Annotated in this window: 53 protein-coding genes, 1 tRNA gene and 1 pseudogene (1 of these 55 only partly in view); 26 read left to right on the top strand and 29 right to left on the bottom strand. The window is 71.3% G+C overall.

The features are described 5' to 3' along the window. Positions 1-142 precede the first annotated feature (142 nt). Entirely contained in the window at positions 143-694 is a 552-nt protein-coding gene (locus ACIRVH_RS24515; RefSeq protein WP_403956659.1) for a peptidase inhibitor family I36 protein, read from the bottom strand. A 784-nt stretch (positions 695-1,478) separates the two neighbouring features. Here ACIRVH_RS24515 and ACIRVH_RS24510 point away from each other — a divergent pair. Together ACIRVH_RS24510 and ACIRVH_RS24505 are read left to right on the top strand one after the other, a co-directional pair. Beyond that, positions 1,479-1,658, top strand: a complete 180-nt coding sequence (locus ACIRVH_RS24510) for a hypothetical protein (protein WP_403956657.1) — start codon at positions 1,479-1,481, stop codon at positions 1,656-1,658. A gap of 36 nt (positions 1,659-1,694) precedes the next feature. Further along, complete coding sequence (locus ACIRVH_RS24505) at positions 1,695-2,039, top strand: PfkB family carbohydrate kinase (protein ID WP_403956655.1); 345 nt, start codon at positions 1,695-1,697, stop codon at positions 2,037-2,039. 25 nt (positions 2,040-2,064) lie between these two features. On the opposite strand, the gene ACIRVH_RS24500 is transcribed toward ACIRVH_RS24505, so the two are convergent. Together ACIRVH_RS24500 and cdgB are read right to left on the bottom strand one after the other, a co-directional pair. Further along, positions 2,065-2,982, bottom strand: coding sequence for a carbohydrate-binding protein (locus ACIRVH_RS24500; RefSeq protein ID WP_403956653.1), 918 nt, complete (start codon positions 2,980-2,982; stop codon positions 2,065-2,067). Positions 2,983-3,099: 117 nt separating this feature from the next. Continuing rightward, on the bottom strand, positions 3,100-4,755 hold the full coding sequence (cdgB, locus tag ACIRVH_RS24495; RefSeq protein ID WP_403956651.1) for a diguanylate cyclase CdgB: 1,656 nt from the start codon (positions 4,753-4,755) through the stop codon (positions 3,100-3,102). A 347-nt stretch (positions 4,756-5,102) separates the two neighbouring features. Between cdgB and ACIRVH_RS24490 the strand changes: the two genes are divergently transcribed. Beyond that, positions 5,103-5,675, top strand: coding sequence for a flavin reductase family protein (locus ACIRVH_RS24490; RefSeq protein WP_403956649.1), 573 nt, complete (start codon positions 5,103-5,105; stop codon positions 5,673-5,675). 196 nt (positions 5,676-5,871) lie between these two features. Here the strand turns inward: ACIRVH_RS24490 and arfB are convergent, their stop codons facing one another. After that, complete coding sequence (arfB, locus tag ACIRVH_RS24485; protein ID WP_389176606.1) at positions 5,872-6,309, bottom strand: alternative ribosome rescue aminoacyl-tRNA hydrolase ArfB; 438 nt, start codon at positions 6,307-6,309, stop codon at positions 5,872-5,874. A 151-nt stretch (positions 6,310-6,460) separates the two neighbouring features. On the opposite strand from arfB, the gene ACIRVH_RS24480 reads away from it, so the two are divergent. Further along, entirely contained in the window at positions 6,461-7,036 is a 576-nt protein-coding gene (locus ACIRVH_RS24480) for a TerD family protein (protein ID WP_403956646.1), read from the top strand. A gap of 70 nt (positions 7,037-7,106) precedes the next feature. On the opposite strand, the gene ACIRVH_RS24475 is transcribed toward ACIRVH_RS24480, so the two are convergent. After that, on the bottom strand, positions 7,107-7,538 hold the full coding sequence (locus ACIRVH_RS24475; protein WP_403956644.1) for a hypothetical protein: 432 nt from the start codon (positions 7,536-7,538) through the stop codon (positions 7,107-7,109). 96 nt (positions 7,539-7,634) lie between these two features. On the opposite strand from ACIRVH_RS24475, the gene ACIRVH_RS24470 reads away from it, so the two are divergent. Next, positions 7,635-8,591 carry a GNAT family N-acetyltransferase gene (locus ACIRVH_RS24470; RefSeq protein WP_403956642.1) on the top strand — a complete coding sequence of 319 codons (957 nt, stop codon included), beginning with the start codon at positions 7,635-7,637 and terminating at the stop codon, positions 8,589-8,591. Positions 8,592-8,898: 307 nt separating this feature from the next. Then, entirely contained in the window at positions 8,899-10,455 is a 1,557-nt protein-coding gene (locus tag ACIRVH_RS24465; RefSeq protein ID WP_403957140.1) for a M4 family metallopeptidase, read from the top strand. Positions 10,456-10,492: 37 nt separating this feature from the next. Here ACIRVH_RS24465 and ACIRVH_RS24460 read toward each other — a convergent pair whose 3' ends face one another. Next, positions 10,493-11,887, bottom strand: coding sequence for a M1 family metallopeptidase (locus tag ACIRVH_RS24460; RefSeq protein ID WP_403956641.1), 1,395 nt, complete (start codon positions 11,885-11,887; stop codon positions 10,493-10,495). Positions 11,888-11,956: 69 nt separating this feature from the next. Here ACIRVH_RS24460 and ACIRVH_RS24455 point away from each other — a divergent pair, with 69 nt between their 5' ends. After that, positions 11,957-12,457, top strand: a complete 501-nt coding sequence (locus ACIRVH_RS24455) for a hypothetical protein (protein ID WP_403956639.1) — start codon at positions 11,957-11,959, stop codon at positions 12,455-12,457. Positions 12,458-12,521: 64 nt separating this feature from the next. Here the strand turns inward: ACIRVH_RS24455 and ACIRVH_RS24450 are convergent, their stop codons facing one another. Then, a complete protein-coding gene (locus ACIRVH_RS24450) occupies positions 12,522-13,223 on the bottom strand; it encodes a pentapeptide repeat-containing protein (protein WP_403956637.1) in 702 nt (233 codons plus the stop codon). Positions 13,224-13,361: 138 nt separating this feature from the next. On the opposite strand from ACIRVH_RS24450, the gene ACIRVH_RS24445 reads away from it, so the two are divergent. The 3 genes and pseudogenes from ACIRVH_RS24445 to ACIRVH_RS24435 all read left to right on the top strand — a co-directional run bounded on the left by ACIRVH_RS24445 (position 13,362) and on the right by ACIRVH_RS24435 (position 17,125). Then, a complete protein-coding gene (locus tag ACIRVH_RS24445; RefSeq protein WP_403956635.1) occupies positions 13,362-14,522 on the top strand; it encodes an NAD(P)-binding protein in 1,161 nt (386 codons plus the stop codon). Positions 14,523-14,570: 48 nt separating this feature from the next. Then, positions 14,571-15,545 (top strand): annotated as a pseudogene (locus ACIRVH_RS24440) (zinc-binding dehydrogenase). Positions 15,546-15,610: 65 nt separating this feature from the next. Then, positions 15,611-17,125, top strand: a complete 1,515-nt coding sequence (locus tag ACIRVH_RS24435) for an MFS transporter (RefSeq protein WP_403956633.1) — start codon at positions 15,611-15,613, stop codon at positions 17,123-17,125. A gap of 83 nt (positions 17,126-17,208) precedes the next feature. Here the strand turns inward: ACIRVH_RS24435 and ACIRVH_RS24430 are convergent, their stop codons facing one another. Both ACIRVH_RS24430 and ACIRVH_RS24425 read right to left on the bottom strand, forming a co-directional pair. Continuing rightward, positions 17,209-20,451 (bottom strand): Tat pathway signal protein, encoded by a 3,243-nt coding sequence (locus tag ACIRVH_RS24430; RefSeq protein ID WP_403956631.1) that lies wholly within the window; start codon positions 20,449-20,451, stop codon positions 17,209-17,211. Between the two features lie 98 nt (positions 20,452-20,549). Beyond that, the gene (locus ACIRVH_RS24425; RefSeq protein ID WP_403956629.1) at positions 20,550-21,956 is read right to left on the bottom strand and encodes an NAD(P)/FAD-dependent oxidoreductase; all 1,407 of its coding nucleotides are present in this window, start codon (positions 21,954-21,956) and stop codon (positions 20,550-20,552) included. A gap of 76 nt (positions 21,957-22,032) precedes the next feature. On the opposite strand from ACIRVH_RS24425, the gene ACIRVH_RS24420 reads away from it, so the two are divergent. Beyond that, positions 22,033-25,797, top strand: coding sequence for a CHAT domain-containing protein (locus tag ACIRVH_RS24420; RefSeq protein ID WP_403956627.1), 3,765 nt, complete (start codon positions 22,033-22,035; stop codon positions 25,795-25,797). A 17-nt stretch (positions 25,798-25,814) separates the two neighbouring features. On the opposite strand, the gene ACIRVH_RS24415 is transcribed toward ACIRVH_RS24420, so the two are convergent. Beyond that, the gene (locus tag ACIRVH_RS24415) at positions 25,815-26,534 is read right to left on the bottom strand and encodes a rhomboid-like protein (RefSeq protein WP_403957138.1); all 720 of its coding nucleotides are present in this window, start codon (positions 26,532-26,534) and stop codon (positions 25,815-25,817) included. A 22-nt stretch (positions 26,535-26,556) separates the two neighbouring features. Between ACIRVH_RS24415 and ACIRVH_RS24410 the strand changes: the two genes are divergently transcribed. Genes ACIRVH_RS24410 through ACIRVH_RS24400 form a run of 3 tightly spaced genes read left to right on the top strand, consistent with a single transcriptional unit; the run spans position 26,557 to position 29,664 of the window. Further along, positions 26,557-27,450 carry an aminoglycoside phosphotransferase family protein gene (locus ACIRVH_RS24410; protein WP_403956625.1) on the top strand — a complete coding sequence of 298 codons (894 nt, stop codon included), beginning with the start codon at positions 26,557-26,559 and terminating at the stop codon, positions 27,448-27,450. A gap of 59 nt (positions 27,451-27,509) precedes the next feature. Then, entirely contained in the window at positions 27,510-28,580 is a 1,071-nt protein-coding gene (locus tag ACIRVH_RS24405; protein ID WP_403956623.1) for a nitrous oxide reductase family maturation protein NosD, read from the top strand. A gap of 55 nt (positions 28,581-28,635) precedes the next feature. Continuing rightward, a complete protein-coding gene (locus ACIRVH_RS24400; RefSeq protein WP_403956621.1) occupies positions 28,636-29,664 on the top strand; it encodes a methyltransferase in 1,029 nt (342 codons plus the stop codon). A gap of 105 nt (positions 29,665-29,769) precedes the next feature. On the opposite strand, the gene ACIRVH_RS24395 is transcribed toward ACIRVH_RS24400, so the two are convergent. The 7 genes from ACIRVH_RS24395 to ACIRVH_RS24365 all read right to left on the bottom strand — a co-directional run bounded on the left by ACIRVH_RS24395 (position 29,770) and on the right by ACIRVH_RS24365 (position 35,004). Beyond that, positions 29,770-30,093: a TcmI family type II polyketide cyclase gene (locus ACIRVH_RS24395; RefSeq protein ID WP_403956619.1), complete on the bottom strand. Its 324-nt coding sequence runs from the start codon at positions 30,091-30,093 to the stop codon at positions 29,770-29,772. Between the two features lie 22 nt (positions 30,094-30,115). Beyond that, a complete protein-coding gene (locus ACIRVH_RS24390; protein WP_403956617.1) occupies positions 30,116-30,595 on the bottom strand; it encodes an SRPBCC family protein in 480 nt (159 codons plus the stop codon). 1 nt (position 30,596) lies between these two features. Further along, entirely contained in the window at positions 30,597-30,854 is a 258-nt protein-coding gene (locus tag ACIRVH_RS24385; RefSeq protein ID WP_403956615.1) for an acyl carrier protein, read from the bottom strand. 19 nt (positions 30,855-30,873) lie between these two features. Further along, complete coding sequence (locus ACIRVH_RS24380) at positions 30,874-32,121, bottom strand: ketosynthase chain-length factor (RefSeq protein ID WP_403956613.1); 1,248 nt, start codon at positions 32,119-32,121, stop codon at positions 30,874-30,876. Beyond that, entirely contained in the window at positions 32,118-33,398 is a 1,281-nt protein-coding gene (locus ACIRVH_RS24375) for a beta-ketoacyl-[acyl-carrier-protein] synthase family protein (protein ID WP_403956611.1), read from the bottom strand. Before ACIRVH_RS24375 ends, ACIRVH_RS24380 begins: the two co-directional genes overlap by 4 nt. Continuing rightward, positions 33,395-33,832, bottom strand: a complete 438-nt coding sequence (locus tag ACIRVH_RS24370; RefSeq protein WP_403957135.1) for a cupin domain-containing protein — start codon at positions 33,830-33,832, stop codon at positions 33,395-33,397. Before ACIRVH_RS24370 ends, ACIRVH_RS24375 begins: the two co-directional genes overlap by 4 nt. A gap of 89 nt (positions 33,833-33,921) precedes the next feature. Beyond that, positions 33,922-35,004 (bottom strand): SchA/CurD-like domain-containing protein, encoded by a 1,083-nt coding sequence (locus ACIRVH_RS24365; RefSeq protein ID WP_403956609.1) that lies wholly within the window; start codon positions 35,002-35,004, stop codon positions 33,922-33,924. Between the two features lie 200 nt (positions 35,005-35,204). On the opposite strand from ACIRVH_RS24365, the gene ACIRVH_RS24360 reads away from it, so the two are divergent. Then, positions 35,205-36,845, top strand: a complete 1,641-nt coding sequence (locus tag ACIRVH_RS24360; protein WP_403956607.1) for an FAD-dependent oxidoreductase — start codon at positions 35,205-35,207, stop codon at positions 36,843-36,845. 59 nt (positions 36,846-36,904) lie between these two features. On the opposite strand, the gene ACIRVH_RS24355 is transcribed toward ACIRVH_RS24360, so the two are convergent. Continuing rightward, positions 36,905-36,978 (bottom strand) — tRNA-Thr (locus ACIRVH_RS24355). 206 nt (positions 36,979-37,184) lie between these two features. Between ACIRVH_RS24355 and ACIRVH_RS24350 the strand changes: the two genes are divergently transcribed. The 3 genes from ACIRVH_RS24350 (at position 37,185) to ACIRVH_RS24340 (ending at position 39,805) form a co-directional block, all read left to right on the top strand. Further along, positions 37,185-38,318 carry an ABC transporter ATP-binding protein gene (locus tag ACIRVH_RS24350; protein WP_403956605.1) on the top strand — a complete coding sequence of 378 codons (1,134 nt, stop codon included), beginning with the start codon at positions 37,185-37,187 and terminating at the stop codon, positions 38,316-38,318. 208 nt (positions 38,319-38,526) lie between these two features. Further along, a complete protein-coding gene (locus ACIRVH_RS24345; protein ID WP_403956603.1) occupies positions 38,527-38,988 on the top strand; it encodes a hypothetical protein in 462 nt (153 codons plus the stop codon). Positions 38,989-39,073: 85 nt separating this feature from the next. Then, complete coding sequence (locus ACIRVH_RS24340; RefSeq protein ID WP_403956601.1) at positions 39,074-39,805, top strand: NDP-sugar synthase; 732 nt, start codon at positions 39,074-39,076, stop codon at positions 39,803-39,805. 79 nt (positions 39,806-39,884) lie between these two features. Here ACIRVH_RS24340 and ACIRVH_RS24335 read toward each other — a convergent pair whose 3' ends face one another. The 7 genes from ACIRVH_RS24335 to ACIRVH_RS24305 form a co-directional block, all read right to left on the bottom strand. Then, the gene (locus ACIRVH_RS24335; protein WP_403956599.1) at positions 39,885-41,528 is read right to left on the bottom strand and encodes a DoxX family protein; all 1,644 of its coding nucleotides are present in this window, start codon (positions 41,526-41,528) and stop codon (positions 39,885-39,887) included. A gap of 128 nt (positions 41,529-41,656) precedes the next feature. Continuing rightward, positions 41,657-42,598, bottom strand: coding sequence for a 23S rRNA (guanosine(2251)-2'-O)-methyltransferase RlmB (gene rlmB / locus ACIRVH_RS24330; protein WP_403956597.1), 942 nt, complete (start codon positions 42,596-42,598; stop codon positions 41,657-41,659). A gap of 88 nt (positions 42,599-42,686) precedes the next feature. Further along, positions 42,687-44,090 carry a cysteine--tRNA ligase gene (cysS, locus tag ACIRVH_RS24325; RefSeq protein WP_403956595.1) on the bottom strand — a complete coding sequence of 468 codons (1,404 nt, stop codon included), beginning with the start codon at positions 44,088-44,090 and terminating at the stop codon, positions 42,687-42,689. A gap of 45 nt (positions 44,091-44,135) precedes the next feature. Continuing rightward, the gene (locus ACIRVH_RS24320; RefSeq protein ID WP_403956593.1) at positions 44,136-44,540 is read right to left on the bottom strand and encodes a PPOX class F420-dependent oxidoreductase; all 405 of its coding nucleotides are present in this window, start codon (positions 44,538-44,540) and stop codon (positions 44,136-44,138) included. 61 nt (positions 44,541-44,601) lie between these two features. Further along, positions 44,602-45,126: a 2-C-methyl-D-erythritol 2,4-cyclodiphosphate synthase gene (ispF, locus tag ACIRVH_RS24315; RefSeq protein WP_403956591.1), complete on the bottom strand. Its 525-nt coding sequence runs from the start codon at positions 45,124-45,126 to the stop codon at positions 44,602-44,604. Then, positions 45,116-45,868, bottom strand: coding sequence for a 2-C-methyl-D-erythritol 4-phosphate cytidylyltransferase (gene ispD / locus ACIRVH_RS24310; protein WP_403956589.1), 753 nt, complete (start codon positions 45,866-45,868; stop codon positions 45,116-45,118). The genes ispF and ispD overlap by 11 nt, the downstream gene beginning before the upstream one ends. Before the next feature lie 300 nt (positions 45,869-46,168). Next, the gene (locus ACIRVH_RS24305) at positions 46,169-46,651 is read right to left on the bottom strand and encodes a CarD family transcriptional regulator (protein WP_003953493.1); all 483 of its coding nucleotides are present in this window, start codon (positions 46,649-46,651) and stop codon (positions 46,169-46,171) included. A 639-nt stretch (positions 46,652-47,290) separates the two neighbouring features. Here ACIRVH_RS24305 and ACIRVH_RS24300 point away from each other — a divergent pair. Then, positions 47,291-47,968, top strand: a complete 678-nt coding sequence (locus tag ACIRVH_RS24300; RefSeq protein ID WP_403956588.1) for a DUF461 domain-containing protein — start codon at positions 47,291-47,293, stop codon at positions 47,966-47,968. A gap of 108 nt (positions 47,969-48,076) precedes the next feature. Here ACIRVH_RS24300 and ACIRVH_RS24295 read toward each other — a convergent pair whose 3' ends face one another. Further along, positions 48,077-48,757, bottom strand: coding sequence for a response regulator transcription factor (locus ACIRVH_RS24295; RefSeq protein ID WP_010358452.1), 681 nt, complete (start codon positions 48,755-48,757; stop codon positions 48,077-48,079). Continuing rightward, on the bottom strand, positions 48,754-50,007 hold the full coding sequence (locus ACIRVH_RS24290) for a sensor histidine kinase (RefSeq protein WP_403956586.1): 1,254 nt from the start codon (positions 50,005-50,007) through the stop codon (positions 48,754-48,756). The genes ACIRVH_RS24295 and ACIRVH_RS24290 overlap by 4 nt, the downstream gene beginning before the upstream one ends. A 234-nt stretch (positions 50,008-50,241) precedes the next feature. Between ACIRVH_RS24290 and phoU the strand changes: the two genes are divergently transcribed. Continuing rightward, positions 50,242-50,931 (top strand): phosphate signaling complex protein PhoU, encoded by a 690-nt coding sequence (gene phoU / locus ACIRVH_RS24285; protein WP_403956584.1) that lies wholly within the window; start codon positions 50,242-50,244, stop codon positions 50,929-50,931. 132 nt (positions 50,932-51,063) lie between these two features. After that, positions 51,064-51,219: a hypothetical protein gene (locus ACIRVH_RS24280; protein WP_179851626.1), complete on the top strand. Its 156-nt coding sequence runs from the start codon at positions 51,064-51,066 to the stop codon at positions 51,217-51,219. Between the two features lie 65 nt (positions 51,220-51,284). Here the strand turns inward: ACIRVH_RS24280 and ACIRVH_RS24275 are convergent, their stop codons facing one another. After that, positions 51,285-52,040, bottom strand: a complete 756-nt coding sequence (locus ACIRVH_RS24275; protein WP_403956582.1) for a GAF and ANTAR domain-containing protein — start codon at positions 52,038-52,040, stop codon at positions 51,285-51,287. 197 nt (positions 52,041-52,237) lie between these two features. Between ACIRVH_RS24275 and ACIRVH_RS24270 the strand changes: the two genes are divergently transcribed. The 5 genes from ACIRVH_RS24270 to ACIRVH_RS24250 all read left to right on the top strand — a co-directional run bounded on the left by ACIRVH_RS24270 (position 52,238) and on the right by ACIRVH_RS24250 (position 54,216). Then, positions 52,238-52,573 (top strand): hypothetical protein, encoded by a 336-nt coding sequence (locus ACIRVH_RS24270; RefSeq protein ID WP_403956580.1) that lies wholly within the window; start codon positions 52,238-52,240, stop codon positions 52,571-52,573. Between the two features lie 238 nt (positions 52,574-52,811). Then, positions 52,812-53,018: a hypothetical protein gene (locus ACIRVH_RS24265; protein ID WP_403956579.1), complete on the top strand. Its 207-nt coding sequence runs from the start codon at positions 52,812-52,814 to the stop codon at positions 53,016-53,018. A 443-nt stretch (positions 53,019-53,461) separates the two neighbouring features. Further along, the gene (locus ACIRVH_RS24260; RefSeq protein WP_403956577.1) at positions 53,462-53,614 is read left to right on the top strand and encodes a hypothetical protein; all 153 of its coding nucleotides are present in this window, start codon (positions 53,462-53,464) and stop codon (positions 53,612-53,614) included. Then, on the top strand, positions 53,611-53,838 hold the full coding sequence (locus tag ACIRVH_RS24255) for a hypothetical protein (RefSeq protein ID WP_403956575.1): 228 nt from the start codon (positions 53,611-53,613) through the stop codon (positions 53,836-53,838). Before ACIRVH_RS24260 ends, ACIRVH_RS24255 begins: the two co-directional genes overlap by 4 nt. Before the next feature lie 135 nt (positions 53,839-53,973). Then, complete coding sequence (locus ACIRVH_RS24250) at positions 53,974-54,216, top strand: hypothetical protein (protein WP_403956573.1); 243 nt, start codon at positions 53,974-53,976, stop codon at positions 54,214-54,216. 55 nt (positions 54,217-54,271) lie between these two features. Here ACIRVH_RS24250 and ACIRVH_RS24245 read toward each other — a convergent pair whose 3' ends face one another. Next, on the bottom strand, positions 54,272-55,213 hold the 3' portion of the coding sequence (locus ACIRVH_RS24245) for a hypothetical protein (protein ID WP_403956572.1). 120 nt of this gene lie beyond the right edge of the window; 942 of the gene's 1,062 nt are visible here — the last part of the coding sequence; its start codon lies off the right edge, out of view — the gene reads right to left on this strand; it ends in the stop codon at positions 54,272-54,274.

Here is a 55,213-nt window from a genome sequence, read left to right as displayed (position 1 = left end):
TCAGACATCCGCGCCGTCCGTGGACGCCGCGACAGCGGTCCCTCGGCGTATCGCCGGGGCCCCCGCCCCGACGACGCCCCCCTTCTGCGAGAGGGGCGCCCCCCCCGCTTCTAGGTTGGTTTGAGGCGCGGAGTCAGGGGCCCTACCAGGAAATACTCTCGCCCACGAAGGGAAGGGAGCTGGAGAAATGCCCCGTCTTGAGCACCAGCGTCCTTCCATAACAACTGGTGTCGCTATAGACGGTGACGGTCCTGCCGGACTGGTTCGATACCGTGCGAACATCGTCGCTCGGGTTCACCGGGAAGCAGCCGTGTCCCGTGGGCTTCTGGTCGTAGCGGGCCCCCTCGAAGTTCCGCTTCTCCCAGGTGCACACCTTGCCCTGGGGGCACACCGTCGCGGCGGAAGCGGGCTGCACGGAAGCGAAGGGAAGGGTGGCGGCCAGGGCCGCGCCGGCCAGCAGCAGGGAGCGCTTTCTCACGGGCACATCCATTCTCAAGAAATCGAACATTAGTTCGGAGATCTTGTCATGTTTCCCGCAAGGCGACAAGTCCTGAAATGAGCCACCGAAAGTTTTCAGCATGCCGATGGTGAGGTTGTGGAGGGTCGCCTTGGCCCGTGGTGCGGTCCCGGCGTGGACGGTGGAGGCGTCCTCGGCGAAGGTGACATCCCTGATGTGGTGCGAGGAGTTCTCCACTCCCCAGTGCCCGCGAATCGCGGCGGCCAGGTCGGCGGGGCCGGCTTGGTGGGCGTCGAGGCTGGTGACGGCGTAGACACTCTCACGGGTCTCGCGTGTGCCGGTCTGCTTGCGGCGGTGGTGGACGCGGATGGCCAGGCGGGCGTATTGAAGTGCGGGACACCCAGCGCAATGGGATGCCTGTGCTGGGCGAGCCCAATGGGCCGGGAGGCGGGGGAAGAGGACTTCTGTTGGTCGAGTCTCTGTCCGACAAGTGGAGCCGTGCGGCCGGAGGGTGTCGGGAAAACCGTGTGGGCCGAGAAGGAATTCGGCGCTGGGAACGACTGCAAGTGAACAAAAGTGCCCCACAACGGCTGCCGGGCCGTTGCCGGGCGGAGTGTCAACAGCCAGCCAAGGTGCTATCAACATGCGTAACCGTATCGCCTGGGTGCGCGGCATCCTGGGTGTCTTACGGACAAGGCCGCCCCAGTCGCGTACGCGAGGCAGGCCCACAACAGCAGCCAACGGCGGCGTACCACCGTCGAGTTCTGCCCCGGAGGCGCCCCGGTACTGGCACCCCAACCCGAACGTGGCCCGTTGGATGCGCTGGGCGAGGCAGGCCGAGCGGCTGCGGTGGAGTGGGCAAGGGCTGCCCCTGCTGCCGGTGGAGGCGTGTTGGGGCGGTCGGAGGCCCACCGGGCCCAGGAATGGGGGTCGCGCCGAGCCGCCCGACTGGGGCGGTGGGAGGCAGTAGAGCACCCGGTGCGTGCGTACGTGCTCGTCGCCCTGAGCGATAGGGCGAACCATGATTGACGACGACATTCTGGTACTGCACCTCGTGGACGAGCAGGAGTGGCTCGCCTGGGCCACCCACGTGAGGAAGTGCACCGCAGGGTGTCGGATCAGCTTGGGTGAGGAGTGTGCCGAGGCGGTGCCGCTGCGCAAGGCCGTGCACGAGGCGCGGGCACGCGCTGCGAAGTCGTAGGCGCCGATGGCCGACGTATGACGAGGGGCGCCTGGCGTGGCAACGGCCGTACCGGCGTCCCTTCAGCGGCGTGCGAGTGGTGCCCAGGTGGTGGTGACCTCGCTGGACGCAGAGGGCCTGCTCGCCGTGATCCCCGAGGGCCGCTGGCGCGCCGCCCCTCCGGCCCACGTCCGCGGCAACCCGACCGGCGCGGGCGACTCGGCGGTCGCGGGCCTGCTGTCGGGGCTGGTGGAACACCTGCCGTGGCCGGACCGACTGACCCGCGCGGTCGCGCTGTCGGCGGCGACCGTACGGGCCCCTGCGGCGGGCGAGTTCGACCCGGGGGCGTACGAGGAGCTGCGGGGGCGGGTGGCGGTGAGCGGGGTGGTCAGCGCGGCCTAGGGCCTGTCGTCACCTTCGACAGGCTCTAGCTGTCCCGCTTGACCTGGCCCTTCCTCAGCCAGACCTGGTCCAGCAGGACATTGCACGTGTCGCCGGGCTGGCAGGAGAGCGAGATGGTGTTCGAGCCCTTGTTCAGCGTCGGCCAGGCGTAGGTCTCCGTCCAGGCCTCCGCCGGGTCGGACTTGTGGGTGAAGTTACCCAGGTTGAACTTGTTGCCGAAGGGCTTGCCATTGACGGTGAGGGTCATCTTCTGATCCTCACCGGCGTTGCTGAACCGCGCGAAGATCGTGTACGTGCCCTGCTCGGGGATGTTGTTGAACGTCCAGGTCACCGAGGACCCGACCGTGTTCAGGCCACCCACATAGGCGCCGCCCGCCGCCTGCGCGCCCTTGACGTCCGCCGCCTTCGTCGCCCCGCCCGCCAGCTGGAGGGCGTTCGCGTCCGACTTGGGCAGCTCGCCCGTGGCCGCCGAGTTGCTGCTCGACGGGCTGGGCTTGCTGCTCTGGGACTGGGTCGGGGAGGTGCCGACCTGAGTGCTGGACTTGTTGTCGTCCCCGTTGTCGTTGAGCATCGCGATGCTGATGCCGATGACGACCGCGGCGACCACCGCGATCGCGCCGATCAGCAGGCCCTTGGTGTTCGGGCCGCTGCGGGCCGGGACCGGCGCGGGCTGGCGGCTCGTCGGGGCGCCGCCGGGGAGTGTCTCCGGGGCCTGGTAGTGGGCGTTCGGCTGGCCGTAGGTGCCCTGCTGCTGCGGGACACCGGACTGCGCCTGCTGCCCGCCGTACGTGCGCTCGCCGACCGACCGCACCCTGCTGACCGAGTTCGGGTAGCCGTACCCGCCGGACGGCGGCTGGGCCCCTCTGGCCTGACCGTCGGCGTACAGATAGCCGAACGGGTCGTCGTCCTCGGGCGTGCTCGGGCTGTTTTCGCCGGGCGTCATCCCTTGGTCTCCTCAGCGGGTGCGGGTGGATGCGGTACAGGTCTGGAATGGCGAGCCTACCCGCTCCGGCTGGCCCAAACGGGTGACTCAGACCGCATCAACTCACTGACCTGCGGATCATCCGGCGCGTCGGTGCTGTTTGGGACGAGATCGTTTCTCTACGTACATCCGCTCGTCGGCTGACTTCAACACTTCGTCCGCAGTCATGCCGCAGTGTGCCCAGCCGATGCCGAAACTGGCGCCCACCCGGACGGCCCGTCCCTCGGCGCGGATGGGCTGGATGATCTCGTTGCGCAGGCGTACGGCGAGGTCCTCGGCGTCGGCCTTGCCGAGGCCGTTGGCGAGGATCACGAACTCGTCGCCGCCGAGGCGCGCCACGGTGTCGCCGTCGCGGACACCCCGGGAGAGCCTGCGGGCGACCTCGATCAGGACCGCGTCGCCCGCGTTGTGCCCGAAGCGGTCGTTGATCGACTTGAAGCCGTCCAGGTCGCAGAAGAGGACCGCGAGGCCCTTGGTGCCGTCGTCGCGGGTGTCCTCGGGGGCGACGGTGTGGACGTGGTGGTCGAAGCCGTCGTACGCCTCCGCGCCCGCCGCGAAGTCGAAGCCGTGCCCGGCGGGGGTGTCGAAGGCGGGGTGGCCGTAGGCCGCGTCCAGGGACTCCAGGGCGCCGGCGTGGGTCGGGCGCTGGCAGAGGCTTGCCGACAGGCGGGAGCGCAGCTCGGCCGAGTTCGGCAGGCCGGTGAGGGAGTCGTGGGAGGCGCGGTGGGCGAGCTGCAGCTCGCGGCGCTTGCGCTCCTCGATGTCCTCGACGTGGGTGAGCAGGAAGCGGGGACCGTCGGCGGCGTCCGCGACGACCGAGTTGCGCAGCGACACCCACACGTACGAGCCGTCGCGGCGGCCGAGGCGCAGTTCCGCGCGGCCGCCCTCGGCGGAGGTCCTGAGCAGGGTCCCTATGTCCTCGGGGTGGACGAGGTCGGAGAAGGAGTAGCGGCGCATCGCGGAGGCGGGGCGGCCCAGCAGACGGCACAGGGCGTCGTTGGTGCGCAGGATCCGGCCGTGCTGGTCACCGCCCATCTCGGCGATCGCCATGCCGGAGGGGGCGTACTCGAAGGCCTGCCTGAAGCTTTCCTCGCTGGCGCGCAGCGCCTGCTGCTCCCGCTCCAGGCGGACCAGGGCGCGCTGCATGTTGGAGCGCAGACGCGCGTTGCTGATCGCGATGGCGGCCTGGAAGGCGTACATCTGGAGGGCCTCGCGGCCCCAGGCGCCGGGGTGGCGGCCGTTGCGCGGCCGGTCGACGGATATGACGCCGAGCAGCTCACCGGAGGAGCCGCCCTGCACGCCGGGCGTGTACATCGGTGCGAAGAGCCGGTCGGAGGGGTGCCACTCGTCCTCGAAGCGGGGCGCGGGCCCGTCGGTGTACCACTGCGGGACGTCGTCGTCGTCCAGCACCCAGCCCTCGGTGTGCGGTATGAACACCAGGTCGCCCCACTGCTCGCCCATGTTCAGCCGGCGCAGCCAGGAGTCGCGGGAGCCGACCCGGCCGGTGATCAGGGCCTCGGCGGCGGGGTTGCCGGAGAAGGCGGCGACGACGAGGTCACCGTCGGGACGTACGAGGTTGACGCACGCCATCTCGTACCCGAGAGCGTTCACCGCGCCGTCGGAGACGCTCTGCAGTGTGTCCGCCAGGCTGCGTGCCGTGTTCATGTCGGCCATGACCTGGTGCAGCTGCCGCAGGGACGCAAGACGGACATACGGCTCCGACTCGGTCTCCATGCTCGCCCTCCCCCCGAGACCTCGCAGCGAATCAAGGGTTGTCTTCGGCGCTTCTTTACCCCGGTGGTTCTTGTCGTGTTCTTGGCTTCCCGCCACTGAATCACAGCGCGCTGCCCACTCGGTACACAGGGTCAACAATTCCTGCCCCTTGTGACTCAAGTCACAGAAGAAGGTGAACAATTGAGTGGGGTTTCTGCGTTTTCCCTGTGCGTTTACCGAACGCAGGCTTTGTGAGTGCGTTCACATCATGCACACATCGCCGGCCGCCCATGGTCCCCGGGTCCTAGGACCCGGTTCGGTCCAGGGCCCGATGCGGCGCGCCCGGAGCGGAGATTAGCGTCTCCGGCGTGCTGAACACTCCCTCACCCACCGCCGCACCCCCGTCCGGGCATGCTGAGGGGGTGAGCAACGACGAGTTCCGGGTCGCGATGTCCCGGCTGGCCGCGGGCGTGGTCCTGGTGACCGCGCAGGAGCCGCCGCTGGACCCTGACGACCCGACCGCGCCGGGCGGCGAGGACGTCGGCATGACCGCCACGGCCTTCATGTCCGTCTCGCTGGACCCGCCGCTGGTGCTGGTCAGTCTGCGCACGGGTGCCCGCATGGACGATCTGCTCGACGAGCAGCCGCTGTGGGCGGTCTCGGTCCTCACCGAGAGCCAGCGCCACGTCGCCGGCCGCTTCGCCATGAAGGGCCGCATCAGCGACCGGCTGCTCTTCGAGGACCTCCCCCACGTCCGCGGGGAGGCCTCCGGCGCCCCGCTGGTGGGCGGCGCGCTGGCCACCCTGGAGTGCCGCACCGAGCAGCGGGTGACGGCCGGGGACCACACCCTCGTCATCGGCCGGGTGCTGACCGCTCGGGTACCGAGCGCCGAGGGCGGCCCGCTGATGTATTTCCGCGGCCGCTACCGGCAGTTGGGGTAATCGGCTGCCGCGGAATTCCGTGGCGTTGCCGTGAACACCCGGCTTAATAAGCGTGGATGACCGTTCGTCCGGAAGAGAGATAACCCCGGGAATCGCGAAGCCGAGATGTACGTCACCCGGCATCCGGCAGACGAGCGGCGGCCGGACCGTCGATGTGCCGGACCTGGCACCGCCGGGGTGCGCCGTTCCGGAGGGGCTACGACCAGTCGCGGCCCGACCTGCCCCGCTTGGTGTCCGAGCGCTGCTTCTTCTCCCGCAGCCGCCGCTCGTTGATGCCCCGCGGGATCCGGGTCGGCCGGCGCGGCTTGGGCGGTGGGGCCGTCGCCTCGGCGAGGAGGGCGGCGAGACGCACGGCGGCGGTCTCGCGGTTGCGCCACTGGGAGCGGTGCTCGGAGGACCGTACGACCACGACCCCGTCGACCAGTCGCCCGGCCAGCCGCTGCAGCGCCCGCTCCTTCCACACCTCGGGGAGCGCCTCGGTGGCCGCGAGGTCGAAGCGCAGCTCCACCTGCGAGTCGCTGGTGTTCACATGCTGCCCGCCGGGCCCGGAGGATCTGGAGAAACGCCACGTCAGCTCGGCCTCGGGAAGCGAGACCGAGCCACGGATGAGGTAAGGCCCGGACATGCATCCCATGTTCCCGGTCCGGCCCGCCTCGCGTCATCCGGTTTTCGACATGGGTAAAAAAGGTAAAGGGATCCGGAACCATCGGGACCCCCCTCGACGTTCTCCCCGGTGACGGTAGCTTCGTCGGCACAGAAACCTAAAAGGGAAGGGACTCCCAATCATGGCTGTAAGCCTGTCCAAGGGTGGCAACGTCTCGCTCACCAAGGAGGCTCCGGGCCTGACCGCCGTCACCGTGGGCCTCGGCTGGGACGTCCGCACCACCACCGGCACGGACTTCGACCTCGACGCCTCCGCCATCGCGGTGAACCCGCAGGGCAAGGTCTACTCCGACGCCCACTTCGTGTTCTTCAACAACAAGCAGACCCCGGACAGCTCCATCGTCCACACGGGTGACAACCGCACCGGCGAGGGCGCGGGCGACGACGAGGCGATCAACGTCAACCTCGCGGCCCTCCCGGCCGACGTCGACAAGATCGTCTTCCCGGTCTCCATCTACGACGCCGAGAACCGCGGCCAGAACTTCGGCCAGGTCCGCAACGCGTACATCCGCATCGTCAACCAGGCCGGTGGCGCCGAGATCGCCCGCTACGACCTCTCCGAGGACGCCGCCACCGAGACGGCGATGGTCTTCGGCGAGCTGTACCGCAACGGCGCGGAGTGGAAGTTCCGCGCGGTGGGCCAGGGCTACGCCTCGGGCCTGGTGGGCATCGCCCAGGACTTCGGCGTGAACGTCTGACGGACGCTGCGCTGCGCGAGGACCCCCGGCTTCGGCCGGGGGTCCCGGCATTCGAGGCCGTGCGGCAGCCCTACCAGCCCGCCGGCCGGTAATACCCCAGCACGGCGGACAGTTGGGCGAACCACTCCCCCAGCCGCGCCCTCGGCTTCGCCTCGACGGCGCACTCGTAGAACCGGCCGTCGGGGAGGACCACCGCCACCATCAGGGCCTTGCCGGACGGATGCGCCTTGTAGTGGACGCTGCGGATCTCCTGCCAGGGGAAGTCGACGGACATGCCGTGGTCCTCGAAGGCCACACCCTGGGTGTCGACCACGATCGAGTTGTGGCGGTCGACCGCCATGAACTCCGGGCCGCCGGCCTGCGGCGGGGGTGCGGTCGGGGCGTAGGTGTACTGGGGCGGCGGCGGGCCGAAACCCGGCTGAGCGGTGGCCGGCGGAAGCGGTGGCGGTGGCTGCCGGCCGTAGGGGGGCTGGTTGCCGTGCGGCGGTGGCTGGGTCGTCATCGTCTTCCGTCTCCCCGAACATGGTGTGGCTCCAGCGGAAATCTATCCAGCGCCCGGTGACCCCAGAAGGAGCCGGTCGGTGGATAGGGTCCCGTCATGCTCCTCGAACAGCTCTCGTCGACCGACGGCTCCCTTCCCGCCGAGCTGCTCACCGAGCTCACCGCCCTGTACGCCTCCAACCGCGAGTTCCACGCGCTCAGCGGTGACTTCCCCGACCCGGACGACGTACGGCCCGAGCAGGTGGCGGCCGCGCTGGCCGACGAGTTGGCGCATCCGGACGCCGAGGTGCTGCTCGCCCGCAGCGCGGGGCGGGTGGTCGGGATCGTGATCACGCTCGCGCGACACCCCGACTCGGCCGACCCGGACCCGTGGATCGGGCTGCTGATGGTGGACGCAGCCGAGCAGGGCAAGGGGTACGGCCGACGGGTCGCCACGCTGGTCGAGGAGCGCTTCCGCACCGCCGGGCGCCGGGCCGTCCGGCTCGCCGTCCTGGACGACAACCCCAACGGGCTGGCCTTCTGGACCGCCCTCGGCTACGAGGTCGTCGACCACCGCCCCGACCGCGCCCACGGCCGCCCCTGCGCCGTGCTGCGCAAGGTCCTGCGGACACCCCGGCGGGCGGCCCGCGTCGCCGTCGTGGACCCCGAGGGCGCGGTGCTCCTCTTCCGCTACGACAACGTCGAGGTCGGCGTCCACTGGTCCCTGCCCGGCGGCGGCCTGGAGCCGGGCGAGGGGCCCGTCGAGGGCGCTCTGCGGGAGCTGGCCGAGGAGACCGGCTGGACCGACCTGGAGCCCGGCCCTCTCCTGTGCACCTGGGAGCACGACTTCACCCGCATGGGGATCGCCGTCCGCCAGCACGAGCACATCTACGTCACCCACGGCCCCCACCGCGAACCGACCGGCCCCGGCCTCGCCGCCGCGCACGCCGCCGACGGCATCCTCGCCTGGCGCTGGTGGACCCGGCAGGAGCTGGCCGAGGAGGCGGACCCGGTGTGGCCGCCGGACCTCGCGCGGCTGCTGGACGCGTGGGAAGGCCGAGCGGGCGGGGCGTGACGCTTGAGGCATCAACTTCGCTGGAACAAGAGGTAGTTGGGCGCATTCAGCACGTCCGGATAGCGGATTCCACGGCACGGCTTTCGGATACGAACACGTAAAGTCTTGTCGGCACTCTGTCAAACAAGCCGTTCTCGGTGTCACTCTCTCCTCGCCGCCGCAACTCTGTGCATCCCCTGTTCCCCGCCTGTGTCTCCAACCCCACGGAGACCAGCCTGAAGGAGATCGAGTGAGACAGCAGCCCCACGCTCCCCGCACCTCCCGCAAGACCGCCGTGCGCGCCGCCGCGCTGGTCGGCTCGGCCGCCATGGTCGTCCTCGCGCTGCAGAACGGCGCCGCCACCGCCGCCCCCACGCACACCCCCGGCGCCACCGCCCTCCCGCTCGGCCTCACGGCCCGCGCCGCCGCCATCGAGTCGGCCCAGCGGCAGGCCGGTGCTGCGGCCCGCGAAATCGGCCTCGGCGCCAAGGAGAAGCTGGTCGTCCGGGACGTGGTGAAGGACGCGGACGGTACCGTCCACACCCGTTACGAGCGGACGTACGCCGGGCTCCCCGTCCTCGGCGGCGACCTGGTCACCCATGTGGCGAAGAACGGTTCACTCAAGGGCGTCAGCAAGGCGGTCAAGGCCCGGATATCCGTGCCGACCACCACCGCGGCCGTCTCCCCCGCGAGTGCGAAGAAGACCGCCCTCAAGGCCGCCGACACCGCCAAGGCCAGCGCCTCGACCTCCCGCAAGGTCGTCTGGGCGGCCGGTGCCAAGCCGGTCCTCGCCTACGAGTCCGTCGTCAAGGGCCTCCAGCACGACGGCACCCCGAGCGAGCTGCACGTCATCACCGACGCGCAGAGCGGCAAGAAGCTCTACTCCTACGAGGGCATCGACACCGGCACGGGCACCAGCCGGTACAGCGGCACCGTCACGCTCGGCACCACCTCGTCGGCCTCCGGCGGCTTCGACCTGATCGACGGCGGCCGCGGCGGCCACAAGACGTACGACCTGAACGGCGGTACGTCCGGCACCGGCGCCCTCTTCCACGACGCCGACGACGTCTGGGGCGACGGCAGCGTGACCAACCGCCAGACCGCCGCCGTCGACGCCGCCTACGGCGCAGCCGTCACCTGGGACTTCTACAAGTCCGCGTTCAACCGCAACGGCATCGCGGGCGACGGCAAGGCCGCCTACTCCCGCGTCCACTACGGCAACGCCTACGTCAACGCCTTCTGGAACGACAGCTGCTTCTGCATGACGTACGGCGACGGCGCGGGCAACGCCGACCCGCTCACCTCGCTCGACGTGGCCGGCCACGAGATGAGCCACGGCCTGACCGCGGCCACGGCGAAGCTCAACTACAACCGTGAGTCCGGCGGTCTGAACGAGGCCACCTCGGACATCTTCGGCACCTCGGTCGAGTTCTTCGCGAACAACACCTCGGACCCCGGTGACTACCTCATCGGCGAGAAGATCGACATCAACGGCAACGGCACCCCGCTGCGCTACATGGACAAGCCCAGCAAGGACGGCGGCTCCGCCGACTACTGGTCGAAGACGGTCGGCCGCCTCGACGTGCACTACTCGTCGGGCGTCGCCAACCACTTCTTCTACCTGCTGAGCGAGGGCAGCGGCGCGAAGACGATCAACGGGGTCTCCTACAACTCCCCGACCGTCGACGGCTCCACGGTCACCGGCATCGGCCGGGCCAAGGCCGACCAGATCTGGTACAAGGCCCTGACCACGTACTTCACGTCGACGACCAACTACGCGGGCGCCCGCACCGGCACCCTGCAGGCCGCGGCGGACCTGTACGGCTCGGGCAGCGCGGAGTACAACGCGGTGGCGACGGCCTGGAAGGCGGTCAACGTCAAGTAGCCGCACGTGCACGGCAGTACACCGGCCGGGCCGCCCGTCACGGGTGGTCCGGCCTGCCGTCGCCGTACAGCCAGTCCTTCCAGATCTCGCGGAAGTCCTTGTCCGGGGCCTTCTTCTCCACGTACGCGGTGAAGTCGGCCGTGTCGGCGGTGCCGTAGCGGTGGGCGGCGGCCCAGCCCTGGATGATGTCGTAGAAGGTGTCGTCGCCGACCTTCTGGCGGATCTTCTGCAGGACCATCGCGCCGCGGTCGTAGACCGGTCTGTCGGAGATGTGCGCGGCGCTGGAGGGCTTGGCCGGCGGAAAGGCCCAGATCTCCTCGTGATCGCCCTTGTACAGGTCGGTGAAGGTCTGCTGGGCGCTCTTGCCTCCGAAATCCTCCTTGTAGAGCCACTCCGCGTAGGTCGCGAAGCCCTCGTTGAGCCACATGTCCCGCCAGCTCTTCGGGGTGACCGAGTCGCCGTACCACTGGTGGGCGAGTTCGTGCACGAGCGTGCTCGTGTCGAACTGGTCGGCGGGGAAGACCGGCCGGGTCTGGGTCTCCAGGGCGTAGCCGGCGTCGCCCGGGCGGTCGACGATCGCACCGGTGGAGGAGAACGGGTACGGCCCGAAGTTGGTCTCCTCCCAGTCGATGATCTGGGGGATCTTCGCGAGCACCTTCGCGCTGTCCTCGGCCTGGGTGGGGTCGACCGCGGTGAGGACGGGCAGGCCGCGCGGGCCCGTGGTGCGGGTGATGTCGTAGTGCCCGATGGCGACCGTGGCGAGGTAGCCGGCCATGGGCTGGGCGCAGTGCCAGGCGAAGGTGGTCCGGCCGCCCTTGGTGCGCTGACTCGTCAACTCTCCGTTGGAGACGGCCTGGAGGCCCTTCGGGACGGTGACGGTGATGTCGTACGTCGCCTTGTCCGAGGGGTGGTTGTTGCTGGGGAACCAGGCCATGGCGCCGACGGGCTCGCCGAGGGCGAGGGCACCGTCGGCGGTGCGCAGCCAGCCCTCCTCGGAGCCGTCGGGGTCGGTGAGGGTCTTCGGTTCGCCCGCGTAGCGGACGGTGATGCCGAACGTCTCGCCCTTGTCGAGGTCGTCGTGGGGCCGGACGGTGAGCTCCTGGCCGGCGCGGTTCCAGCGGGCGCGGCTGCCCTCGACGGTGACCGACTCGACGTCCAGTCCGGCGAGGTCGAGGTCGAAGGCGGACAGGTCCTTCGTGGCGCGGGCGGTGATGACCGCTTTGCCGGTGAGGTGACGGGTGCCGGGGGTGTAGTCGAGGGTGAGGGCGTAGTGGGTGACGTCGTAGCCGCCGTTGCCCGCCTTCGGGAAGTACGGATCGCGCACGCCGGAGCCCCCTGGGGTGCCGTGGACCCCGCCGTCGCACGCGGTGCCGGTGAGGGCGAGAGCGAGCAGGGTGGCGACCGCCGGGACAAGGCGCGCGGATCTGGACATGTCAGTGATCTTAGGCGGGCGGGGCACGCGGGAGCAGGGGTGGGCGGTGGGCGTGACACCATCTCTTCCGTGCTTGACATCGGCTACGCCCTCTCCAACCGCTTCCCGGACCCGCCGCAGACCGACTACCGCCGCGCGGACGTCCACGCGCTGCGGCACGACCTGTTCTGCGGTGACGTCTATCTCGCGGACACCAAGTCGGACCGGGAGCTGTCCACAGCCTGGGGATGGGTGCCGGTGCTGGACTTCGCGTGGGCGCTGTGCGACATCGTGGAGCAGCTGGACCGGGACCCCATGGGCTCCCGCGCCTCCCGGCCGCAGCACGCGGAGCTGGACTTCACCGAGTCCACCGACCGCATGCTGTTCGAGCGCCGCTTCGGCTGGGTGGACGTCGAGGCCGACTGGATGCCGGCCGAGGAGCCCCCGCTCACCTTCTCCCACACCGAACTGCGCCGCGAGGCCCGGGACTTCCTGCACGACCTGCTCGCCGACCTGACCGACCTGCACGAATCCCTGTCGGAGAACCCGGCCGTGTGGACACTGCAGGCCCGCTTTCCCCGAGTGCCATAACTCCGCGCGCCGCTCCGGGGGCTGCCGCCCCCAGGCCCCCGCTTCGGCCTGAACGGCCTCGCCCTCAAGCGCCGGACGGGCTGTTCGGATCCACCCTGATTCCCCATTCGTGTGCCAGCACCGGCGCCAGGTCGAGCAGCTGCCCGGTGCTGATCACCGCCCCCGACAGCCGGTCCAGACCGCGGACGATCTCCAGCGGAGCGGCGCCGCGCAGGTCCACGTCCTTCAGGGTCGCACCGCTGAAGTCGGCCTCCTTCAGGGCGCAGTCGAGGAACTCGACCCGCTCCAGATGGGCGCCCGCGAAGTCCGGTTCGACCAGGACGCAGGAGTCGAAGACCACGTCCTTGAGGCGGGCCTCGCGCAGATTGAGGTAGTCGATCTTGCCGCCGCGAATCACGACCCGCTCCAGGACGGCGCCGTGGAGCTGGGTGCCGCCGAGGCGGGGGTCGATCAGTTCGACGTCGCGGAGCGTGGACTCGGCGAGGTGGGTGCCGACGCCCCGCAGGCCGGTGAGGACCGAGTCCAGGAAGCGGGCCCGGCCCAGTGCCGTCTCGTCCACCGCGCAGCCCGTCAGCGCGCAGTCCAGGAAGCGGGCGCCCGCGCCGTCCTGCCGGGCCAGGTCCGCCTCCCGGAACTCCAGCCCGTCGTAGTCGCCGTCCGGCGCCAACTCCCCGTCCGTCCAGGGCTCCAGGGGCGGCAGCCGCAGCTCCGGCCGCCGTGCGCCCTTGATCGCCGCCTTGCTCGTACCCGTCGCTCTCCTCGCCATGGCCCCATGCTGCACCCCTCCACTGACAATCCGCCTGACCTGCGGAAACCAGATCCGCGCCCGGGTCGATGTCACATTTCGGGGTCCTGTTCAGTCGTATGCACGGAAGGTGAACCGACCTGAGGGAGAGCGCACCCCATGCATCGCATCACCGTCGTCGGCGGCGGCTTCGCCGGGCTCACCGCCGCCATCACGGCCGCCGAGGCAGGCGCCGAGGTCACCGTGTACGAGGCCCACCACACCCTCGGCGGGCGGGCCCGCACCGCCGAGGCGCCGTACCGGACGAACGAGGGCCCGCACGCCCTCTACAACGGAGGCCCGCACTGGACCTGGCTCAAGCAGCGGGACCTGATCGGGCCGCTCGCCCCGCTCCCGCCCCTGGAGGCGGCCCGGCTGCGGCTGCGTCACCACGGCGTCCTGCGCCGCACCCCGCCCTTCGCCCTGCTCAAGCTGCTGCGCCCCAGCGTCCGCCAGGCCCCCGTCGACACCGACTTCCTCAGCTGGGCGACCGGCGTCGCCGGCGAGGAGGGCGCCCGGGCCGCCGCGAACTACTCCGCCGTCGCCCTCTTCCACCACGACCCGGGCGCCCTGTCCGCCGCCTTCGTGCAGGAGCGGCTGCGCCGGGCCACCAGGCTGCCACCGGAGGCGCACTATCCACGCGGCGGCTGGGCGAGCCTCATCGACCGGATGGCCGCGCGGGCCTGGAAGCTCGGCGTGCGGATCGAGACGCTGTCCCGCGTCGACACCCTGCCGACCGACACCCCCGTGGTCGTCGCCACCTCCCTGCCCGCCGCCCGTCGGCTGCTCGGCGACGACTCGCTGACCTGGCCCGGCGGCCGTACCGTCCTGCTCGACCTCGCCCTGCGCACCCGGCGCGGGGACGCCTTCGCCGTCTCCGACCTGGACGCGCCCGGCTGGATCGAGCGGTTCACCGCGCAGGACCGGACCCTCGCCCCGGCCGGCGAGCAGCTGCTCCAGGGGCAGATCCCGATCGGCCCGGGCGAGGCGCGCGGCGACGGTCTCGCCCGGGCCGAGGAGCTGCTCGACCTGGCCTTCGAGGGGTGGCGGGAGCGGGTCACCTGGCGGCGGGAGTCCGTGGCGGAGGGGCGTACGGGAGCCGTGGACCTGCCGGGGACCAGCTGGCGGGACCGGCCCTCCGTGGACCGCGGCGACGGCGTCTACCTGGCCGGCGACCAGGTGGCGGCGCCGGGCGTGCTGTCGGAGGTGTCCTTCAACAGCGCGGTCACCGCGGTGTCGTTGATCCTCGGCCGGACCGTCCTTGACCTCAAGCATGCTTGAGGTTGAAGGGTGGGCTCCGGAGACGGAGACACGATCACTGGGGGTCCCATGCACGCCGTGCGCCTGTACGCCTTCGGGCCGGCCGAGAACCTGGCCTACGAGGAGGCCGCGGACCCGGTGCCGGGGCCGGGCGAGGTGCGGATCGCCGTGGCGGCGGCGGGGGTGCACCTGCTCGACACGGCCCTGCGCGAGGGCCGGTAGGGTCCGCTGCCCGAACCGCCCGCTCTGCCCACCGTCCCCGGCCGTGAGGTCGCGGGGGTCGTGGACGCCGTCGGCGACGATGTCGCGGAGACGTGGCTCGGCCGGCGGGTGGTCGCCCACCTGGGCTTCGCGCCGGGCGGGTACGCCGAACTCGCCGTCACCGCCGCCGAACGCCTGCACGAGATCCCGGAAGGACTGGGCTTCGCCGAGGCCGTCGCGATGATCGGTACGGGGCGTACGGCCCTGGGGATCGCACAGTTCGCCGAGCCGGGTCCGGACGACGTGGTCGTCGTACCGGCGGCTGCCGGCGGCGTCGGCACCCTGCTCGTGCAGTACGCCAAGAACGCCGGAGCGACGGTGATCGGCCTCGCGGGCGGGCCGGAGAAGACCGCCCGTGTGCGGGCCGACGGCGCCGATCTCGCGGTCGACTACAACGACTCCGCCTGGCCGGCCAAGGTCCGCGCCCATCTCGGCGGGCAACTCGCGACGATCGTCTACGACGGCGTCGGCGGCGCGGTTGCCCGGGAGGCCGTGGTGCTGCTCGGGCCCGGCGGCCGGCATCTCGTCTTCGGCTGGTCGGCGGAGGGCATCGGGGAGGGCGCCCGGGGCCACTTCGTCGACGGGCTCTCCGAGTCGGTCCTCGGCCCGGCGATGCTGCAGAAGGCCGGCGGTCTGCGCGCCCTCGAACTGCGCGCCCTCACCGAGGCCGGCCAGGGCCGCCTGCGCCCGGCCGTCACCCGTTTCCCACTCTCCGAGGCGGCCGCGGCACACCGGGCGCTGGAGAACCGCGGCACGATCGGAAAGGTGGTCCTTGAGCCATGAGGCACAAGACCGGCAAGACTCCGCACGCGGATGCGATACGCCCTGATTCGTGGTCTTCTGGCCAGATGGGCATCGGCCGAAAGGGTGAAGCCCCGTCGGCGACGGCAGCAGCCGAAGGAGCCGATCCCCACCGTTGGTGGAGCCTGGTCGTCATCGCTCTCGCCCAGCTGATGGTGGTGCTGGACGCGACGATCGTGAACATCGCACTGCCCTCGGCACAGCACGACCTGGGCATGTCCGACGGCAACCGGCAGTGGGTCATCACCGCCTACACCCTGGCCTTCGGCGGACTCCTGCTGCTCGGCGGCCGGATCGCCGACCTCGTCGGCCGCAAACGGACCTTCGTCATCGGGCTCGTCGGCTTCGCGGCCGCCTCCGCACTGGGCGGCGCGGCCACCGGCCCCGGCATGCTCTTCGGCGCCCGCGCCCTGCAGGGCGTCTTCGCCGCCGTCCTCGCGCCCTCCGCGCTGAGCCTGCTGACCACGACCTTCACCGACCCCCGCGAGCGCAGCAAGGCCTTCGGCATCTACGGCGCCCTGGCCGGCAGCGGCTCGGCGATCGGGTTCATCGTCGGCGGTCTGCTCACCGAGTACCTGAACTGGCGCTGGTGCCTGTACGTCAACGTGCCCATCGCGTTCGCCGCGGTCCTCGGCGCCTTCGCCCTGCTGCACGACCGCCCCGGCCGCACCGACGCCCACCTCGACGTACCCGGCGTCCTGCTCGGCTGCGGCGGACTCGTCGCGATCGTCTACGGCTTCAGCGAGGCCGAGCCGCGCGGCTGGACCGACCCGCTGGTGCTCGGACTGTTCGCGGGCGGTGTCGTCCTGCTCATCGCGTTCGTCTGGTGGCAGAACCGCGCCCCGAGCCCGCTGCTCCCGCTGCGCATCGTCAAGGACCGCAACCGCGCGGGGAGTTTCCTGACCATGATGCTCGCGGTGATCGGCATGTTCGGGATGTTCCTGTTCATGACCTACTACCTGCAGGTCATCCTCGGCTACTCGCCGATGAGGGCGGGCCTGGCCTTCCTCCCGCTGACCGTGGCGATCATCACCGGCTCGACCCAGATATCGGCCCGCCTGCTGCACCGGGTGCCCCCGCGCATGCTCATGGTGCCCGGCACGCTCCTCGCCGCCTCCGGCCTGCTCCTGCTGACCCGGATGACCGTCACCTCCTCCTACACCACCGAGATCCTGCCCTCGCTGCTCCTGATGGGCCTCGGCATGGGCCTGACCTTCATGCCGGTGTTCGCCACCGCCACCGCCGGCGTCCCCGCGCGCGACTCCGGCGTCACCTCGGCCACAGTCAACACCGCCCAGCAGGTGGGCGGCTCGATCGGTACGGCCCTGCTCAACACCATCGCCACCACCAGCAGCACCGCCTACGTCGCAGCCCATCTGCACAACCCGGCCGACAAGGCCACCGTGGTCCCGGAGGGCGTGGTGCACGGCTACACGGTCGCCATCTGGTGGGCCGCCGGCATCATGCTCCTCGCCGGACTGGTCGCGGGCCTGATGGTCACGGCCAAGGCACCCGGGCACGGCGCACGGGCCGGGGCGCGGGTGGCGGAGTCGGCGGTCTGACCTGCCGCGCCTCGCGCCGCAACCGTCGAGGGGGAGGGTGGCCGGCGGCCGCCCTCCCCCTCACCCGTGGTCCGTCCGGCGGGTCAGCCGGTGACCGCCTTGGTCGGCGCGCTGGTCGCGGAGCCGTCCTTGTGTCCGGTGCGGCGGGCGATCACCTTCACGGTGATCTTCTTGCCCTTCTGGGCCGCCTTCAGCACCAGCGAGGACCGGGTCGCCCCGCTGATCGCCCGGCCGTTCGCGTACCACTGGTACGCGAACGACGTGGCCGCCGGGCTCCAGGTGCCGTTCGTCGTCCTCAGCGTCCGGCCGACCTTCGCCGTGCCGCTGATCACCGGCGGCTCGGTCGCCCTGGGCGCGTCGCCCTGGGCGACGGTCACCGCGGGCGAGGTCGCCGTACCGCTGCTCCAGCCGCTCCTGGCGGCGATGACGGTCACGGTGAGCTTCTTGCCGACCAGGGACGCCGGGATCGTGTACGACGCCGCGGTCGCCCCGGCAATGGCCTTCCCGTCGGCGTTCCACTGGTAGCCGTACGACGACGGGACCTGCGACCAACTGCCGGTCGAGGCGGTGACCTTGGCGCCGGCCTTGGCGGTACCGGTCACCTCGGGCGGGGCCATGTTCTGCAGCCGGGGCTGCTCGGTCACGGTGAACGAGCCGCGCTGGTACTCACAGCAGCCCGTGAACACACTGACGTTCCAGCTGCCCGGGGCGGCGCCGGTCAGGTCGAGCGTGGCCGTCACCGAACGGTTGTCGGCGGCGACCGAGTCCGCCTTCGCCCTGATGGTCTGGCCCGCCCGGCTCAGCCGGACCTCCGTGTCCGGGCCGAGCGCGGTGCCGGTGACCGTGACCTGCACCTTGCCACCGCTCCCGCCCGTGGCCGGGCTGACCGCCGTGACGGACGTCTTCTCCGTGCCGCACAGCGAGGAGGAGCAGGCCAGCCTGGCACTGTAGGAGGTGCTGGACGCCTTCTCGGGGAGGCCGAGGACGAACACCGTCGGGGTGGCCGCCGACGACGAGCCGAGCGCGGCGCACCGGTAGCTCTCGGGGACGTAGCGCGTGCAGCCGTTGTTCCAGGTGGCCGTGTTGTACAGCGCGGGCACCGCCGTGGTGGTGGCGCCGGTGGTGTCCTTGACGTCGACGTCGAAGCGGTCGAAGCCGCCGGTCGGCAGCGCCGCGCACACGGCGGTGTGCGACTCGTCGAGCGTGCCGGTGACGGGCCCGTACCCGAACGCGACGGACGGCACCTCGGTGCACTCGGGCGCGGGGCCGTCGGCGGTGGCGACGCGCAGGGCGTCCAGGTGGTACTCGGGCGAGGCCTTCAGGTTCGCCGGGGTCTGGACGAGGACCTGGTGGATGGTGGAACCGGAGACCGCGCAGGAGCGGTTGCGGAAGGAGCACTCGGTGCTCCCGTCACCGCCGAGGACGGCGATATTGGCGGTGCCCAGCGGATCCCGGACGTCGACATGGAGGACGTCGGTGGCCGCGTCGGTGGTGACCTGCGCGCAGTTCAGGGTGCCGGGAGCGCCGTACGTGCCCTTCACCGACGGTCCGCCCACCTTGGCCGCGGCGGTCCTGGTGCAGCCCGCCGAGTCGGCGGTCGCGGTGACGTCGCGGCGGGTGAGGGTGTAGGCGGCGGCCTGGTCGCGGCCGGTGACGAGCACGGTGTGGGCCTTGCCCGGGGTGAGCGTGCAGAGGGTCCAGCCGCTGGTGGTGGCCGAGCGGTCGCAGACCTTCTTGCCGGTGGAGTCCAGCACCGAGAACTTCGCGGGTACGTCGCCGGAGGTGGCGGTCAGCTGGACGACCTCGGCGCTCGTGTGGGCGTCGGCCGGGATGCTCAGGCAGTGCGCGAAGACGCCGTCGCCGGTGGTGAGCGTCGCCTTCGCGCCGTCGGCGGTGAAGCTGCCGGCGGGCAGGACGGGGCAGTCGTTCGGGCCGTCCGTGCGGTACAGGGCGACCGCGTACGGACCGGTCGCGGCATCGGCGCTGTCCTCGGTGTGGAGCAGCGCGCGGAAGGGCGCCGTACCGGTGAGGGCGCAGTCGCCGCCGGACAGACCCTGGGCGTCGCACTGCACGGTGCCGTCCCGGTCCACCACCTCGACGTCGGCGTCGACGCCGGGAGAGGCGAGCGGGGTGAGCGCGGCGATCCGGGCGCCCTGCGGGGCGGACAGAGTCAGGCAGTCGTACTGGCCGACCGTGCTCAGCTCGCCCTTGTGCAGCCCCGTCCCGGCCGTCTCGCACCCGGCGTCGGAGGCGCGGTCGAGGACGACGAGGCCCGCGCGGGGGCCGGAGAAGGGATAGGTGCTGTCGAGAAGCGCGGTGTACGTACCGGCGGAAGGCACCCGGCAGGGGTCCCACCCCGACCGGCACACCGTCCTGCCGGCGGCGTCGTACACCCGGGCCGCGCCGGTGGAGCGCTCGCCGCTGACGTAGTGGACGGTGTACGGGCCCGCCTTGTCGGCGGTGAAGGTGAAGCAGGGGTCGGTGACGAGGTCCGGACCCTTCAGGACGCCGTACGGCCGTACGGGTGCCGGGGTGCAGCCCCGCGGGTCGTTCAGGCGGCGCACGCTCACCGCGTACGCGGCCGGGAAGCCCTTCTCCCCGCGGGTCACCTGGGAGATCACCCGGTAGGGGCCCTTGCCGTCGGCGGGCAGGACGCAGCTGTCCTCGCCGTCCTCCGGGAAGTGCGGGCAGATGCGGGCGCCGGTCGCGTCGGTGATCCAGGCGCGGGAGGAGCCGTCCGCCGTGGGGCCGTGGGCGAGACGGATCCGCTCGCCCGGCTTCGCCTCGAACGGCTGGCAGTCGACCTCGACGGGGCTCGCCGTCGTCCGGGTGACCACCGGGAGGTCCCAGGCGGTGCCCACGGAGTCCGCGCAGCCCTTCAGGGAGGCGAGCGGGACGACCGTCACCGCCGTGTCCGCCGCCGACCCGCCCTGGTTGCGGACGGCGAGCGTGTAGGTGCCGGCCGCGGGCAGGTCGCACCAGCCCTTGTCCCGGTACTCGGCGTCGTAGCAGTCGAGTTGGGTGCCGTCGGCGCTGGTGACCTGCGCGTACAGGTTGCTGCTGTCGTCCTTCAGGGACACCAGGTGCAGGCCCGGCGCGTCGGCGGTGAAGGTGAAGCAGGCGGTGCCGTCGGCCGGGACGCTCGCCTTGGCGGCGGCGTCGCCCGGGTCGCCGAACGGTGCGAGGGCGAGCGGCGCGCACGACGGGTCGTCGGCGCGGGCGGCGCCCGCCCCGGTGAGGGTCAGCAGTGAGGCGAGCAGTGAGACGAGGACGGCGACGGCGGCGAGCCGCCCGGGTCTCACCGCCGCACAGGAGTTGTCGGACAAGGAATTCCCCCTGGATGGTCGGTAGTTGAGGCGATGGTCGCACACAGGTGCGACACAGCCTCAACGGGTTTCCAGGGGGCCCGGGGACCCGTGATGCCTCAGTGGCGCCCCGCCACCCGGTCCGCGATCTGTGCCAGGCGGGAGGACTCCGTGCCCGGGTGGAGGAGTTCACGGCGGTCGGCCGCGCGGTAGGTGGCGTACATGCCCTGGACGCCGAGCCAGCGGAAGGGTTCCGGCTCCCACTTGCGGACCTTGTGGTTCACCCAGGGCAGGTCGGTCAGCTCGGTGCGGCCGGCCTGGCCGGAGTCCTGCTGGACGAGGTCGCGCAGGGTGCGGGCGGCGAGGTTGGTGGTGGCCACGCCCGAGCCGACGTAGCCGCCCGCCCAGCCGAGGCCGGTGGCCCGGTCGAGGGTGACCGTGGCGCACCAGTCGCGCGGGACACCGAGCACCCCGGACCACGCGTACTCGACGCGCACGCCCGCGAGGGCCGGGAAGAAGCGGGTCAGGATCTCCCGGAGGGCCTCGATCGTCTCCGGCTGGGTGCGGCCGTCGTTGTCGGTGCGCGAGCCGAAGCGGTACGGCACCCCGCGCCCGCCGAGCGCGATCCGCCCGTCGGCCGTGCGCTGCGCGTACATGTAGGCGTGCGCCATGTCGCCCAGCGTCTCCCGGCCGTCCCAGCCGACGGCCGCCCACTGCTCGTCGGTGAGCGGCTCGGTGGCGATCATCGAGGAGTTCATCGGCAGCCAGGTGCGCCGCTGACCCTTCAGGGAGGCGGTGAAGCCCTCCGTGCAGCGCAGGATGTAGGGGGCGCGGACCGTGCCGTAGGGGGTCACGGCGTGCTTGGGGCTGATCTCGGTGACCGGGGTCGACTCGTGGATGGTGACGCCGAGCGCCTCCACGGCCGCCGCCAGGCCCTTCACCAGCTTCACGGGGTGCAGCCGGGCACCGTACGGGGTCCAGGTCGAGCCGACGGCGCCGGCCACCCTGATCCGCTCGGCGGTCTGCCGGGCGCCGTACAGCTCGCGGTCCTTCTCGCCGTACGACAGCTCGTGCTCGTGGAACGCCTTCAGCCGGGCCAACTGGGCGGGCGTGGTCGCCACTTCCAGCACCCCGCCGCGGTGCACGTCGGCGTCGATGCCCTCGGCCTCGGCGACCGCGACGACCTCGGCCACGGTGTCGTTCATCGCCTTCTGCAGCCGTACGGCGGCCTCGTGGCCGTGCAGTTTCGCGTACCGGTCGCGGCCCGCGATGCCGTTGTACAGCCAGCCGCCGTTGCGGCCGGAGGCGCCGTAGCCGCAGAACTTCTGCTCCAGGACGGTGATCCGGAGGAAGGGGGCGGCCTTCTTGAGGTAGTACGCGGTCCACAGTCCCGTGTAGCCACCGCCGACGATGACGACGTCGGCGGACGCGTCCCCGGGCAGCGGCTCCCGCACCGCCGGGAGACCGTCGTCCGCGTACCAGAAGGAGATGCCGCCGTTGACGACACTGCTTGCCGTGCTGCTCATGTGCGGACGTTAACCGTTCCTGGAGACTGAGTGAAAGTGGGTCCTACGGGGCGAGGCGCGCACGGCGGGGGAGCCGATGGGCAGCGAGGTTCGACGGGACGACGACGGCACCGGGTTGGCGGAACTGCGGAAGGAGGCGGAGAACGCCGTACGGGAGGCCCGACGGCTGCTGGACCTCTCGGAGCGCCGGCCGGCCGCCGAGACGTTGACACCGGTGGGCGAGCGGCTGATCGCCGCGGAGGTCGCGCTGACCGAGCGGAACGAGGAGGAATTCCTCCCTGTCGTCATCATCCACGTGGGCCTCGTGCTCGGCGTGCGTTGCCTGAGCAGGGACGAAAGCGCGTCGTCCGGTTCGAGCGAGCGGACGGCGGCGCTGCGGCGCCTGCGGTGGGCGGACCGCAACTGGCCACTGGAGAGCCTGCTCGTGGTGCAGGCCCGCATGATGCTGGTCTTCCTGCTCGTGCCCTGGATGCTGCCCCGCGCCGACGGCACCCGCACCGCCCTTCAGGAAGCGTTGCTCTCCGCCGCCGACGAACGGGTGCTGACCGAGTCGTTGCGCCGGGACATCACGGAGGCCCTGGAGGTGGTGGGCCGCATCGCCGCGGCCCCGCTCGACCCGGCGCTCCAGCAGCGGACCGCGAGCGTCAAGCGGGACCTCGAACTGATCCTCACCCCTGGCTGGGCTTCCCCCGGCACGACGGCGGAGACGGCAGTGGCGGAGGCGGCAGTGGCGGCCACCGAAGCGGCCGCCACAGGTGCGGCAGCCGCACCCGACAGCGCCCGGAACGCCGATGAGGCCGTCGCCCCCGAGGACGCGCTGCTCGACGCCGTCCGCGGTCTGGTGGCCCTGGCCGGCTCACGCAGCACGCCGCAGTTCACCCGCGTGCTGGTCTGGCTGAACACCAAGTTGCATCCCAAGGGCGACGGGCGAACCGGCCCCGGCGCGGATCTGGTGGACCCGGAAGCCGCGGCGCTGCTGCGTCAGGCCGACGCCGGCAGCGCAGCCGGCACCGACGGCATCCGCCGCGCCGCCGACCTGGTGCTGCGGGCGCTGCACGGGTTGCCGCCGGACGCACCCGAGCGGGCCCGGGTCGCCCGACTCCACGGCTACCTGCTCGTCACGGTGGAGACCAGGGAGCCCGGTTCGGTCGACTTCGGCACGGTGGAGCGGCCCGAGCCGGAACCGGACGACGGCAGCGGCGACCGCCTCGACGAGTGGCCGATCAGCCTCCCCGTGGAGCCCGGCTTCTTCGACTTTCTCGACAGCCATATGCAGGACTTCGTCTCCCACCTCGGCATTCGCGAGCGGCGCTCCGCGGCCGTGTACGACCATTTCCTGGCCCAGCGAACCGGAGATCCCGGCTACCTGGAGGACGCCGCCACCCTGCTCAGGGAGGCGCTCGACGCGAGCCCCGCGGGCTCGTGGTGGGCCACGGCCCTGCGGGTGGAGCTGGCCGAGATCGTGGACGATGCCGCCGCGCAAGGCGGCATCTTCCACGACTCCGACGTCTCCCTGGCCGCCATGCGCGGGCTGGGCGCCACCCTGGAAGGCGAGGGCTCCCTGCCGCCCGACGCACCGCTGGCCCTCGACTTCACGCTCGCCCTCGCCGACGGCGAGCTCCGGCGCGCGGAGCGCACCGGAGACCACGAGGCGCTGCCGCGCCTGAGCGAGGAGCTCCGTGGCCGGCACGCCGCCCTGCCGGCGGACAGCGAGTGGCGCGACAAGGTGGCGAAGCGATTGGAGCAGCTCGACAAGCTGCGCGCGGACGCGCGGTCGGCCACCGAGCGCGAGGCGCCCGGAACGGCAGAGCCCGCCGACGAGCGAGCGGCCCTGGAACGCGACCTCGCCGAGTTCCGTCGGGCGCTCGACCGACCGGAGGCCTACCACGAGCAGGAGTACGACCTGCGCGCCCGAATCGGCCTGCGGCTGCAACTCGCCGTTGTGCGCGGTGAGAAGGACCCGGCGATTCTGGACGAGGCCATCACCGAGCTGACCCGCGTCCGCGCACTGCTCGCCGAAGGGCGTGGCGTACATCGGCGCGTGGACATCCTGAGGATTCTGGCCGAGGCCCACGCCATGCGCTCCGCCCGGCCCGGCGCGCAGGCCGCCGACGACTTGCTGGCGTTCGTGCGGATCACGCGTGAGGCGCTGGCCGAACTGGCCGCCGACGTCCTGCTCCAACTCGGCGCCGACCACGGTCTGTCGGCGGCTCTCAACGGCGCCCGGCTGACGCGGCGGCTGGCCTTCGTCGACTTCCGGCTCGGCCGCCCGGCCGACGCGGTGGCCGATCTGGAGATGGGGCGTGCCCTGGTGCTGCAGGCCGCCTCCGCCGCCCGGAGCATCCCCGAGCTGCTCGACGACGCTGGCCAGTCCGCACTGGCCAGGCAGTGGCGTGCCCAGGTCCCCACGGACCCGCTGCGGTCCCGGACCGGCGACGCACCGCCCTCGTCGGCCGACGGCCCGCCGATCCCGGGCGCGCTGCGGCGCAGGGCGCTGTCCGTGCTGGGCGTCCACCCCGGTGCCGGAGAGGGGTCGGGCACCCGGCAGCTGGTGGGCGCGGCGGACGTGGCCCGGTTGACGGACGGTCTCGCCGCCACGGGCACGGACGCGCTGGTCTACCTGGTGCCCGGTGCGCCCCTGTCCAACGGCCCCTGGCTCGGCCACGCGCTGATCCTGCGCCCGGGCGCCGCTCCCTTCATCCTTCCGCTGCCGGAGATGAAGGCCCCGGGCAGCCCGCCGCTGGAGCGCTACCTCGACGCCGCGGCGGAACGCTCCCGGGCGCTCGCCGACCCGGACCTGCACACCTCGTGGAAGGCCGCCTGGGACGGGCACTGGCAGGCCGCGCTGGACGACCTGTGCGACTGGGCCTGGAAGGCGGCCATGGGCCCGGTACTCACGGCCGTACGCCCACTCTCGGCGGCCCTCGGGCCGTACGCCCGGACACCGAGGATCGTGCTGGTGCCCTGCGGCCCGCTCGGTGCAGTGCCGTGGCACGCCGCGCGCATCCGGGGTCTGGGCAAGTACGGCCACCGGTACGCCTGCCAGGAGGCCGTGTTCAGCTACGCCCCGTCCGGCACCCATTTCCTCGCCTCGGCCGCCCGGCGGCGGATGCCTCCCACCGCCGGCCGGCAGGTGCTCGTCGCCGACCCGGAGCTGAGCCTGCCGTGGGCCGAGGTGGAGACCGCCGCGCTGCGGGCCGGCTGCTACCCCGACGCGCTCCGCTACGGCGAGTTCGTCACCACGGACGAGCTGCCGGACGCCGCGGGCACGCCGGAGGAGCTGCTCGCCGTCCTGCCCGGCGGCGCGTCACCGGCGTCCGTGGTCCATCTGTCCTGTCACGCCGTCGCCGCGCCGCGCCCCACCGACTCCGCGCTGTGGCTGGCCGGTCCGCCCGGCGCGGGCGAGGAGGCCGGTCGGCTCACCGTGGCCGGCATCCTCGACGGTGCGTACGGCCGCCGGCCGGACACCGCGGGCCCGCTGGTGGTGCTCAGCGCCTGCGAGACCGACCTGAGCACGCGCCATCACGACGAGGCACTGACCCTCGCCACCGCGCTGGTCACGGGTGGCGCCGCCGACGTCGTGGGCTCCCGCTGGGCCGTGTGGGACAGTGCCACCGCCGTGATGATGGCCGTCTTCCACCACCACCTCACCGCCGGCGGGCTGGCCCCGCCCGACGCCCTGCGCGCCGCCCAGCTGTGGATGCTCAACCCGCACCGCAAGGTCCCACACACCCTCGACGGCCTTCTCCGCCGCGAGGCCACCCGCCCCGACCTCCACCGTCTGCACCACTGGGCCGCCTTCACCCACCAGGGCAACCCTGCGCCCGCGGCCACGGGGTGAGGGGCGGCTCCACCGCGTCAGCCGGTCTGTCCGCCGCTCGACGAGGCGGTCGCGATGCCCCGCAGCGCGGTCAGGGTCTCCTTCGGGTTCCATGCTCTGCCGCGGCCTCTGACCAGCGGATAGCACCCCAGGCCGATCAGTACGGACAGGAAGTGCCCGAAGTCGGTGAAGGTGCGGCTGGTGGCGAGCGGGACCGTGTAGACCGCGAGCACGACCACCAGGTACAGGTACCGCCAGGGCGCCGCGATCCGGTAGGTGAGCACCGCCACCACGCCCGCCAGGGCGTAACTCACGCCGATGTCCAGGGTGTTGACCGCGGAGTGCGGGGCCATGCCGTCGTGGATCGCCTTCAGCAGGGCCAGCTCGCTGATCAGCGTGGCGAACACGTGCGCGGCCACGCACACCGCGAGCCAGCGCAGGGTGCCGAGCCAGCGTTCGGCCTGGGCGTGGAAGACGGTGTACAGGACGGCGTACGGCAGCCAGTGCCCACTGTCGATCCACATCGCGCTGGTGATCAGCACCCGTACCGGGTTCCGCGACAGCTCATGGATGTTGGTCGACCGCTGCCGCAGGAAGTCCTCCTCGAAGTCCGGCGACATGTGGTGCAGGGCGACGGTGGTGACGAACAGGATCAGCAGCCAGACATAGGTGCCCGGGGCGCTGCGGACGTAGGCCGTGACGCCCGGGGCGCTGCGGACATGGGCCGCGACCGCCCGGAGCCCCCGCCGAAATCCGATGACCCGATTCACAGACGTCAGTATGGTCGGCAAGGTGATCGAGGTGCCTGGCGAGCCGGCCGCTTCTCAGGAGAAATTCAACGGGGAGGCGGGGCGGGCGTTCGTCGCGGACCTGCCGCGGCGGGCCGGGGAATTCCTCGGGCGCTGGGAGCTGCGGGTCGACGGGCCCGCGATGTACGGGGTGGCCGCGCTGGTCCTGCCGGTCGTCCGGGCCGACGGCAGCAGGGCGGCGCGCAAGCTGCAGCTGCTCGACGAGGAGAGCGCGGGCGAGCCGATGGCCCTGCGGACGTGGGACGGGGACGGGGCCGTACGGCTACTGGAGCACGACGCACCGACCCGCACGCTGCTGCTGGAGCGGCTGGACGAGAGCCGCATGCCGACCGGCCTGCCGGACACGCGCGAGGCGGTCCTGGTCATCGCCGGGTTGCCGGCCCGGCTGACGTCCGTGCCGGCCCCCGCGGGACTACGCCGTCCGGGCGATGTCGCGCGGGCGATGCTGGACCGGGTGCCCTGGGCGCTCGGCCGGATTCCGGACCCGGCGGACCGCCGCCTGGTCGGGGACTGCGCGGCCGCGGTGCGTGAGGTGGTCGCCGAGCCCGCCGACCGGCTGCTGCACCGGGACCTGCACTACGACAACGTCCTGGCGGCCGACCGGGCGCCGTGGCCGGCCATCGACCCGAAGCCGCTGGCGGGCGACCCCGGCTTCGACCTGCTGCCCGCGATCGACAACCGGTACGACCCCGCCGAGACCCGCCGGCGTTTCGACGCGCTGTCGGACGCGCTGGGCCTGGACCGGGAGCGGGCCCGGGCGTGGACGCCGGGGCGGGTGCTGCAGAACCGTCTCTGGGAGACGGAGGCCGGCCGGCCGCTGGAGGGCGTGCAGCTGGAGATCGGGCGGGAGCTGCGCGGCGGCTGACACGCCGCCGGACGGCCTATCCGGCCATCATGGAATTAAACGGTCATACCGTACGCGATATGAAGAGATGTCACCTCGCATATCTCGCCTGTACCGCCGCGCTCGTCGGCGCGGGACTGGGTGCGGCCCCCGCCTCGGCCGCCCACAACACCCTGCTGGTCCGCCCGGGCGAGTCCATCCAGAAAGCGGTGGACGCCGCGCAGGCCGGAGACACCGTGCTCGTGCTCGGCGGCACCTACCACGAGAGCGTCAAGATCATGACGCCCGGGCTGACCCTGCGCGGTGTGGGCCCCGGAACGGTGATCAAGCCCGTCAACAAGAAGACCTCGAAGAAGGCGGCCGGCAGCTGCGCCGAGCACGGCAGCGGCATCTGTGTGCTGGGCACCAAGACCAAGAACGTCGAGGGCGTCACCGTCGAGGACCTGGCCGTGACCGGCTTCAGCCGGGCCGGCGTGTTCGGCATGGCGACGGACACCATGACCGTCCGCCGGGTGGACGCCTACAAGAACGGCGTCTGGGGCATCGCCCAGGAGCGGTCCGTGCACGGGCAGCTCCTGCACAACTACGCGCACGACAACGGCGACGCGGGCCTGTTCCTCGCCAACACCATCAACGAGGAAGCGGGCGCCTACGACGCCGGGCAGACGCTGATCGCGCGCAACCGCCTCGAGGGCAACCGGATCGGCGTCACGGTGCGCAGGCTGCGCAACCTCACCGTCGCGGAGAACTACGTCACCGGCAACTGCGCCGGGGTGATCGTCGTCGGCGACGAGAACAAGCCCAAGGCCGGCGCCCTGGAAGTGGCCGCCAACCGCGTCGTCAAGAACAACAAGTCCTGCCCGAAGACCGAACGACTGCCCGCCCTCCAGGGCTCCGGCATCGTCCTGACCGGCACCGAGCGGGTCTCGGTCACCGGGAACCTGGTCACCGACCACTCGGGCAAGTCCCCGCTGTCGGGCGGCATCGTGCTGTTCAAGAGCTTCGTGGGCGTCACCGGGGACAAGAACCGGGTCAGCGACAACATGCTCGCGAACAACTCCCCGGCGGACCTGGTCAACACCGAGACCAGCAAGAGCAACGCCTTCCAGCACAACTCCTGCCGGGCCTCCAAGCCCGCGGGCCTGTGCTGACCGCACACACTGCCCCTGCTGGACCGACGAACGCCGAAGAAAGAGAGGGCGGCACATGACGACCGCTGAAACAGCCCCACCGCCTCCCATGCGGCTGCGCGAACTCGTGTTCGGCGCGGCCTGTGCCGCCGCCGTCCGGGCGGCGGCCCGGCTGGGCGTCGCCGACGCCCTCGACCACGCGCCGATGGCCGTCGAGGACCTCGCGGCCGCGGTGAAGACCGAACCGAAGCCGCTGCGCCGGCTGCTGCGCGCCCTGTCCTGCTACGGCGTCTTCGCCGAGCAGCCGGACGGCACGTTCGCGCACACCGAGACGTCCCGGCTGCTGCGCGAGGACGACCCGAACAGCCTGCGCGCCATCGCCCTGTGGTGCACCGAGCCGTGGACCTGGGACGCCTGGCCGAAGCTGGACGAGGCGGTGCGCACCGGCAGGAACGTCGTGGAGGACCTCTACGGCAAGGAGTTCTTCACCTACCTCAACGAGGACGCCCCCGAGTCCGCGGACGTCTTCAACCGCGCGATGACCCGCTCCAGCGAGCAGTCGGCGCGGGAGGTGGCGGCTCTGCTGGACCTGTCCGGCAGCAGGTCCGTCGCGGACATCGGCGGCGGCCAGGGGCACGTGGTGGCGTGCCTGCTGGACAAGTACCCGGAGATGCGGGGCAGTCTGCTCGACCTGCCCCGGGTGGTGGAGAACGCCCTGCCGCGGCTGCGCGAGGGCGGCGATCTCGCACACCGCGCGCGGATCGTGCCCGGCGACGTCCGGGAGGCGATCCCGGTCCAGGCCGACGTCTACATCATCAAGAACATCCTGGAGTGGGACGACGAGAGCACGGCCCGGACGCTGCGCAACGTCGTCGAGGCGGGCGGCCCCGGCACCCGGGTCGTCGTCATCGAGAACCTGGTGGACGACACCCCCTCGATGCGCTTCAGCACCGGCATGGACCTGCTGCTGCTCCTCAACGTCGGCGGGGCCAAGCACACCACCGACTCCATGGTGAGCAGGCTGACCTCGGCGGGCCTCAAGGTGGAGGACATCCGGCCGGTCAACCCGTATCTGCACGCGTTCGACTGCCACGTGTCCGGGTGACGGGACACCCGGGCACGCAGGACACGAAGGACACAGAGCACCGGCCGCCGGGCCCGCGACGCTGCGGGCCCGGCGGCCGGTGGCCGTCCGGACGGGCCGTACGGCTCAGTCGCGCTCCCAGACGTAGAAGCGTTGTGCCATCGCGTCCTTGGGGGACCTCCAGGTCTCCGGGTCGTACGCGCTGACGTACGCCTGCAGGCGCTCGCTGACGTCACGGAACTCGGGGTGGTTCGTCACCTTGGCGATGGCCGGTCCGGGCTCGCGCTCGGACTCGATGAGGTGCATGTACACATCGCCGAACTGGAAGAGGCTGCGCCGCACCACACCGACCAGGTGGGGCAGCTCTCCGCGGTCGGACTCCTCGAACACCTTGGCGATGTCGGGTGCGGTGCCCGGGGCCATCCGGGCGACGATCAGGGCCTGGTGCATGGGGCCTGCTCCTCCTTCCGGCTCAGTCGGCCAGGGCCGGCGCGGGCCGGTGTCCGGCGGCGGCCTTCTCGATCTTGTCCCGGATGAGGGCCATCTGGACCTTGGAGTTCCGGTTGATGTTGTCGGTCATCCACTCGTCGTCGACCGGGGCGTCGGGCTTCATCGCGAAGTCCTGCGTCCAGACCATCCGGGTGCCGGCCGGGAGCTCCTCGTACCGCCAGTGGATGTCCATGTGGGCGAAGGGGCCGGTCTCGACGCGGCGGGCCTTCACGGTGAGGGTGTCGCGGTCGGGCTCGCGCTCGGAGACCCAGCTCCAGACGACGCCGTTGTCGTCCGGGTGCATGGTCAGCCGGAACGTCGTCTTCTTCCCCTCGCAGGAGAGGACGTCGACGGACGCGTACTCGCTGAACAGCTGGGGCCAGCGCTCCAGGTCGTTGGTCATGTCCCAGACCAGGTCCAGCGGCGCGGCGATGGTGATCTCGTTCTGTGTGTGTCCTGCCATGTCAGGCTCCTGCCATCAGAGTGCTGTTGACGAGGTCGAGGAACTGCCGGGGCGTCTTGCAGCGCTCCGCGTCGGGCGGCATCGGGGTGCCGTGCGTGTTCTCCAGCTCGCCGACGATGCCGAGCAGGCCGAGCGAGTCGACGCCGAGGGCGTCGAACCCGGACTCGCCCCGCTCCAGCAGCATGTCCGGGGCCACGGTGACCCCGGCTGCCTTCTTCATCAGCGCGGCCAGTTCGTCCACGGTGATCTGTGCGGTCATGCGATTCCCTCCTGTACTGCTAGGCGTTCACGGCGCCGTGCCGGAGCACGAGCGCCGAGTTCGACCCCATGAGTCCCCGGCTGAGCACCAGCGCCGTACGCAGCTCGGCGACGCGGGCGCGGCCGGTCACGAGGTCGAGGTCGTGGCAGACGTCGAAGACGTTCGGCGTCGGCGGGATCAGCCCGTGCTCCATCGCGAGCACGGCCGCCGCGGTGTCCAGCACGGGCGCCGCGCAGTAGCCCCGGCCGATGCCGGCCTTCGGCGCCGTGACCGGCACCCGGGTGCCGTGCGCGCCGAGGGCGTCGGCGAGCGCGAGCGCCTCGGCCCGGTCCGCCTCCGGCACCCCGAGGGCGTCGGCGAAGACGACGTCGACCTCCTCGGGCGCGCAGCCGGCCTCGTCCAGGGCCCGCCGGATGGCGTGGGCCAGGCCGTCCTGGGAGTCGGCCCAGCGGGAGGCACCGGTGAAGGTGGCCGCATGCCCGGCGACGAAGGCCCGGATGTCCGCGCCGCGCTCGCGGGCGGACCGCTCCGCCTCGACCACAAGCATGGCGCCGCCCTCCGCCGGCACGAAGCCGCAGGCGGCGTCCGTGAACGGGCGGTAGGCGCGGGTCGGGTCCTCCTCACGGCTCAGCTCCTCGTAACCGAGCTGGCAGACCATCGAGTACGGCGCCAGCGGCGCCTCGGTGGAGCCGGCCACGATCACGTCGGTGCCGCGCCGCACCGCCCGCGCCGCGTGCGCGAGGGCGTCCAGACCGCCGGCCTCGTCGGAGGCGACGACCGAGCAGGGGCCCTTGAACTTGCGGCGGATGGAGATCTGTCCCGTGCTCGCGGCGTAGAACCAGGCGATGGACTGGTACGGGCCGACGAACCGGCTGCCCTTGCCCCACAGCTGCTGCAGCTCGCGCTGGCCGAACTCACCGCCGCCGGACCCGGCGGCGGTGACCACTCCGATGGAGTAGGGCTCCCCGGAGGTGTCGGCCTGCCCGAGCCGGGCGTCCTCCAGCGCGAAGTCGGCTGCGGCCATGGCGAAGTGCGTGAACCGGTCGGTCTGGACGAGGAACCGCTCCTCGATCGTCACCGCCGGATCGAAGGCGCGGACCTCGCCGGCCACCTTCAGCGGAAGGTGCTCACAGCCCTCGCGGGTGATGCGGTCGAGGACGCTGAGACCTCCCTGGGTGGCCTTCCAGAAGGTGTCGGTGCTGGTGCCGTTGGGCGCGACCACCCCGATGCCGGTGACGGCCGCGCGCCGGTCATGCGGTTCGCTCATCTTGTCCTCTCCCTAGTCCGGTCCCTCGTCCGGGTCAGGACCACCGCGGACTGGAAACCTCCGAACCCGCTGCCCACGGACAGGACGCTGGTCAGCTTCCGTTCGCGGGCGACGCGCGGGACGTAGTCCAGGTCGCACTCGGGGTCGGGGGTGTCGTAGTTCGCGGTAGGGGGTACGACCTGCTTGGCCAGGGCCAGCACACACGCGACCACCTCGATCGCCCCGATCGCCCCGAGGGAGTGCCCCACCATCGACTTGATGGAGCTCATGGGGGTGTCGTAGGCGTGGTGGCCGAGCGCCCGCTTCACGGCCGCCGTCTCGTGGCGGTCGTTCTGCCGGGTGCCGGAGCCGTGCGCGTTGACGTAGTCGATCGCCGTGGGGTCGAGCCGGGCGTGGTCGAGCGCGGTGTCGATCGCCCGGGCCATCTCCAGGCCCTCGCTGGTCAGTCCGGTCATGTGGTAGGCGTTGCCGAAGGTGGCGTAGCCGCCCAGCTCGCAGTACACGTGCGCGCCACGGGCCCGCGCGTGTTCCAGTTCCTCCAGGACGAGCACCGCACCGCCCTCGCCCATGACGAACCCGTCACGGTTGTTGTCGAAGGGCCGGGAGGCGTGTGCCGGGTCGGCGTTGTTCGGGGACGTGGCCTTGATCGCGTCGAAGCACGCCATGGTGATCGGGGAGATCGGCGAGTCCGACGCGCCCGCTATGCAGATGTCGGCCCGGCCCTCCTCGACGGTGTGGAAGGCGTACCCGACCGCGTCCAGACCCGAGGTGCAGCCGGTGGAGACGGTCTGCACCGGACCCTGGGCGCCGAAACGTTCCGCCACCGCGGAGGCCACCGTGCTGGGCGAGAACGCCCGGTGCAGATGCGGCTCCGCCTCGCGGTCGTCGACGTCCCAGCGCTGCCCGCGGTGGCTGACCAGGACGTAGTCGTGCTCCAGGCGGGTGGTGCCGCCGACCGCGGTGCCCACCGAGACCCCGACCCGCCAGGGATCCTCCCGGGCCAGGTCGAGACCCGAGTCCCGGACCGCCTCCTCCCCGGCGACCAGGGCGAACTGGATGTACCGGTCCGCCCGGGCGGCCTGGTCCGCGTCCAGGCCGTGCACCGCCGGGTCGAAGTCGCACTCCGCCGCGATCTGCGACCTGAGCCCCGAGGGGTCGAAGAAGGTTATGCCCCGCGTCGCGGTCCGGCCGTCGGCAAGCAGATCCCAGAATGCCGGTACGCCGATGCCGCCCGGAGCAACGATGCCTATGCCAGTGACCGCCACGCGCCGGGTCATGACCGAACCCGACCCCGGTCGGCCGCGGGCGCGGCATCCGCCTCGGTGATCACCGCGGCGGCCCCGATGACCTCCGTCTCCTCGGTGTCGACATGGCCCAGCTGCGGCCTCGGGGCCAGCGGACCGAGGTGGAAGACGATCCGCGCCTCCACCTTGCCGGTGTTGCGGAAACGGTGCCGCATGTGGGCCGGGATCATCAGACCCTGCTCGGGCCGGAGCGCGTGCGGCTCACCGTCCAGGTCCACCTCCAGCTGCCCGCAGACGACGTAGACGAACTCCTCGGAGTACGGGTGGTAGTGCTCCCCGATGCGGTCACCGGGCTGCACGATGGCCACGCCCATGAAGCCGCTGGTGGAGCCGACCGTGGCAGGAGTGAGCATGGCGCGCAGGTCGCCACCTCGCCGGACGTTGGGCTCGACCTCACTGAGGTCCACGATTTTCGGACGGGGTTTGATGGACAACGTTTCCTCCGTTGGATGTGCGCTGCGTCGGCGCTTGGCGGTGGGGGGACCCCGCCGCCGGATCAGGCGCCCGGCGAGCGGCGGTCGGTGAGCAGGTCCATACGGGCGACCTCGGCGTCGAGCAGCTCCCGCACCTCGGCGGCCACCCGGGACTCCCGCGGCAGCACCTCGGCCTCCTGGTCGCCGCGCATGTCGACCAGCCGCACGACCACGTCGTCCCGCTGGAAGACCGTGCTGCGCAGCACGGGGCTCGCCGCGTCGTCCGCGGCAGCCGAGTCGGTCTGTGCGATCAGCTCGGCCAGCCGCATCCCGCGGCCGGGCCGGGCCGGGTAGTACAGGGCCTGCCGCCTGCCCTCCGACTGGTCCTCCGTGCTCACGTGGTGCACGGCCGGCAGCGCCGCCCGGGTGAAGAACATCCGGGCCGATTCCTGGTCGTCGAGGTCCCGGTCCTGCTCCAGGTACGGGTTGATCGCCTTCTCGACGGCCTGCACCTCCGGCTGCCGGGCCACGTGCCGCAGCGCCGCGAGCAGGTCGCCGCGCACCTCGATGGCCCGCACCACCCGGTTGCCGTGCATGAACAGCGAGGTCCGGCACAGCCGCGTCGTGTCGTCCACCCGGGCCTCGGGCGAGGCGTAGTCGGCGAGGATCTTCGCGACCTTCTTCTCGCTGCCCGGCTTGACCGTGAAGGTCAGCGCGTGCCGGATCACGCCGTCGCCGATGCGCGGGTGAGCCTGCAGCCGGCGCTCCTCCGACTGCGTCTGCTCGGCGCCACCGGTCTCCCGCACGATGTGGAAGCGCAGCGACCGGGTGTCCCGGACACAGCTGTGCAGCGGCTGCACCATCCGCACGTGCTCCTCGCTGTTCACCCAGGTGAGGAACGGCGGGGCACTCTCCCACTCACTCGTGATGAGCCATTGGGAGGGATTCTCGATGGACTGGCACAGTTGGTCGCTGACATGGCCGGGCACCGACGCAACCTGCTTGCACAGCTGCTCGTACGCCTCGAGGAACTGCTGCTGTGCGCCGTCGTAGACGTCGACCAGGAGAACGACCCGGAGCCGGGAGCCGTCGAACACGGACTGGGAGACACGCTTCGACACCTCGCGTGTCAGCTTTTCTGAAAGACGTTCAGACGTCGTGGTCATCCTGCACACATCTCCTTCGCGGGGCAGAGGCGTCGCCGGCCGCGAGTGACGCGACGGCAGCGTTCCTTGATCCTGTGCCGGTCCCCACCACCCCGCGACTCGTATGAACCACGTGGGTGATTGGGCACGCGGAGCGGGCGCCACCGGGCATGAGAACTCACAGGCGCCCCACACGCGCACCCCTGCCTCTGGAGACTTCGATGCATCAAAAAGCCGACCACCGGATCCCCGTCCTCATCGTGGGCGGCTCTCTGGTGGGTCTGTCCATGTCCGTGTTCCTGGGCCGTCTCGGTGTGCGGCACATGCTCGTCGAGCGGCACTCCGGGACTTCGATCCACCCGCGCGGACGCGGCAACAACGTGCGGACGATGGAACTGTTCCGGGTGGCCGGCATCGAGCCGGACATCAGGGCGGCGGCCTCACTCCTCGCCGAGAACCACGGCATCCTGCAGACGCCGACCCTCGTCGGGGACGCCGGCGAATGGCTGTTCAAGCACATCGACCCGGGCGGCGGACTCGCGCAGTCCAGCCCCACCAGCTGGTGCCTGTGCAGCCAGAACGACCTCGAACCGGTCCTGCTGGACAACGCCCGGGAACTCGGCGGCGACCTGCGCTACCACCACCAGATGGAGTCCTTCGAGCGGGACGCCTACGGGGTGACGGCGGTGATCCGCGACCGCGCCACCGAGGAGCGCTACACCGTCCACGCCGACTACCTGATCGCCGCCGACGGCCCGCGCAGCCCGGTCCGCACCGCGCTCGGCGTCGGCCAGACGGGGCCCGGCGACCTGTTCGCGAACGTCAGCGTCACCTTCCGCTCCGCGGCCCTGGCCGAGGTGGTCGGTGACCGCCGCTTCATCTGCTGCTACCTCACCCACCCGGACGCCGACGGCGCCCTCCTGCCCGTCGACAACAAGGAACGCTGGGTCTTCCACGCCCCCTGGCACCCCGAGCACGGCGAAACGCTGGAGGAGTTCACCGAGGAACGCCTCCGGCGCCACATCCGCAAGGCGGTGGGCGTGCCCGACCTCGACGTGGAAATCACCGGAAAGGCGTCCTGGCGTGCCGCCGAACGGGTGGCCGACCGGTACTCCAGCGGCCGGGTCTTCCTCGTCGGCGACTCCGCCCACGAGATGTCCCCGACCGGCGCCTTCGGCTCCAACACCGGCATCCAGGACGCCCACAACCTGGCGTGGAAGCTGGCCGCCGTCCTGGCCGGCTGGGCCGGCCCCGGCCTGCTCGACTCGTACGACACCGAGCGCCGCCCGGTCGCCCTCGCCACCAGCGCCCGTGCCTCCGCCCGCTCGGTCGAGCACAGCCACCCCGGTTTCGCCCCCGCCCCCGGCGTCGGCGCCGGCAAGCGCGGCGGCATCCTCAACGTCGTCCTCGGCTACCACTACCCGCACGGCGCCGCCCTCGGCACCGACCCCGAGCAGCCGGTCGTCCCCGACGCCCTGGACCTGACCGGCCGGCCCGGCACCCGCGCCCCGCACCTCTGGCTGCGCCGCGCCGGCACCCGCCTGTCCACCCTCGACCTGTACGAACGCTCCCTGGTCCTGCTCACCGACGCGCCGGACGACGCGGGCTGGCACGCGGCGGCCCGCCGGATCGCCGACGCGGACGGAGTACGGCTCGACGCGTACCGGATCGGCCCGGGCGCCGACGCGGACCTGACGTACGACGCCGAGGGCGCCGACTGGGCCCGGGCCCACGGCACCAGCGCCGACGGCGCGGTCCTGGTCCGGCCGGACGGATTCGTGGCGTGGCGGGCGACGGGCGCCGTCCCGGACCCGGAGGCGGAGCTGCGAAAGGTCCTGCGGATCCTGCTCCACACGTCCTGACCTGCGCAGACGACAAAGGCCACCCGCACCGTGCGGTGCGGGTGGCCTTCGCCCTGCCGAGCCCCCTGTCGGATTCGAACCGACGACCTTCGCTTTACAAGAGCGGCGCTCTGACCAGCTGAGCTAAGGAGGCGTGCGCCTGCGCGCCCGTGCAGTGTACCCAGGTCCGGGATGGCCCTTGTCGAAAATTTCCGCGAAGTTCACAGTCGCCCGGGTACTGACAGACGAGTGAACGCCAGGTACCGTCCTGAGCCAGTTCACTCGCGTGGACTACACCAACCACCTTCCTACAACGGATCGTCCGGCACGTTCCTGCCGGTAGAAGGGGGCCCATTCACCATGGCCACTGTCACGTTCGACAAGGCGACCCGGATCTACCCGGGTTCCACGAAGCCCGCCGTCGACCAGCTCGAGATCGCGATCGAGGACGGCGAGTTCCTCGTCCTGGTCGGCCCGTCCGGTTGCGGAAAGTCCACCTCCCTGCGGATGCTCGCGGGCCTGGAGGACGTCAACGGCGGCGCCATCCGCATCGGTGACCGCGACGTCACGCACCTGCCGCCCAAGGACCGGGACATCGCCATGGTGTTCCAGAACTACGCGCTCTACCCGCACATGACGGTCGCCGACAACATGGGCTTCGCGCTCAAGATCGCCGGCGTCAACAAGGCGGAGATCCGGCAGAAGGTCGAGGAGGCCGCGAAGATCCTCGACCTCACCGAGTACCTGGACCGCAAGCCGAAGGCGCTCTCCGGCGGTCAGCGCCAGCGTGTCGCCATGGGCCGCGCCATCGTCCGTGAGCCGCAGGTCTTCCTCATGGACGAGCCGCTGTCCAACCTGGACGCCAAGCTCCGCGTCTCGACCCGTACGCAGATCGCGTCCCTGCAGCGCCGCCTCGGCATCACCACCGTCTACGTCACCCACGACCAGGTCGAGGCCATGACGATGGGCGACCGCGTGGCCGTGCTCAAGGACGGCCTCCTCCAGCAGGTCGACTCGCCGCGCAACATGTACGACAAGCCCGCGAACCTCTTCGTCGCCGGCTTCATCGGCTCCCCCGCCATGAACCTGGTCGAGGTCCCGATCACCGACGGCGGCGTGAAGTTCGGCAACAGCGTCGTCCCCGTCAACCGGGACGCCCTGAAGGCCGCCACCGACAAGGGTGACCGCACGGTGACCGTCGGTGTCCGGCCCGAGCACTTCGAGGTGGTCGAGCTGGGCGGCGCCGCCGCCTCCCTGTCCAAGGACACCGAGGACGCCCCGGCCGGTCTCGCCGTCTCCGTGAACGTCGTGGAGGAACTGGGCGCCGACGGCTACGTCTACGGCACCGCCGAGGTCGGCGACGAGGTCAAGGACCTGGTCGTCCGCGTGGGCGGCCGCCAGGTGCCGGAGAAGGGCGCCACCCTGCACGTCGTGCCGCGTCCGGGCGAGATCCACGTGTTCTCGACCTCGACGGGCGAGCGCCTCTCCGACTGACAGGCCTGAGCAGGGCGTTTACACGCACGTTGACGAGTAGGGCCCCGCGGACCCCCGCGGGGCCCTGTTCATTGCCGTGAAATACCCCGGCACAGCGATCATTTCGGGCACCGTACGTCAACGCTCTACCCAGAAAATAGCGCCACTTCATCCCCCATAAGGGTGACTAAATGTCGCCAAATCAGCACCGAGCGCTACCCTCACACGCGTGAAGCACTCCACCAACCCTCAGACGCGACGCGGCCATCGGGGCGGCCCTGCCCGCCGGATCGGCCGCACTCTCGCCCTCGTCCTGCCCGTCGTCCTGGTGCTCTCCGGAACCCTCGCGGTCACCCGGGTCAACTGGACGGGAAGCCCCTCCAGCTCGGTGCTCACCGCCTCGGACGTCTCCTCGGCGGAGGTCTCCAAGAAGGCGGTCTCCCGGGCCCCGCAGGACGTGCTCCGCGACCAGCTGATGACCGAGCTGCAGGACAAGAACCCCGGCGTGGTCCTCACCCACCTCCAGCAGGCGGTCAACGGGCACCCCTCGCTGGCGCAGCACTGCACCTCCATCGCCCGCGCCCTGGGCAGGGCGGCGGTGCGCATCTACGGCGCCTCGCGCGCCCAGTCGTACGCCCGCCCGGTCTGCGACACCGCCTTCGCCACCGGGGTCCTGGCCGCGCACAGCTGAGTGCCGGTTCGGAACTCGGTAACGGCTCCTTAAGGAGCAGGTTGCAGTCGGAATTCCGGCCGGGGCGCCACGTACAGTTCGGGACATGACCCATCCGAGCGCCGCGTTGCGCCCCACTCAAGCCGTCGTCCTGGCCGGTGGCCAGGGCTCACGGCTGCGTCCCTACACCGACGACCGGCCCAAGCCGATGGTCGAGATCCCCGGTACGGGCACTCCGATCATCGGCCACCAGCTGGCCTGGCTCGCCGAGGAAGGCGTGACGGACGTGGTGGTCTCCTGCGGCCACCTCGCCGAGGTCCTGCAGAAGTGGCTGGACACGGCCGACCTGCCCGTCTCCGTCACCACCATCGTCGAGACGGAGCCCCTCGGCCGTGGCGGCGGCCTCAAGTACGCCGCCGCACACCTCCCCCACCCCGACCGGCCCTGGTACGCCACCAACGGCGACATCTGGACCCGCTTCTCCCTGCGGGACATGGCCGACTTCCACACCGAGCGGGACGCCGTCGCCACGCTGGCGCTGGCCCGGCCCCGGATTCCCTGGGGTGCGGTGAAGACCGACGGGTTCGGGCACATCACCGACTTCATCGAGGCGCCGCCGTCGCCGTTCGAGATCAACGCGGGTGTGTACGTGTTCTCGCCCGAGTTCGGGGAGCTGCTGCCCGAGCGGGGGGATCACGAGCGGACGACGTTTCCCCGGCTGGCCCGGGAGCGGAAGCTGTTCGGGTTCCCGATTCCGCAGGGGGCTTACTGGCGGGCCATCGATACGGCCAAGGACCTGACTGAAGCGGCCAAGGAATTGGCTGCTTTGGGACGGTAGCCGTCTTGGGACAGCCGTCCCCCATACGTCAAAGGGCCCCGTACCTTCGCGGTACGGGGCCCTTTGCTGTCTCGTTCGGCTAGCCCAGGATGCCGCCCACCAAGCCCGGCTGGCCGGAGGACGTGGTGCCGCCCGAGGTGCCGGTGCCGCCGGTGGAGCTGCTGCTGCCGCCCGTCGAGGTGCCGCCCGTGGTGGTCGGGCCCGCCGTGGTGCTGGGGGCGCCGCCCGTCGGGGAGGACTGGCGGGGCGGGACCTGGCCCGTGGTGCCCTGGGTCTGGGTGGGCGTCGTGGTGGTCGCGCCGGCGCTGTGGCTGGCGCCCGGGGTCGCGGCCGCCCCGGAGGGGCTCGCACCGGCCGTGGCGCCGCCCGTGGGCGAGGTGGAGACCGACGGGCTCGTCCGGTGCCGCTGTGTGGGCTCCTCGGGCAGCGGGGAGCCCGGCAGGTTGTTGCGCGGGGCGTCGCCGGGGCCGGGGACGACCACGCGGCTGGAGTCGCGTACGGCGCCGCCCAGCAGAGAACCGGCGAGCAGGGTGAGGCCGACGGTGACGGCCGTGACGAGCGAGCCGCGGCGCAGGACGTAGCGGCGCAGCTCCCAGATGTCGGAGCGGGGGCCGAGCCGGCGCCAGGCGCTGCCGGCGAGGCGGCCGTCGACGGAGTAGACGGGGGCGCCGGCGATGATCAGCGGGGACCAGGCGGCGAGGTAGATGATGTCGGGGGTGTCGTAGGCGGGGACCGTCTTCCAGCTGACGGTGACGATCAGGGCGGCGGAGAGCAGGGCGCCGACCACGGCGGCGACGCGCTGCCAGCAGCCGAGGATGGTCAGGACGCCCACGACCACCTGGAGGAAGGCGATGACCAGGCCGGAGCCGACCGGGTGGTGCAGGGCGAACTGGCGCAGGGGCTCTGCGACTTCCCACGGGTGCAGGGTGTTGAGCCACTTGACCATGGAGCCGCGCTTGCCGCCGTCGAAGTAGACGGGGTCGCACAGCTTGCCCATGCCGGCGTAGATGGAGATGAAGCCGAGGAAGATGCGCAGGGGGAGCAGGACCACGCCGAGGTTCATCCGGCGGCCGGGGTAGTAGGCGTGCCGGGCCGGGTCGTCGCCGTGGCGCTTGGCGGGGCGGTCGCCCGCCCCGGCGCTCTCCTCGTAGTCGTCGAACTCGCCGTCGGCGTACGCGGGTTCGTCGTAGGCGCTGCCGGCCGTGCGCATGTGGGGCAGGAGTCGGGTGCCGTCCTCGGGGGCGGTGCGCTGGTGGCCGACGACGGGGGTCTCGACGGTCTGGTCGAACGCGTCGTAGCGGTCGGCGTAGCCGGTCCCGACGCGCGGGATGACCCGGGTGGCGCCGGCCTCGACGGGCTCGTCGGCGTGGCGGACGCTGCTGCCCCGCACGGCCTGGAGCAGCCGGTGGGCGCCGGTGTCGTCGGGGGCGGACCTGCCGCTCCACACGACGGGGCGGCGGCGGCCCGCCGCCGCGCCGGCCCGGCCCCCCGTGCCCACGACCGGCATACGGGCGGTGGCCTGGGTGGCGCTCAGGTGCCCGGCGATCCACGAGGATTGGCTGCGTTTCGCCGACGCGCCCAGCTGCACGCGGAAGCTGGCGTGATTGACGATGACCTGCGCCGGATCGCTCGGCACCTTCACCATGCTCAGCGCGGGAACGTCGTCGAATCCCGACGAGCGGTCCCCCGTGGGTGTGCGGGGTGTTCTGGTGTCCACACTCATCTAACCGAGTGACGTGGAGTTAGGACACTGCTTTGGCCGGGCGGATGTGTCCGGACCGCGTCAAAGCGGTCCGGAACGCCATATGGACGCCTGAATTACCCCGTACGAGTGAAGCGACGGACGCATGTTCAGCCGCGTCGGCGAGCCGCCTCGTACAGGACGATGCCCGCCGCCACACCGGCGTTGAGCGACTCCGCACCACCCGGCATCGGGATCCGGACGCGGTAGTCGCAGGTTTCGCCGACCAGGCGGGACAGGCCCTTGCCCTCGCTGCCGACCACGATCACGACCGGGCCCCCGAGGGACTCCAGCGCGCCGAGTTCGACCTCGCCGTCGGCGGCCAGGCCGACGATCGTGATGCCGGCCTTCTTGTAGGCCTCCAGGGCGCGGGTCAGGTTGGTGGCACGGGCGACCGGCGTGCGGGCGGCCGTACCGGCGGAGGTCTTCCAGGCGCCGGCGGTCATGCCGGCCGAGCGGCGCTCGGGGACGACGACGCCGTGGCCGCCGAAGGCGGAGACGGAGCGGACGACAGCGCCGAGGTTGCGCGGGTCGGTGACGCCGTCGAGCGCCACGATCAGCGGGTCCTCGCCCTCGTCGTAGGCGGACGCGGCGAGGTCCTCCGGGTGCGCGTACTCGTACGGCGGGACCTGGAGGACCAGACCCTGGTGGTTCAGGCCGTTGGTCATGCGGTCCAGCTCGGGGCGCGGGGCCTCCATGAGGTTGATGCCACCGCGCTCGGCGGCGAGCTGGAGGGCCTCGCGGACGCGCTCGTCGTTGTCGATGAACTGCTGGACGTAGAGGGTGGAGGCCGGTACGCCCTCGCGCAGCGCCTCGACGACCGGGTTGCGGCCGACGACCAGCTCGGAGGACGACTTGCCGCCCCGGCCCCTGGGCACCGGGCGGCGCACGGCCTGCTTGGTCTTGGCGTTGGCGATGCGGTTCTTCTTGTGCCCCTTGCGCATCTCGGCGGGCGGGGTCGGCCCCTTGCCCTCCAAGCCCTTGCGCCGCTGGCCGCCACTGCCGACCTGCGCGCCCTTCTTGCCGGACATGCGGCGGTTGTTCGCGGCCATGAGTTACTCGTCTCCGTGAGCTTCGTACGTACGTCTTATGCAGTGTGCCGCCCGGAGGGCCGGGCGGCACAGTCGATCAAGCAGCGGGCTAGCGCGGGCCGAGGCTCCAGCGCGGGCCCTGCGGGCTGTCCTCGATCACCAGACCGGACTGGTTGAGCTGGTCGCGGATGGCGTCGGCGGTGCCCCAGTCCTTGCGGGCGCGGGCGGACTCGCGCTGGTCGAGGACGAGCCGGACGAGGCTGTCCACCACGCCGTGCAGGTCTTCGCCCCGGTCGGCGCCGCCGCCGGCCCACTGCGCGTCCAGCGGGTCGAGGCCGAGGACACCGAGCATGGCCCGCACCTCGGCGAGCCGGGCCACGGCCGCTTCCTTGTCGTCGGCGGCCAGCGCGCTGTTGCCCTGCCGGACGGTGGTGTGCACGATCGCCAGGGCCTGCGGAACGCCCAGGTCGTCGTCCATCGCCTCGGCGAAGGCGGGCGGGACCTCGGCGGCCGGCTCGACCGTCTTCCCGGCCAGCTCGACGACCCGCTGCACGAAGCCCTCGATCCGGGCGAACGCCGACTCGGCCTCGCGCAGCGCCTCCTCGCTGTACTCGATCATCGAGCGGTAGTGCGGGGTGCCCAGGTAGTAGCGCAGGACGATCGGGCGCCACACCTTGACCATCTCGCTCACGAGGACCGAGTTGCCCAGCGACTTGGACATCTTCTCGCCGCTCATGGTGACCCAGGCGTTGTGCACCCAGTACGTGGCGAAGTCGTCGCCGAAGGCCTTGGCCTGGGCGATCTCGTTCTCGTGGTGCGGGAAGATCAGGTCGAGGCCGCCGCCGTGGATGTCGAAGGCGGAGCCGAGGTACTTGTGCGCCATGGCGGAGCACTCCAGGTGCCAGCCGGGGCGCCCACGGCCCCACGGCGTCTCCCAGTCGGGCTCGCCCGGCTTGGAGGCCTTCCACATGGCGAAGTCGCGCGGATCGCGCTTGCCGGTGATGCCCTCCTCGGCGGGCTGCCGCATCTCGTCCAGGTCCTGCTTGGACAGCTCCAGGTAGGAGGGCCAGGAGCGGACGTCGAAGTAGACGCTGCCGTCGGCCTCGTAGGCGTGGCCGCGCTCGATGAGGGTGCGCATCATCTCGACCATCTCGGTCACGTGCCCGGTGGCACGCGGCTCGTAGGTCGGGGGGAGGCAGCCGAGGGCGTCGTAGCCGTCGTTGAAGGCGCGCTCGTTCTCGTACCCGATCGACCACCAGGGGCGACCCTGGTCGGCACCCTTGGCGATGATCTTGTCGTCGATGTCCGTGACGTTCCTGATGAACGTCACGTCGTAGCCCCGGTACTGGAACCAGCGGCGCATGATGTCGAAGTTGAGGTACGAGCGGACATGCCCGATGTGCGGGGCCGCCTGCACGGTGGCGCCACACAGGTAGATCGAGACACAACCCGGCTTGAGCGGGGTGAAGTCACGGATCTGCCGGGCGCTGGTGTCGTACAGGCGAATGGTCACCACTCCAGGGTAGTGGGCCGGGAGTGATGCCTCGTGCCGCTTGCCTCACATCATCCCGACGACCTTCCGCGGAGTGATCCGTACGACCACTCGCTCCGCGTCCTGCGCCGAAGCCGGATTGAACTCCGCGTACTTCTTGCCGGTGTATTTCATCGACAGTTCGTCGATCAGTTCTTCGCCGCCCTGTGTGGTCATTTCCGCGGTGCCCCGGATCTCGCCGTAGACGTACGGCATCTCGGGGTCCTGGACGACGACGCTCACCCGGGAGTCGCGGTCGAGGTTCTTCTTCTTGCGGCGGTCGACGGTCGTGGAGAACAGGATCTGTTCGCCGTCCCGCTTCACCCACACCGGGGACAGCTGGGGGCTGCCGTCGGGCTGGACCGTGCCGACCACGATGAAGACGGGACCGTCGAGCAGGGACTTGAGCCGGTCGGACAGGGCGGCGGACATGGGGGTACCTCCGGACCTAGGGGCGGGTCACTGGTCGCTCTGCAGGCACCCTCGCACGCCCTCAGCCCACCCGCACCACGAGCGCCGTGGCCACCGCCATCAGCCCCTCCTCGCGGCCCGGGAAGCCGAGGCCGTCCGTCGTCGCGCCGGACACCGACACCGGTGCGCCCGCCGCCTCGGAGAGGATCTTCTGGGCCTCGTCGCGGCGCTTGCCGATCTTCGGGCGGGGGCCGACGACCTGGACGGCGATGTTGCCGACGGCGAACCCGGCCTCGCGGACGATCCGGGCGGCCTCGGTCAGCAGCGTGACCCCGGAGGCGCCGGACCACTCGGGTCGGCCCGTACCGAAGTGCTGGCCGAGGTCGCCGAGCCCGGCGGCGGAGAAGAGCGCGTTGCAGGCGGCGTGGGCGACGACGTCGGCGTCGGAGTGCCCGGCCAGGCCGGGACCCTCGCCCTCCCACTTCAGGCCGGCGCACCACAGCTCGCGGCCTTCCTCGAAGGCGTGGATGTCGGTGCCGATGCCGACCTGGGGGAGCACGGGCAGCCCAGCCGGCGGCTGCCGGAGATCAGCTGCTTCAGAAGCCATCGTTCAGCCTCCTGCGGGCCAGGACCGCCTCGGCGAGGACGAGGTCGAGGGGGCGGGTGACCTTGAAGGCCTCCTCGTGACCGGGCACGGTGACGACCCTGAGGCCGAGCTGCTCGACCATGCTCGCGTCGTCGGTGACGTCCTCGGTGACGGTCTCGTGGGCGCGGACCAGGGTCTCCCGGTCGAAGCCCTGGGGCGTCTGCACGGCCCGCAGCCGGGCCCGCTCGGGCGTGGCCACGACCGGCTCCGGGTCGCCGGCGACGGCCGCGGGCTCGACCTCCTTGACGGTGTCGGCGAGCGGCAGCGCGGGGACCACGGCGGGGGCACCGTCGCGCACGGCCTCGATGACCGCGTCGACGGTGTCGACGGGGACGAGCGGGCGGGCCGCGTCGTGGACGAGGACGACGCCGTACTCGGGCGGCAGGGCGTCGAGGCCGAGCCGGACCGACTCCTGGCGGCTGTCCCCGCCGGGGACGACGAGGAAGTCGGTGCGCTCGGGCAGCGCGTGCGCGTCGAGCAGGGACTTGACCTCGGCGGCGCCGTCCGGCGGGGCGACGACGATCACCAGGGAGACATGGCGGGACGCGGCGAGGGCGCGGACCGCGTGGATCAGCATCGGCGTGCCGTTCAGCGCGCGGAGCGCCTTGGGGGCGCCCGGGCCGAGCCGTACGCCCCTACCGGCGGCGGGAATCACGGCGGCGACGGGGATCTGCGCGGGTACGGGGCGCGAATCGTCAGACATCGGTTCCTGTCAGGTTTGTGTGCTCGACCTAGGTGGGTATGGCCTGGAGGAGTGCCGGGCGCGAAGCCTTGACCGGACCCTTCCGTGACCCTGGTCGAGCCATCTGCCCGGGCCCGGCACACCAAGTATCGGGGGGTTTCCCCCGAGATGAACGACAGGTGGTCCGGCGGTCTCACGACGGCCGGATCGTTTTGGGGACGAACATGCCGCAGCGCCCGGCGACAGGATCAGTGTCATCGGGCACCGCGGCATTTCACTGTGCTGAACGGGCTGCGGGCAGCCGAAGCCGCCGGTGGCGCGTCAGGAGGCGAGCACCTCGTCGAGCAGGGCCTCGGCCTTGTCCTCGTTCGTGTTCTCCGCGAGGGCGAGCTCACTCACCAGGATCTGGCGAGCCTTGGCGAGCATGCGCTTCTCACCGGCGGAGAGACCGCGCTCGCGCTCGCGACGCCACAGGTCACGCACGACTTCCGCGACCTTGATGACATCGCCGGAGGCGAGCTTCTCCAGGTTTGCCTTGTAGCGACGGGACCAGTTCGTGGGCTCCTCGGCATACGGCGCACGCAGCACCTCGAAGACCCGGTCCAGCCCGTCCTGACCGACCACATCACGCACGCCCACGAACTCAGCATTGTCCGCTGGCACACGCACCGTCAGGTCACCCTGGGCGACCTTCAGCACCAAGTAGGTCTTGTCCACGCCTTTGATCTGGCGAGTTTCGATGGCCTCGATCAGCGCGGCCCCGTGATGGGGATAGACCACGGTGTCGCCAACCTTGAACGTCATGTGACAGGTACCCCTTCCGTGGCTATCCAGAGTAACACGGATACGGCGTGTTCTGAATGGCGTTTTCGCAGGTCAGGGCATATCTCGGGGCTTGACAACAGCAACAGGAACGTGCTTCGAGGGCGCCCGCCGGGCCGAGATGCAACAGGTATTCGCAGGTCGGAGCAGCTCTCCGGGCGAGGTGAAACGCGTACGTTACAACCTCGCGGAGTCTCGCCCAAGAGGTTGAACATCCCGATTTGTCCACTTCCAAGCGTACGACTTCCGCTACTCCGTTCGGCCGCAGGAGCCGGGTACGAGACGAATCCGGAATTGATCACAGGAGGCTCGATGAGGGCCGGATGATCAATATCCGAGGTGGCCGTGCATTCCTTCACGGAAAATTTGCGGGCCGTGTTGCGCGGATGCGGACTGCGGTCTTGCGGGCGCGTTATGTGAATCGCGGACGAGCGGCTCGGCAAAGTGACTCATGAGTCACTTGTCGGCGGTGAGGTACCCCCACCCGGAGGGAAGCCCGGGGCTTGGGGGAGGGTCGGGTGCGGCCGCGTGGGAACGGCTCGGTAACCTAAGGCCGCTGACAGACACTTAGGGTGGCTTTATAAGGGGAGCCGCCCCTGCGTTCAAGGAGTTGCCGCCGCCGTGAGCAGCAGCCTTCGACGCGGCGCCCTCGCCGCGTCCGCCATCGTCTTCTCGATCGCCTCGCTCGCCGCCTGTGGCGCCGGCAACAACTCCCAGACCCTGGAGATCAAGCCGGACAACGCGGCGACCAGCGTCGGTGACATCAAGATCCAGAACGCCACGATCATCACGCAGCCCGACCTGAAGGCGTCCGGTCCGGCCGTCATCTCGGCGACCGTCTTCAACATGGGCAACACCAACCAGACCCTGCAGTCGATCTCCGTCCAGGGCAGCAGCGAGCCGGTCAAGCTGTCCGCCGCCAAGGGCCAGAGCCTGACGGTCCCGGCGCACGGCTCGCTGGTGCTCGGCGGCAAGGACAACGCGTCCGCCGTGATCGCCAGCGGCCGTGAGGCGGTCCAGGACGGCAACGCGCAGAAGGTGACCTTCACCCTCAGCAGGACCGGTCCGGTGAACCTGCGCGCGTTCGTGGTCCCGGCCACCAGCTACTTCAGCGGCTGGGGCCCGAGCGAGATCCCCACCGCCTCGGCGACCGCCACCGCCGCGCCGGGCTCGACCGCGTCGGGCAAGGCCAAGCCGGGCAAGGGCGGCAAGACCAGCCCGTCGGCGACCGCCACGGACACCGCGACCACGGGGGCGACCCCGAGCGACTCGGCGTCGCAGTCGGCCGCGAGCCACTGAGCACCAGCCGGTACACACGAAGGGCGGCACCCCATTCCGGGGTGCCGCCCTTCGTACGTGCGCGGTGCGTGCCGTACGACCGTCGTACAGCACGCACTTTCGTACGGCTTACGGCTCGAACTTGTAGCCCAGGCCGCGGACCGTCACCAGGTACCGCGGCGCGCCCGGGTCCGGCTCGATCTTGGCGCGGAGGCGCTTGACGTGGACGTCGAGAGTCTTGGTGTCGCCCACGTAGTCGGCGCCCCAGACCCGGTCGATCAGCTGCATGCGGGTCAGGACGCGGCCGGCGTTGCGCAGGAGCATCTCCAGGAGGTCGAACTCCTTCAGCGGGAGGTCGACCTTCGAGCCCGACACCGTCACCACGTGACGGTCGACGTCCATGCGGACCGGGCCCGCCTCCAGGGCGGCCGGGGTGACCTCCTCCGGCTCGCCGCGACGGCGCAGCACGGCGCGGATGCGGGCCACCAGCTCGCGTGAGGAGAACGGCTTGGTGACGTAGTCGTCGGCTCCTATTTCGAGACCCACGACCTTGTCGATCTCGCTGTCCTTGGCAGTCACCATGATCACGGGGACGTTGGAGCGGCCGCGCAGCTGACGGCACACCTCCGTGCCGGGCAGACCCGGCAGCATCAGGTCGAGGAGGACGAGGTCGGCGCCATTGCGCTCGAACTCGTCGAGTCCGTCGGGGCCGGTGGCGGCCACGGCCACCTCGAAGCCCTCCTTGCGGAGCATGTACGACAGGGCGTCGGAGAAGGACTCCTCGTCCTCGACGACGAGCACTCGGGTCACGGAAGGACCTCCGGGGCGGGAAGCGGTTCGTACGGGGTTGAGTCGGCGGTGCCTCCGGCCTCGTCGTCGAGGTCGGGGTGCTGCTGTGCACGGTCGCGGGCGGCACCCGCCTCCGGCAGCCTGAGGGTGAAGGTGGAGCCCTGGTTCTCGGCGCTCCAGACCGTGACCTCCCCGCCGTGCGAGGCGACCACGTGCTTCACGATCGCGAGACCCAGACCGGTGCCTCCGGTCTGCCGGGAGCGGGCGGGGTCGACGCGATAGAAGCGCTCGAAGATGCGCTCCTTGTCCTTGTCGGAGATGCCGATGCCCTGGTCCGTGACGGCGAGCTCGATCATGTCGCCGCCCGGGGCGTTGACCCGGCGGGCGGCTATGCCGACGCGGGTGCGGGCCGGGGAGTAGTTCACGGCGTTCTCGACGAGGTTGCCCAGGGCGGCGGCGAGCTGGCCGCGGTTGCCCCAGACGTGCAGGTCGGCGGTGCCGCCGGCGGCCATCGTGATCTGCTTGGTGCCCGCCTGGTGGCGGCAGCGGTCGACGGCCTCGGCGACGAGGTCGTCCACGCGGACGGGCTCGGCGTCCTCGAGGGGGTCGTCGTTCTGGACCCGCGAGAGGTCGATCAGCTCCTGGACCAGGTTGGTCAGCCGGGTCGCCTCGATCTGCATGCGGCCCGCGAAGCGCTGTACGGCCTCGGGGTCGTCCGAGGCGTCCATGACGGCCTCGGAGAGCAGGGAGAGCGCGCCGACGGGCGTCTTCAGCTCGTGGCTCACGTTGGCCACGAAGTCGCGTCGTACGGCCTCGATCCGGCGGGCCTCGGTGAGGTCCTCGACCAGCAGCAGGACCAGGCGGGAGCCGAGCGGGGCCACGCGTGCGGAGACGGCGAGGGCCTCGCCCCGTCCGGTGCCGCGCCGGGGCAGATCCAGCTCGACCTGGCGTATCTCCCCGTCCCGGCGGGTGTCCCGGGCCATCTGGAGCATGGGCTCGACGGCGAGCTTGCCGCCGCGGACCAGCCCGAGGGCGTACGCGGCGGAGCTTGCCTTGACGACGCCGTCGGCCTCGTCGAGGACGACGGCCGAGGAGCGGAGCACGGACAGAACGGTGTCCACGCCGGGCGGGAGTACGGGATCGGTGTGCAAAGAAGTCCTGGTCGGTCGCTTCTGGTCGCGTTCGCTCCAGCGGAACGCCAGCATGGCGATGACACCGGTGAGCACCCCGGCGATCGCTGCCGCTGCGGCGACCGCCGCGTTCACGTCCATGCATCCAGGTTAGGCATGGCGTACGACATGACCACAGCCGTCGGAGTGCGACCTCGGCCACTCGTCGCCCAGAGTTCACCTTGGAGCCAGTAGTGGTTCATTTGGGGTGGCAGAAACGGACGCGTGCGAGGCAGAACGTGGGAGCGTGGGGTTCGCACCGCCGGTTTCGCCACGGGGCGCCTGGTGTCACGGCCCCCGGAAGCCCCGAAAGAGAACATACGAGAGGGAACCCTGATGCGGGACGCGTACCACGAGGAACTTGACTCGATCGGCGACGGTCTGGTGGAGATGGCCCGGCTGGTCGGGTCGGCCATCGGGCGCGCCACGACGGCCATCCTCGACGCCGACCTGAAGCTGGCCGAGAGCGTCATCGAGGCCGACAAGAGGGTGGACGAGCTCCAGCACGACCTGGAGGCGCGGGCGATAGCCCTGCTCGCACGGCAGCAGCCGGTGGCGACCGACCTCCGGATCGTCGTCACGTCGCTGCGCATGTCCGCCGACCTGGAGCGCTCCGGCGACCTCGCCCAGCACGTGGCGAAGCTGGCCCGGCTGCGCTTCCCCGAGCGCGCGGTCCCGCACGACCTGCACGCCACCATCCTGGAGATGGGCCAGCTCGCGCAGCGCCTGATGGCGAAGTCGGCCGAGGTGATCGTGACGAAGGACGTCGACCTCGCCCTCCAGCTGGAGCAGGACGACGACGAGATGGACCAGCTGCACCGCACCCTCTTCCAGCACCTGATCGACGAGCGCTGGAAGCACGGCATCGAGACGGCCGTCGACGTGACCCTGCTGGGCCGCTACTACGAGCGGTACGCCGACCACGCGGTGGCCGTCGCCAAGCGCGTCGTCTTCCTGGTCACGGGCGAGCACGCGGACGAGCTGCAGCCCGACATCCAGCCCGTCACCGGGGCCGACGAAGCCTGACACCGGCGCTGCCCCGGGGGCTCGAAGGCCCTCGGGCAGGGCGCGCGGGCGCCTCTGTGCGCCGTTGATGCGCCCAGAGAAACGGGCATGGAATGGGCGAGGGCACCTGGCCCCAGTGTCGAGGAGGGACCCATGGCCGAATCCCCCAGCACCACGCCCGACCCCACCCAGGAACGCGAGACCGACCAGCCTGCCGAGATGCGGAGCCTGCCGCTCGTGGCCGCGTGCGGCTGCGGTTCCGGCTGCGGCTGCGGCTGCCAGTCGGGCGCTCCCTGCCAGTGCGGCTGACGGCGTACGACCTGTGAGGGGCCCCGGTGACTCCGGGGCCCCTCACGTCGTCCACAGGCCACCCGCTACCGGAAGCGGAGTCCGCGGGCCAGGACCCTCCGGGCGGCCTGGCTGACCGTACGGCCCTCGGCGAAGGCGCGGGCGCGTATCCGATCCAGGGCCTGCTCGGGGTCCAGGTCGAGCTGCACCATCACCATGCCGACGGCCTGCTGCACCTCGGCGTGATCGGCCTGCGAGGCGCACACCCAGGACGCCGTCTCCCCCTCCTCTCCCCTGGGCCGCAGATCCGTCAGGGCGTCCGTCATCACGTCCCGCACCCGCAGCGCGGTCCGCAGATCCGGCTCGGACAGTCCGCCGGGCCGGTCGCAGTACAGGTCGAGGGTGCCGATGGCGGTGCCGGCGACGCCGAGCGGCAGGGAGAACACCGCGGCCGCGCCGAGCCCGAGGGCCTCGTGCGCGAAGATCGGCCAGCGGCAGGCGTCGCGCCGCCCGGCGAGGTCGGCCGCGAAGACCGGGGTGCCCTGGTCGAGGGCGGTCTGACAGGGCCCCTCGCCCACGGTGTACTGCAGCTCGGCGAGCCGTGCGGCGACCCGGTCACTGGCGCACCAGGTCACCCGGATCCCGCGCCCGCCGGACAGCGACACGGAGGCGCCGGTGACGGGCAGCAGTCGTACGCACGCCGTGCAGAGCGCGTCGGGAACCCGCCGCGGGTCCCCGGCTCCCCGCGCGGCTGCGGCGAGCGCCGCGCCGACCCGCGACCGCCCCTCCACCTCCGGCGGCACACCGCCCCCGGCCGACTGCTGGGACTGCCCGGACTGCATGGTCATCACCCCCGGCACGGCGTGCGGTGAGCGGGTCCCGTACCTGCCGGGTTCCCCGGTTGCGCGGAGCTAGTGCACGACGCGTCGTACCGGCCGGGCGGCAATCCGAAAAGGCGCCTCGGACGTATCGCAAGTAGGGCCGCAACCTGGGGGTACGTCCCTGGTCGGCTCGTTCCGGAAGGAAGAGTGCATCCATCATGCGAGCACACGACGCGGGGCGTCTGCTCGCGGCGTCCGCGGCCGGCGTTCTGCTGGCCGGCGGCGCCGCGATCGGCACAGCGGGCACAGCCGCCGCGGCAGCCCCCGCTGTGCACACCCATGTGGCCACCGACTCGTGCTTCGGCAACGACGACGGGCGCTGCTTCGACCACGGCGGATTCGGCTTCGATCACGGCGGATTCCGCTTCAACCACGGCGGATTCCGCTTCGACCACCGCGGCTTCTGCTTCAACCATCCTGGGTTCTGCTTCGGCCACAACCGCTTCGATCACGGCTTCGGCAACGGATCCGTCGTGATCGTCATCGTGAGGTAGCGGCCGGCCGGCCCGGGACGACCCTGAAAGGCGAACAACTCGCCCGGCCGGCAAGAAGGCCCGGGTCACGACCCGGGCCTTCTACCTGACAAGTCGTCGTCGGCCACTACTCCGATGGACTCGTAAATCGAACACGTGCTTGAATTTGGTCATGCGATCGTTCCCCGGCGACCTCGCCCAAGCGCAGCAGGAGACGCGTTGGAATGCGCGGCCGCATGTCCCAGACGATCCTGAAGGCATGTCCGGCCCGATTCGCGTGATCGTCCATCCGCCGTCACCGACAGGCGGCCGACGGGTCCGCGTGGACGGCGAGATCCTCGGCCTGGCCCACAACGTGGCCGACGTCGCCGAGTTCCTCCGCCGAGCCGGACTGGAGATCGACCCGGCGGAGGTGGCGGAGGTCCCGTGGATCGACTGGCGCGGAGTGGGGCCTGAACGCTGGTGAGCAGGACGTGGTGACGACGTCCGGGTCCACCTGAGTGGTCGAGGTCTCATGCCGTCACGCAAGAGCCCCCTTCCGGCGGAGAAACCGCAGGGAGGGGGCTTGTTCTTTCCGGCGGGGCGGCACGGGCTGTTGGCCCGACTCGGGGAAAGTGCCGGACCTGCGGGTGACAGACGGGCGAGGTCGGGCCGTCGGCGGCGGGAGACCGTGATCGGCTGATTCCGGCATCCCACGTCGACGACCTGCGCCAGGGCGGACCGGGCCCGCTGGTCGAAGCGCACCCGGTGGGGTGCCTCCTGGGGCGGAAAGAGGAACCCTTATGTCCTGGCAGTGCTTCCGAGCGCAGGGGGCGGACCGCAAGGTCCGACGATCGCGTCCGGGCAGGCTCCTGGCCACGGCCGGGCTGGCAGCCTGCGCAGTGATGGTGCTCCCGGCACCGTTCGCCCATGCCGCCACCCACCGTCACCGGCGGCGCGATCAGCGTCGGTCCTGTCGGCGAGCTCACGCTGCGCAGCAGCCAGGTGCTCGGCAACACGGCCAGTGGTCGCGGCGGCACCGCTCAGGGCGGGGGCATCAGCAACCTCCTCGGGGCACGGTGAAGGTCGAGCGCTCATCCCGGATCAGCAAGAACACCGCCAAGGCTCCGAACGGCGGCACCGCCCGGGGCGGGGGCATCTTCCACGCCATCGGCTCCACGACCCTGAACGACAGCACCGTCACCGAGAACAAGGCCGGCGACGGAGGCGGCATCTTCAAAGCCTCCGGCAAGGTCACCCTGAACAACTGCGCCCCACCGAACAGCGTTCCTGGCTGCACCGGCTGAGCTGGACGCAAAATGCCCCTGATCTGCGACGAACACGCAGATCAGGGGCATGATCACAAAAGCTACTTCTCCTTGCCCCGGGTCTGGGGGGCCTGGTTTTTTGCCCACATGTCGCCACGGACCACAGCGGTGGGCTTGTCCGCGCGCGTGCCGCCCTATCCGGCCGCACGGTGGGCTGTACGGCTGCGCGAGCAGGGCATGTCCGCGCAGGACATCGCCGACCAAGCCAGCCATGTCCGTGACCCTGGTCCGCCGCGTGCTCCGAACCCCGGCACAGCCACCACGGCCCGGGACAGCGCCCGCACCTCCGCCGACACCATCCTCGGCATCCCGCTCCCCGCCCGCCGAGCTCGTGCTCGCCCGGCAGGCGCCCGCTGATCAATCATCAGGCGATCCGCCGGGCCAGCACGCCCCTCAATTGCGGACCGAGTCGTTAACGCAGCGCAATGGGCTGCTGTGCCTCAGCGACGCCGTCACGCATCATCTTGTCCACCACCGCCTTCTCGGGCAGGCGAAGCTCGTCGGCGATACGGGTCAGGCCGGGCTCATCCAGAGTGATCGCCGCCCGGTGCCTCGGCGCCGCACTCAACCGGGTCACACGCGAAGCATTGAGAGAAACACGGGTGGCATCACCGCCACGTTGCTCGCGCAGACGTGCCGCCTGACGGGCGAGCTTCTCCCTGAAGTCCTGCTCGGGTGCTGCGGTGGATCGTTTGGTGGCGAGTGTCTTCCTCTCGATCACCAGGCGATGCGCTTCCATGCAGACCGGGCGAGCAAGGTCCTGGTCGTTCAGCGCGGCGACAGCGGCCCCGGAGGACGCTGTACGGGCTGCAGCGTCGTCCGCCTCCAACAGTGCACCCCGAGTGGCCGGCAGCGTGAGCCAGAGCAGCAGGCGCGCTGTCGCGGCAATGGCCGTCCTCGGGATCCACAGCACCCACTCGCTGGTCTTGCCCCGGATGTTGAAGTTCCGTGCTCCGGCCGCCACTTCGTCCGCACCGAAGGCGAGAGCATTGACCGTCCAGGAGATGTACGCGGTGTCGTTGGCTCGCATGGTCCCCGACCCGGCGATCAGTGACTCGAGGGCCATGGCGACGAACGCGCGGGAACGGACGTGGCGAGGAGCCGCGTAGGCCAGCGCATGGGCTATGGCGGCAACGCGTTGCTGGGGCGGGTAAGCGGCCCAGAGCGGGAGGCCGACAACAAGACAGCGCTTCCGGGTGAACCCGTAGTGCGTGACGGTGACCGAGAACGCCGGACCGAGCTGGACCGTATCGGGGGGCCGCACTCCGCACGTGTCGGCTATGCCACCCAACAGGTCGAACAACGCCGGGGCGTCTGCCTCTCGCAGCGTGGGCAGGTCGGGATTCAGCTGTCC

The sequence above is a fragment of the Streptomyces sp. NPDC101165 genome, from assembly GCF_044768135.1.
In the GTDB taxonomy this organism is placed as follows: domain Bacteria; phylum Actinomycetota; class Actinomycetes; order Streptomycetales; family Streptomycetaceae; genus Streptomyces.
Note: the sequence above shows the minus strand (reverse complement) of the source record. Positions and strands in the feature narration are given on the sequence as shown.

Bases quoted from the DNA above. Each gene is read 5' to 3' on its own strand.
- ACIRVH_RS24510 (WP_403956657.1), top strand. From the start codon at position 1,479: ATGATTGACGACGACATTCTGGTACTGCACCTCGTGGACGAGCAGGAG.
- ACIRVH_RS24500 (WP_403956653.1), bottom strand. From the start codon at position 2,982: ATGACGCCCGGCGAAAACAGCCCGAGCACGCCCGAGGACGACGACCCG.
- cdgB (WP_403956651.1), bottom strand. From the start codon at position 4,755: ATGGAGACCGAGTCGGAGCCGTATGTCCGTCTTGCGTCCCTGCGGCAG.
- arfB (WP_389176606.1), bottom strand. From the start codon at position 6,309: ATGGGATGCATGTCCGGGCCTTACCTCATCCGTGGCTCGGTCTCGCTT.
- ACIRVH_RS24480 (WP_403956646.1), top strand. From the start codon at position 6,461: ATGGCTGTAAGCCTGTCCAAGGGTGGCAACGTCTCGCTCACCAAGGAG.
- ACIRVH_RS24475 (WP_403956644.1), bottom strand. From the start codon at position 7,538: ATGACGACCCAGCCACCGCCGCACGGCAACCAGCCCCCCTACGGCCGG.
- ACIRVH_RS24470 (WP_403956642.1), top strand. From the start codon at position 7,635: ATGCTCCTCGAACAGCTCTCGTCGACCGACGGCTCCCTTCCCGCCGAG.
- ACIRVH_RS24465 (WP_403957140.1), top strand. From the start codon at position 8,899: ATGGTCGTCCTCGCGCTGCAGAACGGCGCCGCCACCGCCGCCCCCACG.
- ACIRVH_RS24460 (WP_403956641.1), bottom strand. From the start codon at position 11,887: ATGTCCAGATCCGCGCGCCTTGTCCCGGCGGTCGCCACCCTGCTCGCT.
- ACIRVH_RS24450 (WP_403956637.1), bottom strand. From the start codon at position 13,223: ATGGCGAGGAGAGCGACGGGTACGAGCAAGGCGGCGATCAAGGGCGCA.
- ACIRVH_RS24445 (WP_403956635.1), top strand. From the start codon at position 13,362: ATGCATCGCATCACCGTCGTCGGCGGCGGCTTCGCCGGGCTCACCGCC.
- ACIRVH_RS24435 (WP_403956633.1), top strand. From the start codon at position 15,611: ATGGGCATCGGCCGAAAGGGTGAAGCCCCGTCGGCGACGGCAGCAGCC.
- ACIRVH_RS24425 (WP_403956629.1), bottom strand. From the start codon at position 21,956: ATGAGCAGCACGGCAAGCAGTGTCGTCAACGGCGGCATCTCCTTCTGG.
- ACIRVH_RS24420 (WP_403956627.1), top strand. From the start codon at position 22,033: ATGGGCAGCGAGGTTCGACGGGACGACGACGGCACCGGGTTGGCGGAA.
- ACIRVH_RS24410 (WP_403956625.1), top strand. From the start codon at position 26,557: ATGGTCGGCAAGGTGATCGAGGTGCCTGGCGAGCCGGCCGCTTCTCAG.
- ACIRVH_RS24405 (WP_403956623.1), top strand. From the start codon at position 27,510: ATGAAGAGATGTCACCTCGCATATCTCGCCTGTACCGCCGCGCTCGTC.
- ACIRVH_RS24400 (WP_403956621.1), top strand. From the start codon at position 28,636: ATGACGACCGCTGAAACAGCCCCACCGCCTCCCATGCGGCTGCGCGAA.
- ACIRVH_RS24395 (WP_403956619.1), bottom strand. From the start codon at position 30,093: ATGCACCAGGCCCTGATCGTCGCCCGGATGGCCCCGGGCACCGCACCC.
- ACIRVH_RS24390 (WP_403956617.1), bottom strand. From the start codon at position 30,595: ATGGCAGGACACACACAGAACGAGATCACCATCGCCGCGCCGCTGGAC.
- ACIRVH_RS24385 (WP_403956615.1), bottom strand. From the start codon at position 30,854: ATGACCGCACAGATCACCGTGGACGAACTGGCCGCGCTGATGAAGAAG.
- ACIRVH_RS24380 (WP_403956613.1), bottom strand. From the start codon at position 32,121: ATGAGCGAACCGCATGACCGGCGCGCGGCCGTCACCGGCATCGGGGTG.
- ACIRVH_RS24375 (WP_403956611.1), bottom strand. From the start codon at position 33,398: ATGACCCGGCGCGTGGCGGTCACTGGCATAGGCATCGTTGCTCCGGGC.
- ACIRVH_RS24365 (WP_403956609.1), bottom strand. From the start codon at position 35,004: ATGACCACGACGTCTGAACGTCTTTCAGAAAAGCTGACACGCGAGGTG.
- ACIRVH_RS24360 (WP_403956607.1), top strand. From the start codon at position 35,205: ATGCATCAAAAAGCCGACCACCGGATCCCCGTCCTCATCGTGGGCGGC.
- ACIRVH_RS24350 (WP_403956605.1), top strand. From the start codon at position 37,185: ATGGCCACTGTCACGTTCGACAAGGCGACCCGGATCTACCCGGGTTCC.
- ACIRVH_RS24340 (WP_403956601.1), top strand. From the start codon at position 39,074: ATGACCCATCCGAGCGCCGCGTTGCGCCCCACTCAAGCCGTCGTCCTG.
- ACIRVH_RS24335 (WP_403956599.1), bottom strand. From the start codon at position 41,528: ATGAGTGTGGACACCAGAACACCCCGCACACCCACGGGGGACCGCTCG.
- rlmB (WP_403956597.1), bottom strand. From the start codon at position 42,598: ATGGCCGCGAACAACCGCCGCATGTCCGGCAAGAAGGGCGCGCAGGTC.
- ACIRVH_RS24320 (WP_403956593.1), bottom strand. From the start codon at position 44,540: ATGTCCGCCGCCCTGTCCGACCGGCTCAAGTCCCTGCTCGACGGTCCC.
- ispF (WP_403956591.1), bottom strand. From the start codon at position 45,126: ATGGCTTCTGAAGCAGCTGATCTCCGGCAGCCGCCGGCTGGGCTGCCC.
- ispD (WP_403956589.1), bottom strand. From the start codon at position 45,868: ATGTCTGACGATTCGCGCCCCGTACCCGCGCAGATCCCCGTCGCCGCC.
- ACIRVH_RS24305 (WP_003953493.1), bottom strand. From the start codon at position 46,651: ATGACGTTCAAGGTTGGCGACACCGTGGTCTATCCCCATCACGGGGCC.
- ACIRVH_RS24290 (WP_403956586.1), bottom strand. From the start codon at position 50,007: ATGGACGTGAACGCGGCGGTCGCCGCAGCGGCAGCGATCGCCGGGGTG.
- phoU (WP_403956584.1), top strand. From the start codon at position 50,242: ATGCGGGACGCGTACCACGAGGAACTTGACTCGATCGGCGACGGTCTG.
- ACIRVH_RS24280 (WP_179851626.1), top strand. From the start codon at position 51,064: ATGGCCGAATCCCCCAGCACCACGCCCGACCCCACCCAGGAACGCGAG.
- ACIRVH_RS24275 (WP_403956582.1), bottom strand. From the start codon at position 52,040: ATGCAGTCCGGGCAGTCCCAGCAGTCGGCCGGGGGCGGTGTGCCGCCG.
- ACIRVH_RS24270 (WP_403956580.1), top strand. From the start codon at position 52,238: ATGCGAGCACACGACGCGGGGCGTCTGCTCGCGGCGTCCGCGGCCGGC.
- ACIRVH_RS24265 (WP_403956579.1), top strand. From the start codon at position 52,812: ATGTCCGGCCCGATTCGCGTGATCGTCCATCCGCCGTCACCGACAGGC.
- ACIRVH_RS24260 (WP_403956577.1), top strand. From the start codon at position 53,462: ATGCCGCCACCCACCGTCACCGGCGGCGCGATCAGCGTCGGTCCTGTC.